The following is a 57522-nucleotide window of genomic DNA, read 5'->3' on the forward strand; positions in this document are numbered from 1 at the left end:
TAGACCCGGGCCGCCCCCGGGGCGGCGGGCGTGCCGCCGTCGATGCTGAAGGTGATGTGGCGCCACTGCCCGGTCGGGACCCGGCCGGGCCGCGACGCGCTCTGCTCGGTGGCGAAGCCGCCCTCCGCGATCGTCGAGCGCAGCCGGTTGGAGCTGTCGTTGGTGGTGAAGAGGTAGCCCGTGCCGTCGGGGTAGGTCGCTGCGTTGCCGAGGTTGTACATGAACCAGTTGCCGCTGGTCAGGCTCGGGTCGACCCACACGTCGAAGTCGACGGTGACGTCCTCGAGGCCGGACAGCAGGTTGTCCGGGAGGGTGATCGCGTTGCCCGAGCTGTTGGCGCCGCCGCTGAAGGTGAAGCCGTCGCCGCCGTTCCACGTGGCCGCGCCGGCCACGGTGCCGTTGCGACCGTTGCCCGACGAGTCGGCGGCGACGGTGCCGGACGTCTCGTCGAGCTTCCACCAGCCGACCAGCCCGGTCTCGAGGTCCGCGGCGGCTCCGGAGGCCGGGCCGACCCCGGCGACGACGCCGCCCATCGAGGCGGCCAGCGCGAGAGCGCCGGCGATCCACTTGCTGGCCATGTCAGTTCTTCCCTTCGAGGCGGGTGACCCGCAGGACGGTGCTCGCCCGCGAGGGTGCGACGTCCGGCGAGCCGGCGTACGCCACGGTGATGCGGTGGGTGCCCCGGGCGAGACCGCGCAGGACGAGCCGGGCCTTCCCCCCGCGGAGCGCCACGGTCTTCGTCCGGGACCTCCCGGAGCTGCGGACCGTGACGCGCACCGAGCCCGTGGCGGCGACGGCTGCGCGCACCTTGGCCACGACGACGGCCTTGCGGGCGGCGGGCGAGCGGTGCTTCACGACGACGTCCGTCCGGGACCTCGCCTTCCGCACCCGGAGGGTCACGGTGTCCTGCGACGCCGCATGGGTGGCGTCGCCGGCGTAGCGGACGGTCAGCGGGTGGCTGCCGACCCCGAGGTCCTCGGTGTCGACGCGCAGGGTCACGCGGCCGTCGACGAGGGCACCGCTCGCCAGCGCGGTCGACCCGGCCACGACGGTGACCGTCCCGGTCGGGGTGGAGCCGTCGCCGGTGACCGTCACGGCGATGTCCGCGGACCGGCCGAGCCGGACGATCTCAGGGTCCACGACCGCGGCGGTCGCCGTGGCCGCCAGCTGCACGCCCGCCGCGGGGACCTGGAGGACACCGGCCTGCTCGACGTTGCCGAGGCGGTCGACGGCGCGGAAGCCGACGACGGTCGCGGAGTCGCCGACCTGCACCGGCGCGTCGTACGCCGTCCACGGGCCGTCGCCGAGGCGGTGCTCGATGCGGTCCACGCCGGCGCCGGCGTCGGCCGCGGCGAGGGTGACGGTGCGACCGTCGAGGGTGGCCCGGGTGACCGGGGCCCTGGCGTCGATGCCCACCGTGAGCGGGCGGACCTCGCCGACGTTGCCGGCGGCGTCCACCGCGCGGACGGCGACCGTGTGCAGCCCGTCGCCGGACACGGTGACCTCGCCGCTCGTGCCGTCGATGGTCGTCCAGGCGCCGTCGTCGATGGAGACCTCGAGCCGCGCGACGTCGCGGTCGTCGGTGGCGCCGACCTGCACGGTCGCGGGCTCGGCGTACCAGCCGTTGACGCCCTCGCCGTCCACCTCGAGGCGGTCCACCACGGGGGCGACCGCGTCGGCGGTGCGCATCCGGATGAAGGTGACCGAGGACGCGGGGAACTCGTAGGTGAAGGACTCACCGATCCCGGACACCTGACGCACCCGCGGCTTGATCGCGTTCGGGTTCGCCTTGGTGTTGGTGGCCCCGGGCGCGCCGCTCAGGGTGGTGACGGTGGCGGTGCCCTCGATGCCCGCGTCGCTGATGTCGATGCGGGTGCGGGCGGGCCGCGTCGAGGTGTTGACCACCTTGGCGACGAGGTCACCGGTCTTCACGTCTCGGGTGACGACCTGGTGCACGTCGGCCGGCGGCGCGGGCTGGTCGTACTCCATCTGCAGCTCACCGTCGAGCCAGAGCTCGATGTGGGTGCCGTCGACGACGACCTTGACCCGGTAGGTCTGCCCGGTGGTGACGCTGCGGCCCTCGAGCGCCTTGACCTCGCCGGCCGAGCCGCCCGTGGCGCGCTGCAGGACCGAACGGGTGTTGTTCCAGCCGCCGAGGTTCCACCAGTAGAAGTCGTTGGTGCCGGTCGCGCCGAACCCCACGAGGAAGCCCTCCGAACCGGCGGTCTTCGTGGCGTCGAGCTCGAGCGTGTAGTTGCTCCAGTCCTGGTCGTAGGCGCCGGTCGGGATCGACCGGGCGTCGGTGACCGACGTGCTGGTCTGGGCGTAGCGGCCACCGTTGACCGCCCACGTCCCGGACTGCGGAGACCACTGCCCGGCGTCGGCGAACTCGTCGGAGAAGAGCGTCTCGCCGGTGTCGTTGGAGGTGACGGTCACGTTGTCGTACGCCGCTGCGGTCGCCCAGGTCGAGAGGAAGACGCCGCCGGTGATGGGCTGCACGGCGTCGGCCGGCCCGTCGTACGTGCTCGGCACGACCTCGTCGCCGACGTTGGTGCCGAAGAGCTTCTGCACCTCCCAGTTGGGCGTCTCCCACGACTCGTCGTTGTCGAACCAGATGGCGTCGGGGTTCCACTGCACGTGCGACTCGTTGGCGAGCAGCGGGGCGTACGACGCGAGCCGCACGACGTCGGCGTTGCGCTGGAGCGCGGTGATGTAGGACGCCTCGGCGAGCGCGTTGTAGAGCGTGTTGCCGCGCGAGGCGTACTCGCCGAGGAAGACCAGCGGGTCCTCGCGGTCGTAGGAGTCGTAGCGGTGGTGGTTCTCCAGGAACCACTGCGGGTCGCGGTAGTAGTGCTCGTCGACGAGGTCGACGTCCTGCTCGCGGTTGAAGTCCCACAGGGTGTCGAAGCGGGCGCCGGAGGAGTCTGGGCCGGAGTTCGAGATGATCTGGATGTCGGGGTACTTCGCCGCGATCGCGTCGCGGAACGCCGGGAAGTTGGCCTCGAAGGTCGTGGTGTTCTCCTCGTTGCCGAGGCCGATCATGTCGAGGCCGAAGGGCTCCGGGTGGCCGAGCTCGGCGCGCTTCGCGCCCCACTCGGTGTCGGTGCCGCCGTTGGCGAACTCGATGAGGTCGACGGTGTCGTCGACCCAGCGCTCGATCAGCTCGGGGTCCTTCATCTCCGGGATGCCGGCGCCGCCGCAGCCGTTGGCGCCGACCGAGACGACGGGCAGCGGCTCGGCGCCGAGGTCCTCGGCCATCTCGAAGTACTCCAGGTAGCCGATTCCGTAGGACTGGTTGTAGCCCCAGAAGTTCCAGTTGGTGGGCCGCTCCTCGACCGGGCCGATGGTCTCCTTCCACTGGTAGGTGCGGCGACGGTCGGTCCAGCCGCTCTCCTCGTAGGTGCGGAAGGTGCCGACGTTGGTGACGCAGCCGCCGGGGAAGCGGAGGAAGCCGGGGTCCATCGCCGCGACCTTCTCCATCAGGTCCTTGCGGAGGTCGGACTTGCCGTTGACCGGCCCGACCCAGCGGTCGGTCGGCATCAGGGAGACCATGTCGAGGCCGACGACGGACGGGGCGCCGGCGAGGACGGCGAGCCGACCCGCGTCGGTGGTGGTCGCGGCGGTCAGCGTGAAGGGGTGCTTCTTCCACGTGTCCGAGCCGTCGAGCGCGATCGGGGCGGAGGCGATGGTGGCGTCGCCGGCGACGTTCTCCAGGCGCACGGTCAGCTGCTGGGCGGTGGTGCTGCGCGCCCAGACGTAGCCCTCGTACGTCGCGCCCGCCTTGACCGCGAAGCCGTTGTTCCAGCCGATGTTGCGCACCCCGTCGCCGGCCGCGGCGGCGGTCAGGCGCAGGTGGTTGCGGTTCATCTCGTTGAGCCGGGCGGCGTCGTCGACGACCGTCGCGGTGCTGCCGGAGCCGCTGCGGTCGAGCACCTGCCAGGCGGTCATCCCGGTGAAGGAGCCGTTGTCGGAGGAGTTGAACTCGAAGGACCGGTTGCGCACCAGCTCGGCGTAGAGCCCGCCGTCGGCGGCGTAGTTGATGTCCTCGTAGAAGATGCCGAACATGTCGTCGTTGATCTCGGCGCCGGTGCCGTCGCCGTCGATGGTCAGCGTCGAGGTGCCCTCGCCGACCTCGGAGAGCAGGAAGCGCACGGCGGCGTCCTCGGTGCCGGTGACCAGCGCGCCGTCGTCGCCCGCGGTGACGTACGCCGCGGGGTCGGCCGCGTCGCGCAGCACGACCTTGCCGCCGCCCGCGTCGGTGAGCCGCAGCGGCGTGGGCTCGTCGTCGACGGCGCCGATCTCGAGCGCGCCGTCGCGCAGCACGACCGGGCCGTCGTCGGTGACGAGCCCGGCGTCGGTGGCCCGCATCCGCAGGCTGGCGGTGGGCTGCTCGGCGCTCAGCCGCAGCGTCGCACCGTCGAGGACGACGTACGGCTCCTCGCCGTCGGCCTGCAGCACGAACGGGCCCGACGGGGTGACGTCGGCGCCGGCGCCGTGCTCGATGGTGAACGAGTCGAAGGCGGCCGGCAAGACCGTGCCGTCCTGCGCGGCCAGCGCGTAGAGGCCGACCTGGGTGGTGTCGAAGGAGACGTCGGTCGTGGCGGCAGTGACCCACGCCGCCCCGTCCCAGAAGCTCGAGGTGAGGGTGTCGCCGACCCGCTGGAGGCGCAACCGCTCGGCGCTCGAGCCCGGGCGGTCGGCGAAGCCGACGGCGCTGAAGGCCGCGCCGGTCTCGACGTCGGTCTCGATGGCGGTGCCCGACGGCGAGAGGTTGCCGACGAAGGTGAGCCCGGAGCGGAGGTAGTTGTCCATGTCCTGCCAGGCGATGAGGCCGGCGCCCTGGTAGACCTTCGCGACCGCGGCGGACACGTCGGCGGTGGCGGTGAAGTCGCCGGCCGGGACGTCGAGGACGACGACGTTCTTGGCCGTGTTGTTGCCCTGGTAGGTGTCTCCGGGCTGGCCGGCGATGCGCAGCGCGCCGTCGGCGACCGCGAGGTTCGCGGGGTCGGGGTTCACCACGTGCCACCGCTCGTCGAGCGACGACCCGTCGAAGGTGTCGGTCCAGGTGACGTCGCCCTCGGCGGCCGACGCGGGGAGCGTCGCGGCCGTCGTGGCGGCCAGTCCGGCAGCGAGCAGGGCGGCGGCGGTGAGGGCGGCGGCCGGGCGGTGGAGCAGGGTCATCGTGGTCCTCGAGGTCCAGGGCCGCCACGCGGATGTGACGGGCACCACAGCGAAAGTGTTAGCGCTAACACGACGCACGTCAAGGGCTGTCCCGCTTTCGCATGGGAACGTTGACGAATCACGGTGACCGTGGTCACACTGCGTCTGTTAACGCTCACATGCCGAAGAGGACCTCATGCCCGACGTCGACCGCCCCCGCGCCCCACGCCCGTCCGCCATCGCCGCTGCCACGAGCATCGTGCTGGCGATGCTGGCCGGGCTCCTGCTTGCAGTGCCCACGGCGCCGGCAGCAGCAGCCCTCTCGAACGCGGCGGACGTCACCGAGGGCCTGCTCCTGCGCTACGACCTCACCCAGGAGTCCGGCACCACGGTGGTCGACTCCTCTGGCAACGGGCTCAACGGCACGCTGACAGGCGGTGGCACCTGGACCGGCACGAGCGGCCTCGCCCTCGACGGCGTCGACGACCACGTCAAGCTGCCGAACGACCTGATGGCGGGGCTGTCGGCGATCACGGTGTCGACCGACGTCTTCATCGAGACCTCGCAGGCGACGCCCTACTTCATCTGGGGACTCGGCAACACCGCGTCCTCCGGCTCGGGCACCGGATACCTCATGGCGAGCGGCAACGCGTTCCGGGCGGCGACGACGACCACCAACTGGTCGGGCGAGCGGGTCACCGCGCGTAGCTCGGGCGGCAACCTGGCGCGCGGCGTGTGGAAGACCGTCACCTACACCCAGACCGGCACCACCGGCACGCTCTACGAGGACGGCGTCCAGGTCGGGCAGAGCACCACCGTCACCGTCCTGCCGAGCGCGATCGGCAACGGCACCACGACCAACAACGTGCTCGGCGAGTCCAACTACGCCACCGACAACACGCTCAAGGGCAAGCTCCGCAACTTCCGTGTCTACGACCGCGCGCTGACCTCCGAGGAGGTCGCGGCGATCTCGCTGACCGACGCCAACCGCCTCGCCTCCGACGTCGAGGCGCTCAGCCTCGGCGACCTGTCCGGCGTCACCGACGACCTCACCCTGCCGGCCACCGGCCCCTTCGGCTCGAGCATCGCGTGGGCCTCCTCCGACACCGCCGTGATCAGCGACGCCGGCGCGGTCACCCGCCCCGGCCCCGGCGCCGACCCGGCGGTCGTCACGCTGACCGCGACCCTGACCCGCGGCTCGGAGACCGCGACGAAGGCCTTCACCGCGACCGTCCTGCCCGACGAGGGCGACCAGGCCAAGGCCGACGCCGCCGCCGCGGCGATCGAGCTCGTGCACCCCGACGACGTACGCGGCCACCTCACGCTGCCCAGCGAGGGCGAGATGGGCGCGACGATCAGCTGGGCGTCGTCGGCCCCCGCGACCGTCGCGGCCGACGGCATCGTGCAGCGGCCCGCGCCCGGCGCCGGCGACGCGAGCGTCACCCTGACCGCCACGGTCACCGTCGGCGAGGCCACGGCGACCCGCGACTTCCCGCTCACCGTGCGCGAGGCGCCCGCCCCCGCGCCGTACGCCGGCTATGCCTTCAGCTACTTCACCAACAACTCGATCGCCGGCGAGAAGATCTACTTCGCGGCCAGCCGCGGCAACAACGCGCTCCGCTGGGACGAGCTCAACAACGGCGAGCCGGTGCTCGAGTCGACGTACGGCGAGCTCGGCCTGCGCGACCCGTTCCTGATCCGCTCGCCCGAGGGTGACCGCTTCTTCCTGATCGCCACCGACCTGTCGATCGGCCGCAACGGCGACTGGGACCGCGCCCAGCGCCAGGGCAGCCGCTACCTCGAGATCTGGGAGTCGACCGACCTGGTCAACTGGTCGGAGCAGCGCCACGTGCTGGTGTCCCCGCCGACCGCGGGCAACACCTGGGCGCCGGAGGCGTACTGGGACGAGGACCTCCAGCAGTACGTCGTGTTCTGGGCGTCGAAGCTCTACGCCGAGGACGACCCGGGCCACACCGGCGGCACGTACAACCGGATGCTCTACGCCACGACGCGCGACTTCGTGACCTTCAGCGAGGCGAAGATCTGGCAGGACATCGGGTCCTCGCGCATCGACTCGACCGTCATCAAGGAGGGCGAGACCTACTACCGCTTCACCAAGGACGAGGGCGCCGGCACCACCGGGTGCTCCGACATCATCCAGGAGAAGAACGACAGCCTCACCGAGCCCGACCTGGTCGGCTCCAAGGCGTGGGACTTCCAGGACGGCTGCATCGGCCGCGACGCCGGCACGTCGGCGGTCGAGGGCCCGACCGTCTTCAAGCGCAACCCCGGTGACACCTCCGGCGGGCAGTACTACCTGTTCGTCGACGAGTACGGCGGCCGCGGCTACATCCCGCTGACCACCGACGACCTGGACAACCCGGACTGGAAGGTGCCGGCCGACTACAAGCTGCCGGCCAGCCCGCGCCACGGCACGGTGCTGCCGGTCACGCAGGCCGAGCTCGACGCGTTGCGCGCCGACCTGCCCGCTCCCCCGCCGCCGGTGCAGAGCGACGATGACGGACTGGTCGCGCACCTCCCGCTGACCGGCGACGCCGAGGACGTGAGCGGCCACGGCTACGACGGCACCGTCACCGGTGACGCCAGCTTCGCCGACGGCGCGCTGACGCTGGGCGGCTCGACCGGCCACGTGAAGCTGCCCGACAACATGATGACCGGCCTCGACGACATCACCGTGTCGACCGAGGTGTGGGTCGACCCGGCCCAGTCCGGCAACTACTTCGTGTGGAACCTGGGCAACACCGGCACCGACGGCGTCGGCAAGGGCTATCTCTTCACGACCGGCAACAGCACCTATCGCGCGGCGATCGCGTCGGGCAACTGGACGACCGAGCAGGGCATGAGCGCGGGCTCGGCGCTCCAGCGCGGCGCCTGGAAGACGCTGACCTACACGCTGGGCGACGGCGTCTCGACGCTCTACCTCGACGGCCGTCAGGTCGCCCGCAACGCCAACGTCACCCATCGCCCCGGCGACATCGGCGACGGCGTCACGACCGCCAACTACATCGGTCGCTCTGCCTACACCGGCGACAACCGGCTGCGCGGCAAGGTGCGCGACTTCCGGATCTATTCACGGGCGCTCTCGGGCGCCGAGGTGGCCGAGCTCGCCGCCGGCCCGACCGACGTGCTGGGAGTCGGGCTCGACTCCCTCGAGGTGCCCGCGATGATCGACGCGGCCGCGGGCAGGATCACCCTTCCCGTGCAGCCCGGCACCGACCTGACCGCCCTCACCCCGGCGTACGCCGTGGTGGCGGGTGCGACGGTCACGCCGGACGGCCCGGCCGACTACAGCTCGCCGGTGTCGCTGACCGTCACCAACGGCGCGGAGAGCCGGATCTGGACCGTGACCGCGGTCGAGATGCGCTCACCGGTGCTGCCGGGCCTGTACGCCGACCCCAACATCGCGGTCTTCGACGGCACCTACTACATCTACGCCACCTCCGACGGCTACCCCGGCTGGGGCGGCAAGGAGTTCTACGTCTGGAGCTCGACCGACCTCGCCGACTGGACGCGCTCGGAGGAGCCGATCCTCACCCTCGACGGCGCCAACGGCGACGTCCCGTGGGCGACCGGCAACGCCTGGGCACCGACCATCATCGAGCGCGACGGGAAGTACTACTTCTACTTCTCCGGCCACAACGCCGCGCTCGACCGCAAGACGATCGGCGTCGCGGTCGCGGACAGCCCGACCGGCCCGTTCACGGCGCAGCCGCAGGCGATGATCCTCAACAACGAGGCCGTCACCTCCGGCCAGGCCATCGACCCGGCCGCCTTCCGCGACCCGGTGTCGGGCAAGCACTACCTCTACTGGGGCAACGGCTCCCCGGTGATGGCGGAGCTGGCCGACGACATGGTCTCGCTGAAGCCCGGCACGATCTCGGCGATGTCCGGGCTGACCGGCTATCGCGAGGGCTCGTTCATGAACTACCGCGACGGGACCTACCACCTGACCTACGCGATCGACGACACCGGTTCGCCGAACTACCGCGTCGGCTACGCCACCTCGACGTCGCCGACCGGGCCGTGGACCTACCGCGGGCTGATCCTGGAGAAGGACGAGTCGCAAGGGATCCTCGGCACCGGCCACAGCTCGATCGTGCAGGTGCCCGGGACCGACGAGTGGTACATCGCCTACCACCGCTTCGCGATCCCCACGTTCGAGACGCCCGGCGGCGACGGGACGCACCGGGAGACCACGATCGACAAGCTCACCTTCGGTGAGGACGGGCTGATCGAGAAGGTCGTGCCGACGCTGTCGTCGGTGGACCCGCTGGCCTACGCCGACGGTCCGGTCACGGCGTCGGTCTCCGACGAGGGTGCCGACGGGTGGTTCGGGGCGGACGCGTCGCTCACCCTGTCCGGTGGCGGCTCGGTGCTGCAGTACCGTCTCGGCGACGGCTCCTGGACGGCGTACGACGCCCCGGTGCAGCTGCCGGCCGGCTCGTACGACGTGGCGTGGCGCTCGCGCTCGGCCAACGGCATCTGGAGCGAGGTCTGGACGCGCTCGGTCAAGGTCGACGACACGCCGCCGGTGGCCTCGGGCTCGGTCTCGAGTGAGCGAGAGCTCTCACTCACAGCGACGGACGACGCGTCGGGCGTGGCGGTGCGGGAGTACCGCCTCGACGGCGGCCCGTGGGTCGTGTGGACCTCGCCCGTCCAGCTGGACGGCGCGGCACACGGCATCGACGTGCGGGCGACGGACGTCGCGGACAACACCTCGGCCGTCCGCTCGCTCGCCGTGGAGACGGCTCCGACCCCGGTGGCCGCGGCCCCGGTCTCGACCGCTCCCCCGATCGTCGCCGGCAACCCGGCCGTCGGCCGGACCCTCACCGCCGTCCCCGGCGGCTGGGACCAGGGTGGCCTGACGTACGCCTACCAGTGGCTGCGCGACGGCGTGCCCGTCGCCGGCGCGACCTCGGCCTCGTTCCCGCTCGGGGCGGATGACGTGGGTCACCGGATGTCGGTGCAGGTGACGGCCTCGCGCCCCGGCGGTGCTGCGGGCGTGGCCCGGTCCGCGGAGACGCGGGCTGTGGTGAAGGCGCCGTCGGCGGTCAGGGTGAAGCCGGCCGACCGCACCCCCACCGCCGGCGAGCGGACCAAGGTCACCGTGCGGGTGGCCTCGGTCCCGGCCTCGGTCGGTGCGACCGGTCGCGTGGTGGTCCGGGTGGACGGCAAGGTCGTGCGCAGGGTGCGGCTCGACGACGGGAAGGCCGTGCTCCGCCTGGCCTTCACCGCCGGCAGGCACACGCTCAAGGTGTCGTACGCCGGGTCGGACTCCGTGGCCCCGTCGTCGGCGAGGACGAAGGTCCGCGTCCGCCGCTGAGCGACTAGCTACGCCTTCGCGCGGCGAGCACGGCGACGTCGTCGTCCCGCGAGGGGTCGCACACCCGCTCCACCAGCGAGTGGACGAGGTCGCCCAGCGGGGCGTCCGCAAGGGCCACGGCGGCGGCGACCAACCGGTCCTGGCCGTCGGTGATGTCCTCGCCCCGGCGCTCGATCAGACCGTCGGTGAAGGCGACGACGGCGTCGCCGGCCCGGAAGCTCACGTGCTCCTCGGTGCGGTTCGGGGCACCGACGCCGAGGGGCGGGCCGTCGGCGGAAGGGAGCCGGTGGGCGGACCCGTCCGACCGCAGCAGGACGGGCGGCGGGTGGCCGGCGTTGGCGATGGACACGGTGTCGGTGCGCGGGTCGGCGAGCAGGTACAGGAGCGTGACGAGCTGCTCCGAGCCGTAGTGCTCGAACATCCCGTCGAGCCGGCTCAGGACCAGCGCCGGGCGGGGATCCAGCGACGCGTACGCCCGGACCGCGGCGCGGACCTGTGCCATGGCCGCGGCGGCGCCGACGCCTCGACCCATCACGTCGCCGATGAACATCACCAGGCGACCGTCGTCCAGCTCGACGACGTCGTAGAAGTCGCCGCCGACCTCGGTGCGGCCCGCGGGGCTGTAGTGGTGCCCCAGCTCCCACCTCGGCGACGCGGCAAGGGCATCGGGGAGGACGGCACGCTGCAGCTCCACGGCAGCAGCGAGCGTCTGGCTGTGGAGCTCGGCGTTGTCCAGGGACACCGCTGCCCGCTTCGCGAGCTGCTCGGCCAGGACGAGGTCATCGAGCGTGAAGTGCCGCTCCGACTCGGCCGTCACCCACGTGATCACCCCGAGCACGCGGTTGCGCGCCACGAGCGGCACGGTGACGGCGCTGCGGAGGTGGAGGGCGCGAGCGATGGCCGCGTGCTCCTCGTCGACCGCCGCGGCCGCGAGCATCTCGTCGGTGATCTCGGCGATGAGCTCGCTGCGCCCCGTGCGCATGACCTGCCAGGCGCCGTGCACTGCCTCCGGGTCCGGGGGATAGCGCTCGGCGAGCTGGTGCGCGAGCTCCACCTTGGCGGGGTCGACGTGGGCCACTGCCAGCCGGCGCAGCCGCCCGTCGTCGACGACGTCGATCGCGCACCAGTCGGCGAACGTCGGCACGGCCAGGCGAGCGACGTTGCCGAGGGTGACCTGGTAGTCGAGGCTGCTGGCCAGCTCCGTGGCCGCCTCGGCCAGGAACGCGAGCTTGGCAGCCTGGCGACCCGCGTCCTCCTGGGCGGCGATCCGGCCGATGCTCTGCGCGCAGGCGCCGGCCAGGATGTCGAGGAGCTCGACCTCGGCGTCCTCGAGGTGGCGGGCGTGCGCGAAGACCAGCCCGATGGCACCGATCACGGAGCCGGCGGCGCTCAGCGGCAGGGCCACGACGGTCTGCGCTCCGCGGTCGGGCATGTCGGTGAAGCGCTGGGTGATCGCCTGCGGACCGGTGACGACCAGGCGGGTCCCGGTGCGGATGGCCTCGGCAGACGGCGTCCGCACGGTGAGCGGAAAGGTGCCCCACGTCTCCTCGTCACCTTCGAGGCCCCCGCTGAGGGCCATGAGGCGCACGGTTCGCCGGTCGTCGCCGAGGAGGGTCATCGACGCCAGGTCCGCCCCGACCGCTTCGGCGCCGTGCGTGACGACGGCCTTGCAGACCCCTTCGACGGTGTCGGCGTCGACGAGCTCGCCGGTGACGCGCGCAAGACGGGTCAGCCGGTCCGACAGGGCCGCGGAGCCGTCTGGGCCGATCACGCGGTCATCATCCCAACTGCGAGGCCCCGGCGGGCAGGAATCGCACACACCTCACCCCCAAGGGGTACGTTCCCGCCGTACGCTCGACACGTGAACGCTGCACCCGGACCGGATCCGGCGATCGCAGGGCCCACCCACGCGTGGGCCGAACAGTCGCTGGACGCACTCACGTCGCTCCCCGGCGTGCGCCGTGCCGGGCTCGCCCTGCCGGAGGGCGGCGGCCGGCGACTGAACTTCACCTCGGCCGAGCACTCCGGCCAACGCCCCGTGACCTGGTGCCACCTGGACGCCTACGACGACGTGCCCCTCAACACCGCCGTACGCAGCGGCCGCGCCGTCATCGGAAGCCTCGGGCAGCTCGAGGACAGCCACCCCGCCTTCGTCGAGCGCCAACGGGGGACGGAGACGCTGGCGCTGGCGGCCGTGCCCCTCGTCGCGGACGGGCACACCCTCGGAGCCTTCGTCCTGTTCTACCGCCGGTCTCCCGGGTTCGCGGACGAGGCTGTCCGTGAGCTGGTGGACCTGGGTGCCCGCCTGGGCGAGGCCCTCCGCAGCACGCGGGTCGCCCAGACCGGCGATCTCGACGCCCGGATGCGTACGCCGGCAGCGGGCGCACGGGTCGCGTTGTTCGCGGTCGCCAGCGACCCGGCAGCGGTCGGTCCGGCACGTCATGAGCTCCGCGCCACGCTGTCCGTCTGGGATGTCGACCACGACATGACCGACACAGCCGCCCTGTGCATGTCGGAGCTGGTCACCAACGCCGTGGTCCACGCCGGGTCCGGGTGCCACGTGCAGGTCACCTGGGGCGCGGGCACGCTCACTGTCGAGGTCCGCAACCCCGGGAGCCCTCCCGACCTGCCCGAGCCGGACCTGCGCGACCCCCTGCAGGTCCACGGCCGTGGGCTCCAGCTGGTGGACGCCCTCACCAACCGCTGGGGGTCCGATCGCGACGCCGACGGCTTCAGTGCGTGGTTCGTGCTGGAGCGCTGAACGAGCCGGCCGCCGGGCGTGCACAGGGCCTTGCGAGTCGAACATCTGTTCGATAGAATCAAGCATGTCGTCTCGCAGCCCCGCACCTCAGCCGCTCCCAGCGGCCGATGAGTCGTCTGCGACCCAGGTGCTGGCCCTGGCCACCGGTGCGCTGCGGACGCGTCGCCTGGCCGAGGTGGAGGAGCTCCGGCTCGGGATCCAGTGGGCGACCATCCACGGCCACCCCCGTGACGACCGCGACCCGATGGTCACCCCAGGTGGCGACGGCACTCCCCCTGTCCGCGAGCACGCGATCCCCGAGCTGGCCATGGCGCGCGAGACGCATCCCGCCACCACGCGGGCGCTCATCGCCGACGGCCTCGACCTCGTCCACCGCCTGCCCCGGACCTGGGCGGTCGTGGAGGCCGGCGAGTGCGAGCCGTGGGTGGCGCGCAAGGCCGCGGTCCTCTCACGCGCCCTGCTCGACGACCAGGTCGTGAAGGTCGACCGCGCCGTGGCCAAGGCGATCTCCGGGCACTCACCGTCCACCGTGCTCGAGATCGCCCGGGCGAAGGTCATCGAGGCCGACCCCGAGACCCACCGGGCCGAGCGCGAGCGGTCGCGCCACGAGCGCTACGTGCGCCTCTCCCGCTGCGACGAGTTCGGCTACCGCCACCTGATCGCGCGGGTGACCGCCGGCGACGCCGCCTGGCTCGACGCCATGGTCGACCGCGTCGCCGACATCCTCGGCGCCACCATGGGTGCCGACCACAACCACGACGAGCTGCGCTCCATCGCGCTGGGCTGGCTGGCCCGTCCGGTCGACCTCCTCAAGCTGCTGCTGGAGCACGCCGAGACAGACACCGAGACCGACACCACCGCCGGGGACGCCCCGACGTGGGCGTCGGACCACCTCGCCGAGACCGTGGGCCGGCTGACCGCCATGCCCGCGCACCGCCTCGCGCAGCTCCGCGGGCGTGGCCGGCTCTTCGTCCACCTCACCGACGAGGCACTCCGCACCGGGACCGGCGTGGCGCGCGTCGAGGGCGTCGGCCCCGTCGACGTACGCCAGCTGCACGAGGTCCTGGGCCACGCGGACGTCACCGTCACGCCCGTCCTCGACCTGCGGATGCGCCGCCGGGTCGACGCCTACGAGCACCCCGAGGTGGTCAAGGACCACGTCTGGGTCCAGGCGGGTGGCGACTGCTTCCCGTTCACCCCGCGCTCGGCCACCCGCGACGGCGTCGACTTCGACCACGCCGTCCCCTACGACGACACCGGCCCACCGGGGCAGACCGGCCCCCACAACTCCGGCCCTCTCCGCCGGCGCCACCATCGCACCAAGACCCACGGTGGCCTCACCACCTGCGTCGTCGGTCCCGGCCGACACCTCTGGCGTACGCCCCACGGGCAAGCCTTCCTCGTCGACCACACCGGCACCAACCGGTTGACGGAGGATCAGGCAGCGGCCATGGCCGAGGCCATCAAGGATGGCGTCGAGCTCTACTTCGCCCGGCCACTGGACTACGAGCGCGCCTGATCGCCCCGAGGGTCATCCGTCCTGTCGGTGCCTCTCGACCACCGCGCCGGCACGAATCGCGCGTGGGATCTCGGCGACCTCGTCGACCACAGCACCGAGGCGAGCCAGCTCCTCGGCCGGAGCCGGTGAGTCCAGGGTCACGGAGTAGGCGATACCGGTCGATGACCACTCGTCGTCGAAACCCCCATCAGCCTCGACCGCGACGCCGGCGATATCGATGCCGAGCCTCTCCGCCTCACGGTAGGTGTCGTTGAGGACGCAGAGGGCCACTGACAGATGGAGCACCTGGGCGCCGTTGCCGGCCGGGCTGGCCACGACACCTTCATCCGTCCAGGTGTGGTGCAGCACGACCCCTTCCACGGCGCGAAGGGTGCCGGCAGTCGCGCGCACGCCGAGAGGTGACAGGTTCATACTCAGATTGTGCCGCCTCCTGTCCGCGGTGAGGGGTCCCCGACGCCTAGACCACTGAACCCAGGTGCGCCCTCGAGACGTTGAGGTAGTACGGGAGCGCCCGGTCGCTGGGCCCTCGGCGAGGAGGCGAGATGCTGCAGAGCGACGAGGATCGGTTCACCGACTTCGTGCGTGCGCACAGCGCCACCCTGTTCCGCACCGCGTACTTGTTGACAGGTGACTACCAGCGCGCTGAGGACCTGCTCCAGACGACCTTGGTCCGCGTCTACCAGCGCTGGCCGCGGGTGGCGGCGATGGAACACCCCGTGGGGTACGCACGCAAGATCCTGGTGAGCCAGGAGGCATCGTGGTGGCGCCGACGGTCATCACACGAGTCCCCGATGCTCCTTCGCGACGAACCTGCTCGGGGAGATCCGACGGAGGAGCACGCCGAGCACGAGCGCGTCTGGAGGGCGGTGCTGAGTCTGCCACCAAGACAACGGGCGGTGATGGTCCTGAAGTACTACGAGGACCTGACCGAGGCAGACATCGCCGACGCCCTCGCGATGGCGCCCGGCACGGTGAAGAGCCACAGCCATGCAGCCGCGCGGCGGCTGGCCGACCTGCTCGGCGAGCCTGCCGCGGGCCCGGTCGCCCCCGTAGAGGGGGCGACGTCATGACGCTCGACCAGCGACTCGCCCAGGCCGTTCACCACGTTGCGAACGGTGTCGTCGTCCCCGAGCCGGACCCCGACGCCATACGTGCCCGAGCCCGCAAGAGCCGGCGACAGACGGCCGCCTGGCTGAGCGCTGCTGCCGTCGTCACCCTGCTGGTCGCGGGCACCACCGTCGTCGCCGGACGCGAGGCGAGCTCACCTCCCCCGCCGGCAGGACCCGTCTCACCGCCCACATCGGAGCCGCCGTCGACGAGCACGCAACCGCCGCTCGAGACCGGATCCTGGGAGCCCTACGAGTCGACCACGTACGACCTCACCATCGGCCGTCCGCCGAGCTGGACTGAGCTCCCGGCGAGCCGGACGTGGACGTGGGAGCGCGATGCCCGGGACCACGCCAGTCCCGCGCACGAAGCGTTCCTCTCGGCGAACGGTCACGTCCGGGTGAGCGCGTGGAATGCGCCCCTCGAGGCCAGCACGCGTGAGGAGTCGACTGCCTACCTCGTCGAGTGGATCGAGAACTACTGCGAGCAATCGGGCAACTCCCCCTGCACCGGGATCGCCGATCGGGCCGTTGAGCTCTGCCTCGAGAGGCGGGACTGCCACCCCGGCCTGCTCGTGCCGTTCGAGAACGACGTCCAGGCGTTCTTCAGCGGGGGGATCTACGCGCAGGACGCGATGACGGTGGTCGCGGTCTGGAGACCCGAGTCGTCACGGTTCGTCGCGTCGTACGGAGGATCCCAGCGGCTCCTCGAGGCCTTCCTGTCGACCATGGAGGTCTGGCCCAGCCGAACGCCGCTGTCGGAGCGCCGGTGACAGGCGTGAGCCACGTGCGGGCCCGGAGCCCTCGCCTGGGATGCGAAGGCGCTGTTTCGGGTACCACCGGTGTGTGCAGCCCATCCCAGAAACGCTTCAAGCCCTCGGCGAGGTCGATTCCTATCTCGAGGGGGGGAGCCTCGAAGAGCAGCTGAGGACGACCGCAGCCCGTGCCGAGGAGGTGGCGCCGGGACTCGTCGGAGTGAGCCTGGCGTTCCGCGAGCACGGCCTGACGTTCACCCTGGTCGCCACCGACGAGGACATCGCCACCCTCGACGCCGTCCAGTACGTCGCCAGCGGCCCGTGCGTCGACGCGATCGACCTGGGCCACGGGATCGCCACGCCCGACGGACTGCTCAGCGAGCGCCAGTGGCACCACTTCGCCCGGGCCGGCGCTGCTGCGGGCGTGCAGAGCACCTTGACGCTCCCCGTGGTCCACGGCGATGTCGTCGTCTCGACGGTCAACCTCTACGGGCGCGCGGCAGACACCTTCGCGGGCAGGCACGAGGCCCTCGCCGGCGTCTTCGGCGCCTGGGCGCCCGGTGCGGTCGCCAATGCCGACCTCCCGTTCACCACCCGCCGCGACGCCCAGCAGGCGCCGGCACAGCTGCAGGAGGTCGCAGTCGTCGACACCGCAACCGGGATCCTCGCAGCCGAGCGTGAGGTCAGCGTGGAGGAGGCCAGCGCCCAGCTCCACGATGCGGCTCACCGCGCCGGAGTGCCCGTCCACAAGCTCGCCCGGGTCCTGGTGGACCTCTACCTCGCCGAGTGAGCCGGCCGCTCCGGCCTCAGCACCGGCCTCAGGGAGCGTCGGGCAGGCGACGCGTCCGTGCGATCTCGGCAGCCACCGCCGCGACCTTCTGGTTCGAGTGCGACGAGACACGACGCAGGTAGTCGAACGCCTGGCTCGCGGTCACGTCGAGACGCTCCATGAGGATTCCCTGCGCCTGGCCGATGACGTTGCGGTTGTGCAGTCCCAGGCCGAGCTGGTCGATCTGCCTCTCCGCCGCCATGATCACCGACAGCTGGCCGGCCAGCGCCTGCGCGACAGCGACGTCGTCGGCGTCGAACCGGCACCCGTCCTCGCAGTAGAGACTCAGCGCACCGAAGGACTGCTCGTCGGTGTAGACCAACAGCGACATCATCGAGTCCACACCCAGCTCGGCGTGCACGCGCGGCGCCCAGGTCGGCCACCGCCGCTCCACGGCCAGGCTCGGGCTGACGAGCGTGTTCTGGTCCCGGCGGACATCGAGGCACGGGCCTTCGCCCAGCTCGGACTGCAACGCGTTGGCCTGGGACACCAGGTCGTCGCTGCTCGCGCGGGTCACCAGCCGACCGTTCTCGTTGATCGTGATCCCCGCATGGTCACACCGGGTCACCAGGTCGACAGAGGCGTCCACCGCCACCTCGAGGCGAGTGTCCTCGTCAGGCGCAGCAGCCAACGCCTGGGCGAGCTCGGTGAACCCACCGAGCAGCTTCGCGGCGTCCACGAGCGCCTCCCTCACCCTCATGCCCGTCGACCCTCATGATCGCGTCGCTTACATTGTAAACCGCCCGCCCTCCAGAAGGAGGACGGGCGGCTTCTCGTGAGATGCGTCAGGCCCCGAGGCCGGTGCGATCGACCTTGCGGTGGAACCGCATCCCGGCGAGGCCCCCGAGGATGGCACCGCCCAGGCTGGCGACGACCGCGGCCACGGCGGTGATGATGCCACCGGTGGCGAGATCACCTTCGCTGATCGGCACCCGCGGGAGGCTGTTCAGCTGCGACAGCACGTTGTACTCGCTGCCCGCGACCGCGACGACGACCGCCACGATGATCGCGATGACCAGCGCCCACAGCCACACGGCGACGCCTTGCTTGGCGCCGTCGAAGCGCGCCATCCGGCCCGCGACGTAGCCACCGGCGTAGTAGGCGACGAACAGCACGACCAGCAGGGCGATCGCGCCGACGATGCCGACGGTCTGGGCGTTCTGCGTGGCCTCACGCTCGGCCTGCTGGGGCCCCGACAGTGCGCCGAGCCCGACGGCCGTGCCGATGGCGCTGAGCAGGGCGGTCACGAGGATGGCGGTTCCGGCGGCAGTGAGCCAGCCGAAGAACGCCGAGCCCCACTTGATGCCGCCGTGCTCCTCCTTCTCGCGCGCCACGACCGTGTGCCGGTCGGGCACGCCGTCGTGGTCGGCGTCGCGCACGTCGTGCGCATGACGAGGCTGGTCCGCGTTCGTGCTCACACGGAGCCCCTGCGGTCCTGGACGTCACCCTCGGCCTCGATGTGCTCCTTGCGCACCTCTTCGCTGACGGTCTCCTCATCGGTGACGGTCTCCTTGTCGAGGCGTACGCGCTCCACGGGCTCGGCGGTCTTGCCGACCACGGCGCGCTCCTCCTTGAGGACCACCTCGTGCTCCTCCTCCGAGATCGCCGGGCCGGACAGGGCCTGGTCGCGGTCGGCGCCGGTGACCGGCTCGGTCTCGATGACCGCGCGCTCCTTCTTCACCGGGACCGTGACGGTCTCCTCCTCCGTGGTGACGTACTTGCGCAGGCGGGCACGGCCGGCCTCCTCGCTCGTCGTGCCGACGTCGAGGCGCTCCTCTGACCGGGTCATGGCGTCGTCGGTGGTGGGACCCGAGGTGTCGTGGCCCACGGTGCCGCGCGTGTCGCTCGTGCCGGTCGTGCCGCCCTCGGGCAGGCCCGAGTCGCTCGAGCGCTCCGAGTAGGTCATCCCGTAGTGGTCGTAGAGGCGCCGCTCCTCGGACTGGTCGAGGTGACCGCTGTCGACGTCGACGTTCGGCGCGTCCTTGACCTGGTCCTTGGTGAAGGGGACGCGCACACCGTCGTCGGTGACGTCCACGTCGGCGGCAGGGACGAAGGACTCGCTCATGCCGAACAGGCCCGTGTTGACGGTGAGGAACTCGGGACGGCCGGTCTCGTCGTCGAGGAAGACCTGACCGATCCTTCCGATCTTGTCGTTGCCGCTGGAGTAGAGCGTCTGGCCGATGAGGCGGCCGTGGTCGTTGGTGTTCATCTTGTTCTCCTTGTGGGATGGGGTGATCGGGATGACGAGAGGGTCAGAACTGACGCGACGTGGCGTCGTGGCCGTTGCTCTGGTCGGCGTGCTGGTCATAGACCGAGGAGCTGCTCGAGGACATGCCCTGAGCGGCGGACCTCGCCTGCTCCTGCACCGAGGGCGCGCTCTCGGCCTCTGCCTTCATGCGCGGCGCCTCACGCTCGGCCGTGCTCAGGTAGCGCTCCCACCGCTGCTGCATGGGACGGATCAGTCCGCCGCCGACGCCCACGACGATGACACCGCCGATGGTGGCCAGGATCGCGATCAGCACCGGGGTGGTGACCGTGGTCGCGACGCCGACCTGGTTCAGCGCTGCCACGACTCCGAGGAAGACGATGAAGGCCGAGGCGATGTTCGCCACGGTGCGCCCGTACGACAGCCCTCCGAGCATGTTCTGCAGCAGGCCCTTGACCGCGGCGGCGATGGAGGCCGCGACGACCAGGATGATGATGGCGACCACCAGGCTCGGCAGGAACCGGATGACGTCCTCGATGAGGCGGCTGATCGGGTTGGCCCCGAAGACGCCGAACGCGAGCTGCAGCACGAACAGCAGCAGCGTGTAGTAGATCAGCTTGGCGACGATGTCGCTGGCATCCATCCTGGACCCGGACAACGCCTTCTTGATACCGCCGCGCTCGACGGCGCGGTCGAAGCCGGCCCGCTCGAGCACCGCGTTCAGCGCCTTGGCGATCACCTTGGCGATGATGATGCCGACGATCAGGATGACCAGGAACAGCGCCAGCTTGGGCACGAACTCGGCGACGGTGCTCAGCCCGTCGCGCAGTGCGTCTCTCATGTGTCCTCCGTCCGTGGCTTGCGGTGCGGCCACGTGGGTATCGGTTTACGATGTAAGCCGTACCCAGGTCCGAAGGCGCCATACGACGCGGATCGGCAGGGGACACCCCTGAGGAGGGGCCGGTCAGTTTGCGAGGTGCTCGTTGCGGGTGATGGTCAGACGGTCCAGGAGCGCCTCGAGCGCCTCCTCGAACTCCACGGCGGACCGGTCCTCCGACAGCGGTCCGCGCAGCCGGGACACCGTCGGGTACGGCGACGTGGCGGGCGCCCCGGTCTGGTCGTCGAGGACGTCCAGCGGTCCGATGTCGGCGCCGTGCGCGGAGACCTCGAGGAGCAGGTGCCCGAGGAGGAAGCTGGTGTAGGCCCGGTAGCCCTCGACCGCGGCCTCGTCGGTGAACCCCTCCTCCAGCAGACCGGCGAGGAAGGTCTCGACCCAGTCGAGGCTGCGCAGGGGCGGCCTGAGCCACGGCGCCTCGGGGGGACGCGAGGCCACCAGCGGGAAGGCCTTGGGGTGCGTGAGCGCCATGCGCCGCACTCCGTGGGCCAGTCGTTGCAGGAAGTCCTGCCAGCCGTCGCGAGGCGTGTCGAGGACCACCTCGTCCCCCCGGACCTGCGCGACGAGTGACTCCACGACCGCGTCGAGCAGCTCCTCCTTGCTGGGGATGTAGCGGTAGAGGGCCATGGCCTCGACGCCCAGCTGCTCGCCCAGACGTCGCATCGTCAGGCCTGGCAGCCCGTTGGTGTCGATGAACTCGACGGCAGCCTCGACGATGCGCTGCCGGCTCAGAGGCACTCGGCTGGATGGGGGCGGCTCGTCATCGACCGCAGCGCGGTCGGCGTCCGGGTAGTCCTGGCTCATCTCGTCTCACCTCGCCCACTCAGCCTAACGGGGCCTCCGGGCGGGCTCACCAGCGAGCGTGGACCTGCTCCCGGATCCGCCGGTCGTACAGGTCGCGCACGCCATCGAGGAACGAGGAAGGCAGCTCGCCGGCCAGCCCAGCGGCAGCGTTGGCCTCGGCCTGGGACACGTTCCGAGCACCCGGGATCACCGTCGAGACCCCCGGCTGCTGCCAGATCCACGCGATCGCGGCCTGGGCGGGCGTGATGTCGGGGAGCCCCGACGACGACACCAGGGAGGAGAACTCCCGCGCCGCCTCGACACCCGTCGCGTAGTCGACACCGGAGAAGGTCTCGCCGACGTCGAAGGCACTGCCGTCGCGGTTGTAGGTCCGGTGGTCGTCCTCGGCGAAGGTCGTGTCGAGGTCGTACTTCCCGGACAGCAGGCCCGAGGCCAGCGGCACGCGCGCGATGATGCCGACCCCAGCGGCCCGGGCCGCGGGGAGCACCTCGTCGAGCGGCTTCATCCGGAAGGCGTTGAGGATGATCTGGATGCTGGCGACGTGGGGCCGGGCGATCGCGCTCAGCGCCTGGGCGCAGGTCTCGACGCTGACGCCGTACGCCGCGATCACGCGGTCGTCGACGAGGCGGTCGAGCACGTCGTACGTCGCGTCGTCGTCGATGACCTCGCTCGGCGGGCAGTGCAGCTGCACCAGGTCGATCGTGTCGACCCCGAGGTTCTTCCGCGAACGGTCGAGCCACTGGCGGAAGTTCGACTCGACGTAGCTGGCCGGCACCTGGTCCATCCGCCGGCCCATCTTGGTGGCGACGGTGAAGCCGGCGTCCGGGTGCTCCGCGACGAAGCGGCCGACCAGCTGCTCGCTGCGGCCGTCGCCGTAGACGTCGGCGGTGTCGTAGAACGTCACGCCGGCCTCCGCCGACGCCTCCAGGACCGCGAGGGCGTCCGCCTCGCTGACGTCGCCCCAGTCGGCGCCGAGCTGCCAGGTGCCGAGGCCGACGACCGAGACCTCGCGGCCGGTCCTTCCGAGGGTGCGGTGCTCCATCTGCGACATGACCTCAGTCCTACAGGCCCTCGGCAAGCCGGTGGTAGGCGGCGTTCCACCGCAGCTCGCGCTTGAAGGTGCGCGGGGTGGTGTCGTCGTCGATGACGACCAGCTCGACACCGGTCATCTCGGCGAAGTCCTCGAAGACCTCCACGCCGACCGCCTTGGACAGCACGGTGTGGTGCGGGGCGCCGGCCATCAGCCACGCCTCGGCCGAGGTCGCCAGCGACGGGCGCGGCTCCCACACCGCGCACGCCACCGGGAGGTTCGGGAGGTCGGCGTCGGGCTCGACCACGTCGATGTCGTTGACCGTCAGGCGGAAGCGGTCGCCCAGGTCGGACAGGCCGGCCACCACGGCGCGGCCCGGGTCGGCGGTGAAGCGGAGGCGTACGGGGTCCTCGCGGCCACCGATCGACAGCGGGTGCACCTCGAGCGACGGCTGCCTGGTCGTGATGGTCGGGCAGACCTCGAGCATGTGCGCGCCGAGGATCTTCTCCTGCCCGGGGACCAGGTGGTAGGTGTAGTCCTCCATGAACGAGGTGCCACCGGGCAGCCCCGCGGCCATCGTCTTGGTGGCCCGCAGCAGCACCGACGTCTTCCAGTCGCCCTCGCCGCCGAAGCCGTAGCCGTCGGCCATCAGCCGCTGGACCGCGAGACCGGGCAGCTGGCGCAGGCCGCCGAGGTCCTCGAAGTTCGTCGTGAAGGCGCCGAAGCCGCCCGCGGTGAGGAACTCGCGCAGGCCGAGCTCGATCCGCGCGCCGTAGCGCAGCGAGTCCTCCCGCTCCGCGCCGGGCAGCAGCTCGGCCGCCACGGCGTACGTGTCGGCGTACTCCTGCACCAGCTTGTCGATGTCGGCGTCGGCCACCTCGTCGACGACCGCGACGAGGTCGTTCACGCCGAAGGTGTTGACCGAGACGCCGAAGCGGAGCTGCGCCTCGACCTTGTCTCCCTCGGTGACCGCGACGTCCCGCATGTTGTCGCCGAAGCGGGCGAGCTTGAGGTGCGACAGCTCGTGACGGCCCAGCGCCGCGCGCGCCCACAGCGCCACGCGCTCCGCGACGACCGGCGAGTCGACGTGGCCGGCGACGGTCTTGCGGGCGACGCCGAGGCGCGACTGGATGTAGCCGAACTCCCGGTCGCCGTGCGCGGCCTGGTTGAGGTTCATGAAGTCCATGTCGATCGTCGACCACGGCAGCTCCATGCCGGCCTGCGTGTGCAGGTGCAGCAGGGGCTTGCGCAGCGCGTCGAGCCCGGCGATCCACATCTTCGCCGGGGAGAAGGTGTGCATCCACGCGATCACGCCGACGCACGCGGGGTCGGAGTTGGCGTCGAGCATCTGCCGGTGGATCGACGCCGCGTCGAGCAGCACCGGCTTCCAGACCACCGTGACCGGGAGCCCCGTCACGCTCGCGTCGCCGAGGCGGCCGGCGATGGCCTGCGACTGCGACGCCACCTGGTCCAGGGTCTCCGGACCGTAGAGGCCCTGGCTGCCGGTGAGGAACCAGACCTCGGGGGTGGGGGCGGACGTCATGCTCATGCGGGTGTTCCTCCGTTGGATGGGTGGTCGCGCGGATCAGCGCTGGCCGTAGACGTTCTGGTAGCGATCGAAGAGCGCGTCGACGTGGTGCTGCCCGATGGCGACGGGATCGCCGAGCTGGCGGGCGATGTGCACGGTGCGGGCGACGTCCTCGCACATCACGGCCGCCTTCACCGCCGCACGGGCGGTCGGGCCGATCGAGAAGACGCCGTGGTTCTGCATCAGCACCGCCGGCGACCGGCTGTCGCGCAGGGTCTCGACGATCCCGCGGCCGATCGAGTCGTCGCCGATGATCGCGAACGGCCCGACCGGGATCTCCCCGCCGAACTCGTCGGCTCCCATCGTGAGCACGCACGGCACCGGCTCGGCGCGCGCGGCCCACGCCGTGGCGTACGTCGAGTGGGTGTGCACCACGCCGCCGACCTCGGGCATGTGGCGGTAGACGTAGGCCTGCGCCTCGGTGTCGGAGGAGGGGGCGTGCTCGCCCTCGACCACGCGGCCCCGCAGGTCGCAGACGACCATGTTGTCGGGCGTGAGGTCGTCGTAGGACACCCCGCTGGGCTTGATCACGAGCAGGTCGTGGCCCGGCACCCGGGCCGAGACGTTGCCCGCGGTCCACACGACGAGCTGGTAGCGGGTGAGCTGCTCGTGGAGCCCGCACACCTCCTGGCGCAGCGCGCGGATCGTGTCGGTCACGTCGGCGACGACGGTCATGTCAGGCCTCCCCGTCAGTGGCGTACGAGCGGCGGGCGACGGCGTCGCGGCGGATCGCCTTGAGCCGCCGCATGGTCGTCGTGGCGCGGCCGAAGTGGTCGTGGAGCGCGACGTACTGCTCGAACAGCGGGTCGTACGCCGCGGCGCGCGCCTCGTCGGGCACGAAGACGTGGCGGCGCACCTTGCCCATCTGCTTGGCGGCGGCGGGCACGTCGTCGTACGCCCCGGCGGCCACCGCGGCGTGGATCGCGGAGCCGAGCGCGGGGCCCTGCTCGGAGTCGATGACCGACAGCGGCAGCCGGGTGACGTCGGCGTAGACCTGCATCAGCAGCGCGTTCTTCTGGAGCCCGCCGGCGACGATGAACTCCTCCACCGGTACCCCGCTGTCGCGGAAGGTCTCGACGATGACCCGGGTGCCGAAGGCGGTGGCCTCGAGCAGCGCGCGGTAGACGTCCTCGGCGCGGGTCGCCAGCGTCTGCCCGACGACGAGCCCGGAGAGCTCGTGGTCGACGAGCACCGACCGGTTGCCGGAGTGCCAGTCGAGCGCGACGAGGCCGTGCTCGCCGACCTCCTGCTGCGCGGCGAGGCGGGTCAGGTGCTCGTGCACCGACTCCCCCGCGGCGGCCGCGGCCTCGGCGTAGGAGGCGGGCACCCCGTGCTCGACGAACCAGCCGAAGATGTCGCCCACCCCGCTCTGCCCGGCCTCGTAGCCCCAGAGCCCGTCGACGATGCCGCCGTCGACGACGCCGCACATGCCCGGCACCTCGCGCAGCACCTCGGCGTTCATCACGTGGCACGTAGAGGTGCCCATGATCGCGACCATCTGGCCCGACCCCACGGCCTGCGCGGCGGGGGCGGTGACGTGGGCGTCGACGTTGCCGACCGCGACCGCGATGCCCTCGGGGAGACCGGTCCAGGCGGCCGCCTCGGCGGTGAGCGTCCCGGCCTTCTCGCCGAGCGCGCCGATGCGGTGCTCGAGCTTGTCGGTGACGAAGTCCCCGAAGCCGGGCGAGAGCGCGGTGAGGAACTCCGGCGACGGGTACGCCCCGTCCTGACGAATGCCTTTGTAGCCGGCCGTGCACGCGTTGCGGACGTAGGTCCCGCACAGCTGCCACACGATCCAGTCGGCCGCCTCGACCCAGTGGTCCATCCGGTCGTAGAGGTCGAGGTCCTCCTCGAAGAGCTGGAGCCCCTTGGCGAACTCCCACTCCGAGGAGATCAGCCCGCCGTAGCGCGGCAGCCACGGCTCGGCGCGGTCGCGCGCGAGCTGGTTGATGCGGTCGGCCTGGCCCTGGGCGGCGTGGTGCTTCCAGAGCTTGACGTAGGCGTGGGGCCGGCCGGCGAGGCCGTCGACCTCGTTGAGCGGGGTGCCGTCGGCGAGCGTCGGCACCATCGTGCAGGCGGTGAAGTCGGTGGCGATGCCGACGACCTGCGCGGGGTCGATGCCGGCGGCCTCGACCGCGGCGGGGACGGCGACGCGCAGCACCTCGCGGTAGTCCTCGGGCACCTGCAGCGCCCACTCCGGCGGCAGCGGCCGCTCGGTGCCCGCGAGGTGCGCGGGCAGCGACCGCTCGAGCACCGCGTGCGGGTAGGGGTGCACGCCGGTGCCGAGCTCGGCGCCGTCGGAGACGCGTACGACGACCGCGCGGCCGGAGAGCGTGCCGTAGTCGACGCCGACGACGTACTGCTCAGATGACATCAGGAGGTCCTCTCGGTGCTGGCTCGGACGACCAGCTCGGGCTTGATGAGTCGGTCGGGGCCGGCCTCGCCGGCCAGGGCGGCGCGCAGGATCTCGATCGCGCGACGCCCGACGGCCTCGAAGTCCTGGCGGACCGTGGTCAGCGGCGGGATCAGGTACGCCGCCTCGGGGATGTCGTCGAAGCCGACGACGCTGACGCCGCGGGGGCCGGTCGGCACCGCGCGGCCGGCCTCGCTGAGCGCGCGCAGCAGGCCCAGTGCCATCTGGTCGTTGGCGCAGAAGACGGCCGTGACGTCCTCGCGCTCCGCGATCCCGCGGCCGAGCTCGAAGCCGCTGGCGGCCGACCAGTCGCCGGTCACGTGCTGCGAGGGCCGCAGCCCCGCGGCGTACATCGCGTCCTGCCAGCCGCGCAGGCGGGCCCGCGCCTCGGTCCACTCCTGCGGACCGGCGAGGTGGACGATGTCGGTGTGGCCGAGCTCGATCAGGTGGCGCGTGCCGAGCTCGGCGCCGGCGACCTGGTCGACGCCGACGGTCCAGCGGGCGTTGGCGGGGTCGCCCTCGACGACGATCACCGGGACGCCCCACTGCTCCTGCGCCCGCGCGACCTCGACCGCGTCGTTGGTCGCGTGGATGAGCACGATGCCCTCGACGCCCTGGTTGCGCAGGTGGTCGATGGCGTCGACGAGCTCCTCGCGCGTCATGCTCTGGAGGTTGACCGAGCTGACGAAGTAGCCCGCGTCGCGACCGGCCGCCTGGATGGTGCGGTGCACCGTCGACGGTCCCCAGTAGCCGCTCTTGGAGCCGATCACGCCGATGGTCGCCGACTTGCGGGTGACCAGCGCGCGGGCCGCGGTGTTGGGGCGGTAGCCGAGCTGGCGGATCGCCTCCTCGACCTTCTCGCGGGTGGCGGGGCGCAGGTTGTTCTGCCCGTTGATGACCCGGGAGACGGTCTGGTGCGACACCCCGGCCAGCCGCGCGACGTCGGCCATGACGGGCGTCCGCCGGACGCCGGGCTCGGCCTCGATCATGCGCGTCGCCTGGTGGCGAAGCGCTGCACGATGACGAAGGCCAGGAGCAGCACGCCGGTGATGATGCGGATCCAGTAGGAGCTCAGCGTGCCGTCGAAGGAGATGAGGGTCTTGATGATGCCGAGCACCAGCACGCCGAGCAGCGAGCCGAGGACGTAGCCGCGACCGCCGGTGAGCAACGTGCCGCCGATGACGACCGCGGCGATGGCGTCGAGCTCCATGCCGATCGCGTGCAGGCTGTTGCCGGAGAGGATGTAGAGGGAGAACAGCAGCCCGGCCAGCGCGGCGCAGAAGCCGCTGATGACGTAGACGCCGACCTTGGTCGCCGCGACCCGCAGGCCCATCAGCATCGCCGAGCTCTCGTTGCCGCCGATGGCGTAGACCGTGCGGCCGAAGCGGGTGCGCGCCAGGACGTACGCCGCGACCACGACCGTGAGCAGCGCGACGACCGTCGACCAGCGCACGTAGTAGTCCCCGATGTAGATCGTCCGGAACGCCATCTCGGTGAAGGTCGGGTCCTTGATCGAGATCGACTCGACGCTGATCAGGTAGGTGAGGCCGCGCGCGAGGAACAGCCCGGCGAGCGTCGCGATGAACGGCTGGATGTCGAAGTAGTGGATGAGCAGGCCCATCAGCAGGCCGAGCAGCGTGCCGGTGGCGAGCACCGCGGCGATCGAGGCGTACGGCGGCCAGCCGACCTGGAGCGTCTTGGCGGCGATCATCGTCGACAGCGCCACCACCGAGCCGACCGAGAGGTCGATGCCGCCGGTGAGGATGACGAAGGTCATCCCGACGCCGAGCACGATGAGGAAGCTGTTGTCGATCAGCAGGCTGAGCAGGACCTGCGGGTCGGTGAGGCCGTCGTAGCGGATCCCACCCACCCCGAAGAGGCCGACGAACAGGGCCGCCGTCGCGATGATCGGCAGGTAGCGGTTGGGCGGACGGTAGGTCCGGACCCGGTCCCAGGTGGAGGCGGTGGGGACGGTGATGGCGCTCATGCTGCGGGACCTGCCTTCGCGAGGACGGGAGTCGGGGCGCCCGGCCGGCGTACGCGCAGCAGGGCGCGCGCCTTCGGCGACTGGAGGAGGCACACGGCGATCACGACGACCGCCTTGAAGAGGTAGTTGACCTCCGAGGGGATCCCGATGTTGGGGATGGTGCGGGCCAGCGTGGCGATGAACAGCGCCCCGATGAACGTGCCGGCCAGCGAGAACCGGCCACCCATCAGGGAGGTGCCGCCGATGACCACCGCGAGGATCGCGTCGAGCTCGATCCAGAGGCCGAGGCTGTTGGCGTTGACGGAGTTGGTGTTGGCCGCGATCACCAGGCCGGCGAGCCCGGCGCACAGCCCGGAGAAGCCGTAGACGGTCCAGATGATGGTGCGTGCCCGGACGCCGGCGAGGCGGCTGGCCTCCGGGTTGATGCCGACCGCCTCGATGAGCATGCCCAGGGCCGTGCGCCGGGTGAGCAGGGCGGTGAAGACCAGCATCCCGACCGCGACGAGGAAGGCCAGGGGCAGCGTCAGCACGAAGCCGGAGGCGAGGTCGCTGAACCACGGGTTGTTGACGGTCGTGATCTGGCCGTCGGTGATCGCCATCGAGATGCCGCGCCCGGCGACCATGAGGATCAGCGTCGCGATGATCGGCTGGATCCCGAGGACGGAGACGAGCAGGCCGTTCCAGGCGCCGAGGACGATGCACACCACGACCGCGTAGGTCATGGCCATCACGGCGGTGCTCAGCGCGGCCTCGTCGCCGGCGCCGATGATCCGGGTGCAGGCGACCGCTGCGGCGATCGCGGCGATCGCGCCCACGGAGAGGTCGATGCCCCGGGTGGCGATGACCAGCGTCATGCCGAGCGCGACCAGCATCACCGGCGCGCTGTTGCGCATGATGTCGATGACGTTGCCGTAGAGGTGGCCGTCCTGCATGCGCACGTCGAGGAACGACGGCTTGGCGATGACGTTGACCGCGAGCAGCACCAGCAGCGCGAGGACGGGCCACAGGAGCTGGTGGCGCAGCACGCGCTGGGCGAGGGTCGGGTTCTCAGGCACGGGTCTCTCCCTCCCGGGCCTCGCCCGCGATGATCTCGAGGACGTCGCGGACGCTGACGTCGTCGTTGGTCTGCTCGTGGATCTTGCGGCGGTCGCGCATCACGACCAGCCGGTCGCTGAGGCGCAGCACCTCCTCGAGCTCGGCGGAGATGAACACGACCGAGAGGCCCTGCGCCGCGAGCTCGGCGACCTTGGCCTGGATCTGGGCCTTGGCGCCGATGTCGATGCCGCGGGTGGGCTCGTCGAGGATGAGGATCTCCGGCTCGGTGATCAGCCACCGCGCGAGCAGCACCTTCTGCTGGTTGCCGCCGGACAGGTTGCGCATGAGCGCACTCGGGTCTGCGGGCCGGATGTCGAGGGCCTCGATGTAGTCCTTGACCAGCCGCGCGCGGGTCGCCTGCGGGATCGGGCGCAGCCAGCCGCGCGAGGCCTGCAGCGCGAGCAGCATGTTGTCGGCGACGGTGAGGTCGCCGACGACGCCCTCGGCCTTGCGGTCCTCGCTGGAGAACGCGATGTGGCGGTCGATCGCGTGGCGCGGGCTGCGCAGCTTGCGGCGGTGCGACCGGACCGCGAGCTCCCCGCTGTCGGCGGTGTCGGCACCGAAGAGCAGGCGGGCCAGCTCGGTGCGGCCGGAGCCGAGGAGGCCGGCGATGCCGACGACCTCGCCCTCGAAGAGCTCGAGGTCGGTGGCCTCGAGGGTGTTCTTGCGGCCGAGGCCGACCGCCGTGAGCAGCGGGGTCCCGGACCCGGTGGCGGTCTGCCCCGCCGCCCGGTCGAGGCGGTCGAGCACCTCGAGCTCGCGGCCGATCATGAGGCGTACGAGCTCGAGCTGGGTGGTGTCGGCGACCTTCCGCTCCTCGACCAGCTTTCCGTTGCGCAGGATGGTCATCCGGTCGGCGATCTCGTAGATCTGGTCGAGGAAGTGGGACACGAAGACGATCGCCACGCCCTCGTCGCGCAGGCGACGCATGACGGTGAAGAGCTTCTCCACCTCGTCGGCGTCGAGGCTCGAGGTGGGCTCGTCGAGGATCAGCACCTTGGCCTCGACGTCCACGGCGCGCGCGATGGCGACGAGCTGCTGCACCGCGATCGGGTGCTCGTCGAGGACCGTGCGGGGGTCGATGTCGATGCCGAGGTGGAGGAGGGTGCGACGGGCGCGCCGGTTCATCTCGCGCACGTTGATCGAGCCGAACCGGCGCGGCTCGCGGCCGAGCAGCATGTTCTCGGCGACCGTCAGGTTCGGGACCAGGTTGACCTCCTGGTAGACGGTGCTGATGCCGGCGGCCTGCGAGGCGGCCGGGGAGTGGAACTCGTGCTGCTCGCCGCCGATCGTGATGACACCCGAGTCGATCGTGTAGACGCCGGTGAGTGCCTTGATGAGGGTGGACTTGCCGGCGCCGTTCTCGCCCATCAAGGCGTGCACCTCGCCGGGGAACAGCCGCACCGAGACGCCGTCGAGGGCGCGGACGGCTCCGAAGGTGATGGAGATGTCGCGCATCTCGATCACCGGCAGCGCCTCCGCCTCGGACGGGGCGACGGTCTCCGGCTGCGTCCTCATCTGGGTCATCTCGTTCCTCTCTGGCTGACGCCGCACCCCCGGGGTGCGGCCCGGGGGTGCGGCTGATCCGTGGGCTGGGATCAGTACTGCCGCTCGGGCAGGACCTCAGCAGCCTGCTCCTGGGTGAAGGTGGTCTCCTCGGTCACGACGCGCTCGGGGACCTCCTCGCCGTCGAGGACCTTCTTGGCCAGGTCCATCAGCTGGGGACCGAGCAGCGGGTTGCACTCGACGATGTAGTTGATCTTGCCGTCGGCCAGGGCCTGCATGCCGTCCTTGACCGCGTCGATCGTGATGATCTGGATGTCCTTGCCGGGCTCGAGGCCGGCAGCCTCGATCGCCTCGATGGCGCCCAGGCCCATGTCGTCGTTGTGGGCGAAGACGACGTCGATCGAGTCGTCGGACTGCAGGAAGGACTCCATCACCTGCTTGCCGCCGTCACGGGTGAAGTCGCCGGTCTGGGACGCGGTGACCTCGATGCTGTCGTCGGCCGCGATCTTCTCGGCGAAGCCCTCGGCGCGGTCGATCGCGGGAGCGGCACCGGTGGTGCCCTCGAGCTGGACGACGTTGACGGTGCCGTCGCCGTCGACGTCGGCCTCCTTTGCGTTCTCGACGAGCCACTCGCCGGCCTTCTCGCCCTCGAGGACGAAGTCGGAGCCGAGGAAGGTCTCGTAGAGGGAGGTGTCCTCCACGTCGACCGCGCGGTCGGTGAGGATGACCGGGATGCCGGCCGCCTTGGCCTCCTGGAGGACGGCGTCGAAGCCGGTCTCCACCACCGGGCTGAAGGCGATGACGTCGACCTTCTGCTGGATGTAGGAGCGGATCGCCTGGATCTGGTTCTCCTGCTTGCCCTGGGCGTCGGTGAACTTGAGGTCGATGCCCTCGGCCTCAGCCGTCTCCTGGATGGACTTCGTGTTGGCCGTGCGCCAGCCGCTCTCCGCGCCGACCTGCGCGAAGCCCATCGTGATCGTGCCGTCGTCGTTGCCGCCGGAGCCCGACTCGGCGTTGCTGCTGCCGCAGCTGGTGAGAGCGAAGGTGCTCAGAGAGATCGCCGTTGCAGCGACCAGGGTCTTCTTCACCACTGTCTTTCCTCCACATCAAAGGGGCTGTCTCGCCCGTGTGACCGGTGTCACGTGCCATGAGTGTGAGCGCTAACATTCCGCGCGTCAAGCCTTCCCAGCAGAATCTCTCACACCGGATGTGAACGTTCACCCGGAACGGGCACGAGGCAGGAGCCGTGATGGACACCCTCCTCCCGGGCGTGCGCGGCCACGGCCTGCGCCCGCTGCGGCGCGGTGCCGGGCTGCCGGTCCGGCGGATCGCGCAGCACCTCGGCGTGCGCGAGTCGACGGTCTACAACTGGGAGTCCGGCCGCGCCCGGATCCCCGGCGACCACCTGCCCGGGCTGGCGTCGCTGCTCGGCGCGTCGCCGACCGCGCTCGTCCCGGTCCTGCGCTCGTCTCCTCCGCCCGGCGCGCGCGGACCGCTGCCGCCGCTGCGGCGGCTGCGGCGGCGTACGGGGTTGTCGCAGGAGGCCGTCGCCCGCCGGATCGGCACCACCCGGCAGCGGCTCGGCGCGTGGGAGCGCGGGCAGGTGCCGCCGCTGTGGGCCGTACGCCGGCTCGCGCGGGCGTACGGCGTGCCGGTCGCGCGGGTGGCCGCCCTCGCCGGGGTGCCCGCACCGCGCCTGCTCGACCCGGCGCGGTGGCGCGCCGGCGACCTGCCCGAGGTGCTGGCAACGCTGCGCGGCTGGAACGGCCTGACCCAGGCGGAGGTCGCGCGGCGGTGCGGCCTGCACCGCACCACGGTCCGCGGCTGGGAGAACGGGCGCGGGGTGCCGAGCGGGCGGTCGCTCGAGCGGCTGGAGCGCCTTCACGGCCTGCCGGCCGGGTCGCTGCGGGCGGCCTACCCGGGCGGCTGAGCGGGGGCGGCGGTCGACCGGCGCACCGTGAGCGTCGGCACGATGGGGTCGAGGGTGGCCTCGTCCTCACCGCGCACGGCGGCGAGCGCCAGGCTCAGCGCGCGGCGGCCGAGCTCGGCGAAGTCCTGCGACACAGTGGTGAGCGCCGGCCAGTAGTACGCCGACTCCGGCACGTCGTCGAAGCCCACGACACTGACGTCGTCGGGCACCCGCCGGCCGCGCTCGTGGAGGGCGTTGAGGAGGCCGAGGGCCATCGGGTCGTTGCCGGCGAAGACCGCCGTGACGTCGGGGTCGTCGGCGATGAGGAGCCCCGCGCGGTGCCCGCTCGCCGGCGACCAGTCGCCCTCGAGCTCGGGACCCGGCAGCAGCCCGCGCTCCTCGTGTGCCCGGCGCCAGCCGGCACGGCGCTGCTCGGCCTCCACCCAGTCGGCCGGACCGGCGACGTGGGCGACGTGGCGGTGGCCGAGGTCGAGCAGGTGACCGACGGCGAGCTCGGCGCCCGCCTGCTGGTCGATGCCCGCGGAGAGGGGCGTCCCGGCCACGACGCCCTGCACCGTGACGATGGGGATCGACAGCTGCAGGGACTGCGTCATCTCGGCGGCCTCGCGATGGGCCACCGCGACGACGATCGCCTCGACGGCTTGGTCGAGCAGGCGCTCGACGGCGTTGTCGAGCATCTCGGCGGAGAACTCCGGGAGCCCGACGAGCGACACGTCGTAGCCCTCGGCGTAGCCCGCCTCCTGCACGCCCAGCGCGATCATGCTCGGCCCGTGCAGCCCGAGGTGCGCAGTGACCATGCCGATGCGGCGCGAGCGGTTGGTGGCGAGGAGCCGCGCGGCGAAGTTGCGGCGGTAGCCGAGCTCCTCGATCGCGGCGAGCACGCGCAGCCGCGTCTCCTCCTTGACCAGCGAGGCGTCGTTGAGCACGCGCGACACGGTCTGGTGCGAGACGCCCGCGAGCGCGGCGACCTGCGCCATGCTCGGCGACCTCCCTGCTCCTCGCCGGCTGCCGTTGTCCCCCATGCGCGCATCCTAGGGTGGAGGACCGTCGGTGACGTGGTCACGCACCAGCCCGGCCGCCAGGTCGAGGGTGCTCGGGTCCACGGCGGTGGGGGTCGACGCGGCGGCCCCGCCTGCGGCGAGCAGGACCTCACCTGCCTGCCACGACGTGATCGAGTCCTGCTCGGCCACGAGGGAGCCGACGGACGCCGGGTCGTACGGCAGCTCGAGTCGCGCGTACACGTCGGTGAGCACGGCGCGGACCGCCTCGAGGTCGTCGACCACCGCCAGCGCGCTGAACAGCCAGGCGTCGCGGACCACGCGCTGGGCGGTGCCGACGAGCTTCGCCACGCCGCGTGCGTTGACGCTGTGCTCGCCGGGGCAGTACTCGCCCGGCACAGGACCGACCCGGGCGTCGACGCCCAGCCCGGCGAGGCCGGCGGCACAGCGCCGTCCGTACGCCTCGAAGCGGTGCTGCATCCGGTCACCCGGCCCCACCTCGCGCCGGACGTGGTCCACCACGACCGATCGTGGCGTGTAGGCCACGGCGCGACCGCCCACGACGCGCACCGCCGTGTCGAAGCCGTGGTCGCGCGCCGCGGCGACGGCCGCCGCGAAGCCGGGGAGCCTGGTGTCCCGGCGCCCGAACACCACGGTGGCGGCGGCGGGGCTGTAGACCCGGTGCGCGGCGAGCAGCTCGCCCGCCGAGGCCTGTCGCAGGAGCGCGTGGGTGATGGCCAGCTCGTCGGCCTCGGTGCGCCCGAGGCGCCCGACGTGCAGCGGCTCAGACAAGCAGGGACAGGGGGTGGTGGAGGGCCTCGACGAGGGCACTCATCCATTGTGCGGCGAGGGCTCCGTCGATGGCGCGGTGGTCCGCCGAGAGCACGAGCTCCGCGACCGTGCGGACCACGACCTGGCCGTCCTCCACGACGGCCGTGGGACGACCTGCCCCGACGGCGAGGATGGCGGACTGCGGCGGGTTGATGATCGCGGAGAACTCGTCCACGCCGTACATGCCGAGGTTGGAGATGGTGATCGAGCCGCCCTCGAGGTCGCGCTGCTGCAGCGTCCCTGCGTTGGCCTGCTCGGCGAACGCCTTGACCTGCCGCGAGATCGCGGAGAGGGAGCTGGTCTCCACCTGGCGGAGCACCGGCGTCACCAGGCCCCGCTCGGAGGCGATGGCGACCGAGATGTCCACGTGGTCGAAGCGGCGGATCGCCTCGTCGGTCCAGATCACGTTGGCGTCGGGGACCTGCTGGTGGGCTGCGGCGATCGCGCGGATGAGGAAGTCGTTGACCGAGACCTTGGTCCCCGTGGACTCGACCAGCTGCGCGCGCAGCTCCAGCAGCGGATCGAGGGTGACGCTTCGCCTGACGTAGAAGTGCGGGACGTCCTGCTTGCTCTCGGTGAGGCGTCGGGCGATCGCCCGGCGGAGCCGGCTGTGCGGAACGTCGGTCCACGGGCCGTCGGTCGGGCCGTCGGTCGGGCCGTCGGTCGGGGCGTCGGTCGGGGCGGGCGCGGGCTCCGCGGCCGGCACCTCCGTGGCGCGGCTGGCGGCGATGAGGCCCTCGACGTCCCGCTTGCGGATGCGGCCTCTCGGCCCCGTGCCGACGAGTCCGTCGGTGGAGAGGCCGGCCTCGCGGAGCAGCTTGCGTGCGAGGGGGCTGGCGAAGACCCGAGTGGCCGGTGCGGGCGCGACAGCAGGCGCAACCTCAGGGGCGTCGACAGGCGAAGCGACAGGCGCAGCGGCGGGCGCAGCGCCGTAGCCGAGCTCCACGAGCGCGGCGTCGAGGTCGGTGCCGACGTCGGAGGACGAGCCGACCAGTGCCATCGGCAGGCCCACCTCGATCGTGGTGCCGGGTTCGACCAGGGCCTTGAGGAGCGTGCCGCCCTGCGGCGCCTCCATCTCGACCACGGCCTTCTCGGTCTCGATGACCGCGATGGGGTCACCGGTGGTGTAGTCGGTGCCGGGCTGGACGAGCCAGTCGGCGATGACGACCTCGGTCGCGCCAGCGGCGACCTCGGGGACCAGCAGGAGCTCCGGCATGGGTGTGTCCTTCGGGAGGGGGCGTGAATGAGGTGGTCAGGCCTGCGCGATGCGCCTGAGCGCGTCGACGACCTCGTCTGTCTTGGCGATGGCGGCGCGCTCGAGCACCTTGCTGATGCTCGGGGAGGCCTCGGCGCCGGTGACGCGCTCGACGGGGGCGTCGAGCCAGTCGAAGAGGCGGCGCTGGATCTCGTCGGCGAGCCAGCCGCCGTACGACGTGCCGACGGCGCCCTGCTCGACGATCAGGACCTGGTTGGTCTTGCGGACGCTGGCCTCGATCGTCTCCCAGTCGAGTGAGGCGCGGTCGAGCCAGCGTAGGTCGATGAGGTCGGCGGAGACGTCGACCTGGTCGAGGGCCTCGAGGCAGTGGTTGACCATGGTGAGGTAGGAGATGACCGTCAGGTCGTCGCCCGTGCGGCGTACGGCGGCCTTGCCGACCGGCAGCAGGTAGTCGAGGTCGTCGACCGGACCGGGGCCGGTCGACGTGTAGAGGTCGACGTGCTCCAGCACGACCACCGGGTCGTCGCAGGTGAGGGCGGTGTTCATGAGGCCGACGTAGTCGAAGGGCGTGGACGGCGCGACCACGCGCAGGCCGGGCGCGGTGGTGAGGATGCCGGCCGGGTCCATCGAGTGCTGGGATCCGTAGCCGGTGCCGGCCGCGAGCTTGCTGCGCAGCACGAACGGCACGGCCGACTCGCCCCCGAACATGTGGCGGGCCTTGGCGACCTGGTTGAAGAGCTGGTCGGCGGCGACCCACATGAAGTCGGCGTACATGAACTCCACGACGGGGCGGAAGCGACCGTCGAGGGCCATGCCGCCACCGAGGCCGGCGAAGGCGTTCTCGCTGATCGGTGTGCCGAGGACGCGGTCGGGGAAGAGCGCGAGCGGCTTCTTGGTGGCGCCGTTGGTGCCGCCCTTGAGGCCGTCGACGTCCTCGCCCATGACGACGATGCGCTCGTCGGTCTCCATGCGCCGCGCCATCACGTCGCTCACGACGTCGATGAAGCGACGCTGCGCGAGCTCGCCGCCGAAGGTGTCCTCGTCCTCGAAGCGGCTGCCCTCGAGCTCGGAGAGATCACCGCGCACGCCGACGTCGACGAAGTCGGTGTCGGGCCAGAGCGATCCGATGATGCGACGCTCCTTGGGCTTGCCCCCGGGGACGGGCTCGAGGAGCTGGTCGCCGATCTCCTGCATGGTCGTGTCGATCGCGTCGGTCATCGCGTCGATGTCGGCCTCGGTGGCGAGCTCGCGCGCGAGGACCTGGCGGCGGAGCTGGGCGATCGGGTCACGCGCCCGCCAGGACGCCTCCTCCTCCTTGTCGCGGTAGCCGAAGGCGGAGCCCGGGAAGGCGCCGTTCTGGTGGAAGAAGCGGTAGAGGTCGGCCTCCAGGATCGTGGGCCCCTTGCCGGCGCGCATGTGGTCGACCGCCTCGGTCATCGCTGTGTGGACGGCGAGGGCGTCCATGCCGTCCACGCGCCAGCTGGGGATGCCGAAGCCCGCGCCACGACCGGAGAGGCGGGGCTCGCCGGTCGCCTTGGCGACGTGGGTCGAGACGGCGTACTGGTTGTTCTCGATGAAGAACATCACCGGGAGCTTCCACGCTGCGGCGAGGTTGAAGGTCTCGAGGACGGACCCGATGTTGACGGCACCGTCGCCGAAGTAGGTCACCGACACCGCGTCGCTGCCCGAGTGCAGCATGTTCCACGCGAAGCCGGCGGCCTGCGGCACGCCACCGCCGACGATGGCGTTGGTGCCCATCGCGCCGGCCTCGCGCCACTGCAGGTGCATCGAGCCGCCGCGCCCGCGGCAGTAGCCGTCGGCCAGTCCGCAGATCTCGGCCAGCGTCTTGTGCAGGACCTCGCGGACCTCGGTGGTGATCTCCGGCAGGCCGGCGGACTTCGGCTCGAGCACGTGGCCGAAGGCCTTCGCGAGGAACTGGTGGTGACCGCGGTGCGAGCCGTTGACGAAGTCGTCGGAGCGCAGCGGCAGCACCGACCCGACCGCTCCGCCCTCCTGGCCCACGCTCGAGTGGGCGGGGCCGTGGATCAGGCCCTGGTTGGCCAGCTCGAGGACGTACTCCTCGAAGGATCGGATCCATTGCGCGCGCCCCAGGAGCTGGAGGAGGACCTGGGGGTCCGCCGCGGCCCAGTCGTCCTGGTCGACGGTCAGCTCCACCCAGGGCGCCGCCGGCGTGAGCTCGTGTCGCTTCGTCATTGGTCCTCCGACGATTGATCCATTGAAGACGGTTGCGCACCACTGCGAAGCGGTACAGACTGACCGTACGGCACTGAATGGATACATTGCAAGGAGTTCACGAGATGCGCGTCACACCTGTCCTCTCCGTCACGAGGGTCGACCACATCGGGATCACGGTCCCGGACCTCGCGGAGGCGCACGAGTTCTTCGTGGGGGTCCTGGGGTGCGAGTACCTGTACCGGCTCGGCCCCTACCGCGACGACGACGGACCGTGGATGCGCGAGCACCTCGACGTCGACGAGCGCGCCGTCATGGAGCGCCTGCACTTCTACCGGCTCGGGGGACAAGCCATCTTCGAGGTGTTCCAGTACGCCGCCGCCGGGCAGAGGCCCATCCCGCCGCGCAACAGCGACGTCGGGGGTCACCACGTCGCGGTCTACGTCGACGACCTCGACGCGTCCGTCGCGGCCCTCCGCGACGCCGGGATCCGCGTCCTCGGCGACCCGACCACGAGCCGCGGGCCGAGCGAGGGCCAGCGCTGGGTCTACTTCCTCAGCCCGTGGGGCATGCAGTTCGAACTAGTCTGCTACCCCGACGGCAAGGCGTACGACCGCGACCCGTCGGCATTCGCCTGAGAGGAGCATCGATGACCGAGACCGCCGGCTCCCGGGTCGCCAGCCAGCGGGTCGCCGAGGTGCTGCGCGAGCGCATCCTGTCGGGGCGGCTGCGTCCCGGCACCCGCATCAAGCAGGACGAGCTCGCCGAGGAGCTCGACACCAGCCGGATCCCGGTGCGTGAGGCGCTGCGCATCCTGGAGACCCGCGGCCTGGTCGAGGTGCGCTCCAACTCCGGCGCCTGGGTCGGGCAGATGGACCTGCACGACCTGACGATGAGCTATCAGATCCGCGAGCGCATCGAGCCGCTCCTGCTCGCCGACAGCATGCCCCGCCTCGGCGAGGAGGACGTCGCCGAGCTGCGCGACCTGCAGGCACGCATCGAGGCCAACGACGACCTGGAGACGTTCATGGTCCTGGACCGCGAGCTCCACTGGCGGACGTACGCCGGGCACCGCACGCCGCAGCTCGCCGCCATGGTCGAGCGGCTCTGGGACACCACCCAGCACTACCGGCGGGAGTTCGCGCGGCTGATGGGGGCTCGGGGCGCCTGGGCGGTCAATGCGGAGCACCGCCTTCTCGTGGACGCGATCGCCGCCCGCGACGAGGGCACCGCGAGCCGTGTCCTGGCGCTCCACATCCAGCGCACCCGCACCGAGCTGATGCGGCACCCTGAGGTCTTCACCGCCTCGACGGCGATCCCCTAGGCCTCCAGGTAGCGCGCGGTCGTGGCGTACGCGTCCCGCACCGCAGCCTCCACCGGCCGTCTGCGGTAGGACTCGCTGAGGATCTCGAGGCCCCACGGCCCCTCCCAGCCCATCGACCTGAGGGTGTCGATGAACTCCGCGACCGGGAAGTCGCCCTCCCCGCAGAGCGCCCGGCGCAGCACGGTGTCCTCGTAGCCGTCGCCGTGGGCCCGGGCGGGACCGTCGTTCAGCTCGACCGCACTGATGCGGTGGAGCGGCACCCGGGCGACCTCCTCCATCGTCGTGGAGCTGCGCACCAGGTGCCAGAGGTCGAGCATGAGCCCGGCGTTGGGATGGTCGGCCCGCTCCACGAGGTCCAGGGCGCTCGCCAGGGTGGAGATGTTGGCGAACGGCATGAACTCCAGGCTCACGACCGTCCCGGTCGTGGCGAAGGCCGTGGCCACCCGGTGCAGGTGCTCGGCGTAGCGGTCGAGGTCGTACGCGGATCCGTCCAGCGCCGGGCCGACCTTGAGCTCGTAGGCACCGAGCTGCTCGGCGGCGTCCAGGAGCAGCCGCATCGTCGCGTCCGATTCGGCCCGCTCGTCGTCCGGGAGCCACCAGTCGGTGAGGAACTCGAGCTCGACGTAGCGCAGCCCCGCGTCGTCGACGACCCGACGCAGGTCCGCCAGGGATCGCCCGCCGGCCAGGTAGGGGACCAGGTCGTGGTGCACGATCCCCACCCCCGCGAAGCCGGCCCGGGCCGCGAGCCGGACCCGCTCCTCGAGCGGCACCGGGCTCACCTCGAGCCCCGGCAACGGGGCCGCGTCGCCCGCAGTGGTCCAGCAGGCGGCGACGATCTCAGGACGCATGACTCAGTTGAGCGCGAACCCACCGCAGACGTTGAGCGCCTGTCCGGTGATGTTGTGGGCGAGCGGGGAGGCGAGGAACGCCGCGGCGGTGCCGATGTCCTCGGGCGTCTGCGGCCGACCCAGCGGGATCTGGTCCAGGACGCCCTGCCAGGCCTCCTCGGTGCTGATGCCCTGCGCCTCGGAGATCTCGGCGAGCTCGTCCTCCCACATCGCCGTACGGACCATGCCCGGGCACACGGCGTTGACACGGATGCCGGTGGGGCCCAGCTCGAGCGCGAGCGCCTGCGTGAAGCCGATGACGGCGAACTTGGTGGCCGAGTAGTGGGTCATGTTGGCCTTGCCCTGGCGCCCGGCGACCGAGGAGATGCTGATGATGCTGCCGCTCCCCTGCTCCTTCATGACGCGGGCGACCGCTCGGGTGGTCCGCTGCACGCCGGTGAGGTTCACCGCGATCATGGAGTCCCAGGTGCGGTCGGACATCTCGACGATGGGCGTCCGGCCGGACAGGCCGGCGTTGTTCACCAGGACGTCGATGCTGCCGAGCTCGGCCTTCACGTGCGCGGCGAGCGCATCGCTGGAGTCGGCGCTGGTGACGTCGTGACCGACGCCGATGGCGCGGATGCCTTCGGAGACGAGCCTGGCGGCCGTCTCCTGGGCCTTGGCCTCGTCGATGTCGGCGATGACGACCTGCGCCCCGAAGCGGCCGAGGGATCTGGCGATCCCCTCGCCGATGCCCTGGGCGGAGCCGGTGACGATGGCCACCTGGTCCTCGAGGAGGGGCAGGTCCTGCAGTTCGGTCATGGCTGTGTCTCTCCTGGTGGTCCGGTGCAGATCAGATGGTGGTGTAGCCGCCGTCGACGAGCATCTGGGTGCCCGTCACGAAGGACGCGTCGTCGGAGGCGAGGAAGGCGATGGCGGCGGCGACCTCGGAGGCCTCCCCCGCACGCGCCATGGGGGTGTCGTCGATGAGGCCCTGGGAGATGTCGCTGTCCTGGGCGACGGTCATCGGCGTCCAGATGAAGCCGGGGTGGACGGAGTTCACGCGGACGCCCTGGGCGGCGTACGTCGCCGCGGCGTTGCGCGTCATCATCGTGACCGCGCCCTTGGAGGCCTGGTAGGCCGCGACACCGCTGGTGCCGACGATGCCCCACATCGAGGAGACGTTGACGATCGCGCCGGAGCCCTGCGCGACCATGCCGGGCAGGACGGCCCTCATGCCGTGGAGCACGCTGGTCTGGTTGAGCCGGATGACCCGGTCCCAGGCCTCGAGATCGATGTCGGTGATGGTCTCGTAGGCGCCGACCGTCCCGGCGTTGTTGACCAGCACGTCGACCTGCCCGGCCCGGGCGACGACCGCCGCCCAGCTGTCCGGGTCGGTCACGTCGCCGTGGACGGAGGTGACGCCGGCGACCTGCTCCGACGGCTCGTTGAGGTCGACGCCGAGCACGGTGCCGCCCTCAACGGCGAGGCGGCGGACGGTCTCGAGGCCGATGCCCTGCGCGGCCCCGGTCACGATGCAGGTCCTGCCGCGGAAGCGGGTGGCGGTCATCGGGTGGTCTCCTCTGCCTCGGTCCGAAGGTGTTGCGCGACGGCGCTCTCGTCGTGGTCGGCGTACCCCGCCGCGACAGCTTCCTCCAGGACGGCCAGCGACCGCTCGCTCTGCGGGAGCCGGGCGCCGACGTCGGCGGCGAGCCGGAGGGCGTACGTGAGGTCCTTCGCGGCGAGCTCGAGCCGGAACGCGACCGGCACAACGTCCGGGCGCTCGAAGGCGTCGCGCCGGTAGTGGACGAAGGGTGCGGCGACCGCGCTGCGGGCGAAGACGTCGTAGGCCAGCTCGCGCGCGATGCCGCTGCGTTCCGCGAGGACCAAGGCCTCGCTCAAGGCCCCGTTGAGGCCATGGACGACCGTGTTGACGGCCAGCTTCATGGCTGCGCCGGCACCGTTCGCGCCGAGGTGCACCGGCGTGCCGAGCGCCTCGAGCACGGGCTTTGCGGCAGCGAACGTGGCCGGGTCGCCGCCCACCATGAGGGTGAGCTCCCCGGCGCTGGCCGCAGCGACGCTGCCCGAGACGGGTGCGTCGAGGAACGAAGCGCCGGCCTCCCGCACGGCCGCGGCCAGCAGTGCGGACGTGGTCGTGGTGACCGTGCTCATGTCCAGGACGACCGCGGAGGGGCGCACGGCCCCGAGCGTGCCGTCTGGCCCGGTGTGCACGGCGGTCACCACCTCGTCGTTGGCCAGCATCGACACGACGAAGTCCGCCGCGCCGGCCGCCTCGGCGGGGGTGTCGGCGACAGCACCACCATGGTCGCGGACGAACGCCTCGGCGACGTCGCGCGACCGGTTCCAGACGGTGACGTCGTGCCCGGCGGCCAGCAGGTTGGCAGCCATCGGGGCGCCCATGCGCCCGAGGCCGAGGAACGCGATAGTGCTCACAGGTCGACCGCCAGGTACTTGGTCTCCAGGAACTCGTGGATGCCGGCGAACCCGCCCTCGCGACCGAGGCCGGACTCCTTCATCCCCCCGAACGGCGCGGCGGGGTCGGAGGCGACGCCGCGGTTGATGGCGACCATGCCGCTCTCCAACCGCCTCGCCACCCGGATGCCCTCACCCGCGTCGGCGGCGAAGACGTAGGAGATGAGCCCGAAGTCGGTGTCGTTGGCCATCTCCACCGCCTGGTCGGTGCTCTCGACCGTCACGATCGGGGCGACCGGACCGAAGATCTCCTCCCTGGTCAGGGTCTGGCCGTGGACGACGTCGCGCACCACGTAGGGGGAGATGAAGGCACCTGTCGCGGGCGCCTCGGACACGGCGCCGGGGCGGCCGCCCTCCTCGGCCGCCTTCTCGATGAGACCGAGGACCTTGTCACGCTCCCTGGTGCTGACGAGCGCGCCGAGGTCGTTGGCCGGGTTCAGGCCGCTGCCGATGCGCAACGCACCGAGTGCCCGCTCGAAGGAGTCGGTGAACTCCGTGGCCAGCGACTCGTGGACGTAGAAGCGGTTGGCGGCCGTGCAGGCGGACCCGCCGTTGCGCATCTTGGCGACCATCGCGCCGTCGACGGCCTTGTCGACGTCGGCCCCCTCGAGCACGAGCAGGGGCGCGTTGCCGCCGAGCTCCATCGACGAGGGCAGGGCGCGGGTGGCGGTCTGCGCGAGCAACAGCTTGCCGATCGGGGTCGATCCCGTGAAGGACAGGGTCGCCGTACGCCGGTCCGCGAGGACCGCCTCGGACACGGGTCCCGGCTCGGACGTGGTGATGACGTTGACCACCCCGGCCGGCACACCCGCTCGACGCAGGACCTCGGCCACCCACAGCGCCGTGAGCGGCGTCTCCGCTGCGGGCTTGAGCACCGCGGTGCACCCCGCCGCGAGGGCGGGTGCGAGCTTGCGGGTCGCCATGGCAGCGGGGAAGTTCCACGGCGTGATCATGTAGGCGACGCCCATCGGCTGGTGGTCGACGATGATCGTCTTGTCGCCGTTGGGTGCCAGCCGGAAGTCACCGGGCACCCGGGAGGCCTCCTCGCTGAACCAGCGGAAGAACTCGGCGGCGTACGTCGCCTCCCCCATCGCGTCGCTCCACGCCTTGCCGTTCTCGAGCACGATGAGGCGGGCACACTGCTCGAGCTCGGCCGACATGATCTCGTAGGCGCGACGCAGCACCTCGGCCCGGAACCGGGGCGCGGTGGCGGCCCACGGTCCGAACGCCCGGTGGGCGGACGCGACGGCCTCGAGGGCCTCGGGGACGGTGGCGTCCGAGACCCGGGCGAGCGGGCTCCCCGTGGCCGGGTCGTCCACCTCGAGCGTGCGGTCGGTGGAGACCCACTCCCCGTCGATGAGCAGCCCGGTGGGGACCTCGGCCAGGAACGAGTCCTGCAGCTGGGTCACTGGATCACGATCCCGCCGTCGATCATCAGGAGCTGGCCGGTCATGTAGTCGCTGTCCGGGCTGGCGAGGAAGGCGGCGGTGCCGACAACGTCCTCGGGGTAGGAGTAGCGCTTCATGAGGATCATGTTCTCGGCGAGGGAGTCCATGGACTCGCCGATCTTGTCGAACTTGCCGATCTCCACGAGCTCACGGTCGAGCTGCTCCCACATCTCGGTGCGTACGACCCCCGGTCCGTAGCCGTTGACGGTGATTCCGTACTCCCAGAGCGACTTCGCCCCGCCCTTGATGAGGGCGAGCACTGCGTGCTTCGACGCGCCGTAGACCACGACGTCGTCAAAGGTCTCCCGCGACAGGATGGAGCCGACGTTGATGATCTTGTACGGGAAGTGCTGCTTGCCCTGCGCCTTCATCTGGCGGGCTGCGGCCTGCATGCAGTTGAGGGTCCCCCATGTGTTGACGCCCATGATCTTCTCGTAGTTCTCACGGGTGATGTCGAGGAAGAACAGCGGATTGTTGATGCCGGCATTGTTGAGCAGCACGTTGATGCTGCCGAACGACTTCACCGTGTGGGCGACGGCCGCGGCGGCGTCCTCCTCGCTGGTGACGTCAAGCTTGATGTGTGTCGCCTTGCCGTTCCCCGCGGAGTTGATCTCGCCAGCGACCTTCTCGACGCCCTCGACGTTCACGTCACCGAGGCAGACGTTGGCGCCCTGGGCGGCGTAGTCGAGGGCGACGGCGGCGCCCATGCCCTGGGCGGCGCCGGTGATGAGGATGTTCTTGCCGGCGAGTCGGGTGGTGTCCACGAGGGGCTCCTGTCGGTGGTGGGTGATCGATGGGGGTGGTCAGCAGGGAGGTTCAGTAGGGGTTGGTGACGAAGAGCTCCTGCGCCGGGAACAGCGTGAGCACCCGGGGCCCGTCCTCGGTGATCACGATCTCCTCCTCGATGCGCGCGGCGGAGAAGCCGTCGGCGGCGGGGCAGTAGGTCTCCAGCGCGAAGACCATGCCGACCTGCAGCTCGACCGGCTCCTTCATCGAGTTGAGCCGGGAGATGATCGGGCGCTCGTGCAGGCCGAGGCCGAGGCCGTGCGCGAACTGGAGACCGAAGGCCTCCATCTCGCTGCCGAAGCCGATGTCCTCTGCCGTGGGCAGCAACGCGGCCACCTCGTCGGTGCCGACGCCGGCCTTGATGCCGTCGATGCCCCGGTCCATCCACTCGCGGGCGCGGGTGTACGCGTCGCGCTGCGCCGGCGTCGAGCTGCCGACCGCGAAGGTGCGGTAGTAGCAGGTGCGGTAGCCGTTGAAGGAGTGGATGATGTCGAAGAACGCCTGGTCGCCGGGCCGGATGATCCGGTCGGTGAAGTTGTGGGGGTGCGGGTTGCACCGCTCCCCCGAGATCGCGTTGACGGCCTCCACCTGGTCCGAGCCGAGCTCGTAGAGCCGCTGGTTGGCCATGGCGACGATCTCGTTCTCCCGGACGCCCGGCTTCAGCGCCTCGGTGATGTCCTGGTAGACCCCGTCGACCATGGCGGCCGCCTGGTTGAGCAGCAGGATCTCGTCGAAGGACTTGATGCAGCGCGCGTCCAGCATCGACTGCTGGGCGTCCACCACGCGCAGGCCCTGGCGCTCCATCTCGAAGAGGAACGGCGGCTCGACGATGTCGATGCCGACCGGCATGTCCGCCACGCCGGCCTCGACGAGGAGGGACTTGATCTCCTTGATCGCCGACTCCATCAGACCGACGGAGGGAGCGACCGCGCCCCGGAAGCCGAGGAAGCCCGCGCGGTAGTTGTCCTCCGGCGTCCACTGCGAGTAGAGCTTGTGGTGCTTGACCGCGGACCCGAAGTCCCAGAGCACCGGCTCCTTCCCGCGGGCCAGGAGCGTGTACCTGATCATCTTGTCGCCGAGGGCGCCGCCGATCCAGGTCTGGGTCGTGTAGCGGATGTTGTAGAAGTCGAAGAGCAGGAAGGCGCCGCACTCGCTGGCCTCGAGCGCCGCCTTCGCCCGGTCGAGCCGGTAGGCGCGGAGCCGGTCGAAGTCGACGCGGGCCTCGTAGTCGACACCCATGTGGCCCGGTGCCGGGACGGGGCGGCCGCCGAAGTCGAGGCGCGGGACCTCGATCCCGGGTGCCTGCTGGGGAATGGTGATGCTCACGGTGGTCTCTCTCAGAGCTGGGGGCACGAGGCCGGGGGCGGCACGGGGGAATCCAGCCCCCGGCCTCGTACGGATGGGGCGATCACCAGTTGGGGGTGACCTCGGCGTCCGACGCGTTGGCCTCGGTGACCTTCACCGACGGCATGAACAGGTCGCCGTCGACCTCCTCGCCGTCGAGCACCTTCGCCGCGAGGGTGACGGCGTTCTCGCCGTCCCAGGCCGAGGACTGGAAGACCGTGCCGTCGAGCTCGCCGTTGACGACCAGCGGGTTGCCCAGCTTGGTGTTGCCGATCGAGGTGATGAGCATCTTCTTGACGTCGAGGCCCTGCGACTTCAGCGCGTCGATGGCGCCCGCGACCATGGTGTCGTCGGCGGCGTAGATGCCCTGGACGTTCTTCGCGCCCGCCGCGGTGAGCATCTCGGACGTCACCGTCTGCGAGTCGTCCTTGTTCCAGTCACCGGGCTGCGAGGCGATGATCTTCACGTTGGGGCAGTTCTTCTCGATCGTCTCCTCGAAGCCGGCCTTGCGGTTGATCGCGGTCGTGTTGCCGGTCAGGCCCTCGACCTGGAGGATGTTGATGTCCTTGCCCTCGGCGAGCTCGCACATGATCTCGGCCGAGGCGGCGCCCTGGCCGTACGTGTCCGGGCCGGAGTAGCCGGCGGTCAGGCTCTTGTCCTCCTCCTTGACGTCGGAGTTCGTGACCGTCACCGGGATGCCGGCCGCCTTGGCGCGCTCGAGGCAGGGCCGCACGGTGTCGGCGACGGCGGGCCACAGGATGATCAGGTCCGGCCGGGCCGCGACGGCGACCTGGCAGTCGCTGGCCTGCTTGTCGGCGTCGTACTGCGAGTTGGTGATGGTCAGCTCGAGGCCCTCCTTGTCGGCCTCGGCCTTCATCGCCTTGAGGTACTCGGTGCCGTACGGCTGGTCGGTGCCCTGCGGCAGGAGCGCGTAGACCTTCGTGCCGCCGTCGGCCGCGCTGTTGGCGCTGTCGGAGCCGCAGGCGGAGAGTGCCGACGCGGCGAACAGGAGGGTCATCAGTGCGGCTGCGGTGCGGGTGCTGCGCATGGGGGTGTTCCTTTCGGTGATCACGTGAGCCCACGGTCGGTCGACCGGGCACGGACTCCGTGGAGGGAGGTGCGGAGGGAGGAGCGGGCTGCCCTGAGGCTGGCTGGGTCGGTCATGACCGCGAGGAGCAGGACCCCGCCGATGTAGATCTGCTGGATGTCGACCTGCACGCCGGTGAGGGTGAGGCCGACCTCCAGGGTTCCGAGAGAGAGGGCCCCGATCAGGGTGCCGAGGATGGAGCCACGCCCTCCGGTGAGGGCGACGCCGCCGATGATGGCTGCGGCGATGCTGGAGAGGAGCACGGTCGAGCCGGCGGTGGGGTCCGCCGCGGTGCGCTCCAGGGTGTCGATCGCGCCGGCGCCGGCGGCGATGACGCTGCACATGACGAAGCCGGTGACCAGGCGCCGGTCGACGGGGATGCCTGCGTCCCGCGCCGCCTGCCGGTTGCCGCCGACGGCGTAGAACTCGCGACCTGCGCGCACCCGGGTCAGGAACATGTGCAGGAGCAGGAAGGTGAGGACGAAGATCACGATGCGCGGCGTCAGGGGTCCCAGGATCGGGAGCCCGAACTGGATGGCGAAGGTGATGTTCTCGAGCGGGATCGGCCTGGAGCCCGAGATGACGATCGCGAGGCCCTTCAGCACGAACAGCATGCCCAGGGTGGCGATGAAGGAGTTGATCCCGACCTTGACCACGAAGAAGGCGTTGACCAGTCCGACGACCACGCCGGTGCCCAGCGCGAGGAGGACCCCGAGGGCGACGTTGTCCGTCTGTGCCATCACCACACCGGCGAGGACGACTGTGCTGGCCACGCTCAGGTCGAGCTCGCCCATGAGGATGACCACCGTCAGGCCGAGGGCGACGAGGCCCACGAGCGCGACGCGGCTCAGGGTGACCGGGTAGGCGGAGAAGACCAGGGGCTCCATGACCAGCGCCACCACGAGGACCACCGCGAGCAGCGCCACAGCGCGACCCTCGGTGCGGCGACCGAGCGTGCGGCGTAGCCGGTCGGCGCGGGTGGTGACGGGGGCGTCGCCGAAGCTGATGCCGTGGGTGGTGCTCATTTCTTGCTCACCTTCCTGGCGAGGGCGTCGACGGACACGGCGAGGACGATGAGGGAGCCGATGGCGACCTGCTGCCACCCGAAGCCGACGCCGGAGAGGACGAGGACGTTGGTCAGGACGCTGACGAAGATGACGCCCAGGACCGTGCGCAGGACGCTTCCCTTGCCGCCGAAGACGCTGGTGCCGCCGATGATGATGGCCGCGAGGGCACGGAAGTCGTACCCGTCGGACATGGAGCTGACGGCGGTGTTGGAGTAGGCGGCGAGCACGAACCCGGCGACGGTGGCGGCGAAGGCGGTGATGAGGAAGGCGCCGACCACGACGACCGGGGTGTTGACCCCGCTCAGCCGGGTGGCCTCCTTGTTGCTGCCGAAGGCGCGCACCACGAAGCCGAAGTTCGTGCGGCTCAGCAGGAAGCCCAGGACGAGCGCCACCACCACCAGCACGATCGCGGAGATGGGGACGGCGCCGACCTTGATGTCGCCGAACGTGGCGATCGTGCCGCCTCGGGGGCCGAAGTAGATGCTGCCGCCCGACAGCCAGCGCAACAGGCCGAGGCCTATGTAGGTGGTCGAGAGGGTGACGATGACGGCGTTGGCCTTGAAGTAGCCGACGGCGACCCCGTTGACCAGCCCGTAGACGACCGAGACGGCCAGCGCGAGGAGGATCGCGAGCGGGATGCTGTGGGAGTTGCTGACGCCGATGAGGATGACTGCACCCGTGGCGACCTGCGCCACCACGGACAGGTCCAGGTAGTTGCCGCTGATGACGACGAAGGTCATGCCCACGGCGACGATCCCGATGGGTGCGGCCCGGTGGAAGACGTCCGCGATGTTCACCGCCGACGCGAAGCCGTCGACGAACAGGAGGGAGGCGAGGATGAGGACGGCCGTGAAGACCACGATCCCTCGCTCCGCCGCCCACAGCAGTGCCTTGGCAGCAGTGGAAGGGCCGTCGGGTTCGGCCTGGGCGGCGGCCGTCGGCGCAGCCACCGGGGGGGACTCGGTGAGCTGGTTCATGACGAGGTGACCATGCTTTCTCCTGCGGCGAGGGACATGACGCTCCGCTCGTCGGCCTCGTCGCGGGCGAGGGTGCCCGCGATCTGGCCGTCGCGGACCACGTGGATGACGTCCGAGAGATCCAGGAGCTCGGGAAGGTCGGAGCTGATGACCAGGACGGCGGTGCCCTCGTCCGCGAGCTCGCGCACGAGGCGGTGGATCTCCGCCTTGGCGCCGACGTCCACACCGCGGGTCGGCTCGTCGAGCACGATCACGCGCGGGCGGAGGCCCAGCCACTTGGCGATGACGACCTTCTGCTGGTTGCCACCGCTGTAGTCGCCCGCGTCGCGCTTGACGTTCGGCGGGCGCAGCCCGACGGTGTCCGCGAGCGCGCTGGCGAAGGCCTGCTGCCTGGCCGGGCTGGTCACGCCGGCCCGGGAGATCGCGCGGCGGTTGGGAAGGGCGATGTTGTCGCTGACCGACATGCTCAGCGCCAGGCCGTCCTGGCGTCGCTCCTCGGGGACGAACGCGATGCCGTGGCGGACCGCCGACTGGTAGCTGCCGACGCGACGCACGCGGCCGTCGACGAGGACCGTGACGTCCCCGCCCGTCCGCAGGTCGACCCCCAGCATCGCGCGGACGAGCTCGCTGCGCCCGGCGCCGACGAGCCCGCCGAGGCCGACGATCTCCCCGGCGCGTACGTCGAGGTCGATGCCGCGCACCTTCGGTGCGGTGATGCCTCGGGCGGACAGGACGACGGCGCCGGGGTTGCTCTCCCGGACCACGCCGAGGTCCTGCTTGAGCTCGCGGCCCACCATCTTGTCGACGAGGCCGTCGGGGGTGGTGTCCGCGATGTCCGCCGTGTCGATGTGCCGGCCGTCGCGGAGCACGGTGACGCGCTCGCAGATGGCGAAGATCTCGGGCAGCCGGTGCGAGATGTAGACGATCGCCAGGCCACCTCGGGCCAGCCGCTGCAGCATCTCGAGCAGGTAGTCGGTCTCGGCGGGGGTCAGCGTGGCGGTGGGCTCGTCCAGGATGAGCACTCGCGGCTTGCGGGCCACGGCGCGGGCGATCTCGATGAACTGGCGCAGGGACACCGAGAGCCGCGAGACCGGCTCGTCGAGGTCGATCGAGACACCGATCTCCTCGAGCGCCGCCCCGGCGTAGCGCTGCATCTCCTTGCGGCTGATCGCGCCGCCACGGGTCGGGAACGCGCCGAGCATGATGTTCTCCGCGACGGTCATCTCCGGCACGAGGCTGAGCTCCTGGTGGACCAGGGCGATCCCGGCGTCGAGCGCGGCGCGGGTGCCGCCCTCGAGGGGCTGTCCGTCGACCAGGACGGTGCCCTCGGTGGGCTCCAGGATCCCGGCGAGGATGCGCATCAGGGTCGACTTGCCGGCGCCGTTCTCACCGACGAGCGCGTAGATCTCTCCCGCGCGCACCGAGACGCTCACGCCGTCGAGTGCGACCGCGCCGCCGAACCGCTTGACGATCGAGTCGGCCTCGATCACCACGGGCCCGACCGTTGAGGACTGGTCGTCGCTCACGCCGTGCTCCTTCCGTTTGGAACGTTGAGTGACCACTGTCATGTGGTAGACGTCACAAACGAAGAACGTACACTAGGAGTGCACGCTAGGGAACCCCTAAAGAGAACACTTCTGATCAAACGTTCTCTCTGACAGAACAGAGATCAATGACCGCGCCGGCCGCCGTCGAGCGAGAGGTGGCCGTCCTCGGCGGACTCGGCGCCCGACCGGGGTGAGTCGAGGATGAACCACACCGCGCGGACCTCCTCGGGCGTGCTGTTCCAGAACCGGTGCGGGACGACGGAGTCGAAGGCGATCGAGTCGCCCGCGTGCAGCACCGTGGTCTCGAAGCCCACCTGGACGGTGAGGCTGCCCGACACGACGAGGCCGTACTCGCGACTGGAGTGCTGGATGAAGTCGATCGTGCGGCCGCCGCCCTCCGGAGCGGGCGGATAGACCACCTCGATGAACTCGGCACCGTTCTCCGGTCGCGGCGTGAGCCGCTCCCACCGCGTCCCTCCGGCCAGCGGGAGGGTCGGACGCTCGGGTGCTCGCAGGACGATCCCGCCCGACACCAGGGGGTCGAACGTGCCGTGCCTGCCCGTGCCGGGGCTCGTCCCGGCCGCGGACGGGTCCGACGCCGACGGCACCTCGGCAACGGGTGACACGTCGTCGAACAGGCTGTCCATGGAGATCTCGAGCTCGCTGACCACGTTGTAGAGGGCCCGGACGCTGAACGACGCCAGGCCCCTCTCGACCTGGGAGACGTGGCTGGCGGACACCTCCACGCGACGCGCGAGCTCGCGGACGCTGATCCCAGCTGCCTCACGTGCCGTACGGATGCGGTCCCCGATCGCGATCCACTCGGCGGTCGATGCCTGGTTCTCTGTCACGTCTGCACCCTCTGGCCTGTTCTCACTCAATGCACGGTCAGTGTGCACACACCATACGCGCGAACGAGGACTGTGCACACCGACGACCTCTGCTAGCGTCACCGCCGTCCACACGGGAGTCCGCGGAAGCGGGCTGAGAGGGAGCTGGAACCGCTCCGACCGTCGTACCTGATCCGGGTCATGCCGGCGAAGGAAGTGAGTTCCCCATGGCTCTGCCACGCATGTTCTGCCTGGTCTCCTCGACCGACGACCTGTCCCTGCTGTCCGAGCTCGCCGAGGTCGGGGTCGAGGGCTTCCAGGTCCGCGACAAGGACGTCACCACGCGCGAGCTCGTCGAGCTGACCCGCGTCGTGCAGGCGGCCGTACGCCCCGCCGGCGCGATGGTCGTGGTCGACGACCGGCTCGACGTGGCGCTCGCGACCGGCGCCGACGGCGTGCACCTCGGCACCGAGGACCTGCCCGTCGAGCTCGCGACGCGGGCGGCACCGCACCTGGTCGTCGGCGCGACCTGCCGCGACCGGGCGGACGTCGAGCGTGCCGCGGCGGCCGGGGCGGCGTACGCCGGCTTCGGTCCGGTGTTCGCGACCTCGAGCAAGGCGGGCCTGCCGGACCCCCTGGGACCTGCCGCGGTCACCGCCGCCGGCGGCGTGCTGCCGCTGGTGGCCATCGGCGGGATCTCCGCCGGCCGGGTGGCGGAGGTCCTCGACGCAGGGGCCTACGGCGTCGCGGCGCTGGGCGCCATCTGGCGCGAACCCGATCCGCTCCGGGCAGCGAAGGAGCTGGTGCGGGAGCTCGGCTGATGCGCGTGCACGTCCTCGGTGCCGGCATCGTCGGGCTCGCCTGTGCCGAGGAGCTCGTGGCCCGCGGCCACGACGTCACGGTCGTCGACCCGGCACCCGGCAGCGGTGCGTCGGCCGTCGCGGCCGGGATGCTGTCGCCGGGCGGGGAGGCCTGGTACGGCGAGCCGGACGTCCACCGGCTGGGTGTCGCGAGCGCGCGCCTGTGGCCGGCGTACGCCGCGCGGCTGGGCGTGCCGCTGCACGACCGCGGGACCCTGCTGGTGGGCCACCACGCGGCGGACCGGCACGACGTCGAGCGGCAGGCCGAGGTGCTGGCAACCCTGGGCGTCGACGTCGACGTGCTCACGTCCGCGCAGGTCCGCCGGCTCGAGCCGGCGCTGGGTCGGGTCGCCGGTGGCCTCGCGCTCCGCGACCGTGCCGTCGATCCGCGGGCCGTGGTCACCGCGCTGCTCCGGCGTCTCGGCGAGCGGGTCCACGCCCGCTCCCCGCTCGGCGACGCGGACGCCCTCGTCGTCGCCACCGGCTCCCGCCTCCCGGCGCCGTGGACGACGCTCGTGCGAGGCGTACGCGGGGAGGTCGTCCGGCTCCGGACCGACGACCCGCCGCGTCACGTCGTGCGTGGCTGGGTGGGCGGCGAGCCGGTCTACGTGGTGCCACGGTCCGGCGGCGAGGTGGTCGTCGGCGCGACCGTCGAGGAGCACGACACCGACCCCGTGCCGACGGCCGGCGGCGTGGTGCGGCTGCTGCGGGCGGCGCGCGTCCTGCTGCCGTCGCTCGACCGGGCGGAGCTGCTGGCCTGCGAGGCCCGCGACCGGCCGGCGACCCCGGACCACCTGCCGCTGGTCGGGCCCACCGGCGACCCCGGGACCTTCCTGGCTGCCGGCCACTTCCGCCACGGAGTGCTCCTCGCTCCCCTCACCGCACGGCTCCTCGCCGACGCGGTCGACGGGGCCGACCCCGATCCCGCCGTCGACCCCCGACGGCTCGACCCTGGAGGACCGCAGTGCACCTGACCCTCAACGGCGCCGCCCACGTCGCCGACGTCACCACCCTGCTCGAGCTCGTCGGGCCTATCCCCGACGGCCACGCCGTCGCGGTCAACCACGAGGTCGTGCCCCGCGCCGAGCACGGCACCCGGCTGCTGGTCGACGGCGACGTCGTCGACGTGGTGACGGCGGTGGCCGGCGGATGACCTCTCCGATGACCGGTCTGGTGATCGCCGGCCGGACCCTGTCGTCCCGGCTCTTCCTCGGCACGGGCGGGCTCCCGCGCCCCGACCTCGTCGCGCCGGTCCTGGATGCGGCGCGGCCCGGTCTGGTGACGGTCAGCGTGCGGCGTACGTCGAGCTCCGCGCCCGGCGGTCTGCTGGCGCAGCTGGTCGAGGCCGGGATCCCGGTCCTGCCCAACACGGCCGGCTGCCTGTCGGCGCGTGAGGCCGTGACGACCGCCGAGCTGGCCCGGGAGGCGCTGGGCACCGACTGGGTGAAGCTCGAGGTGATCGGCGACGAGACCAGCCTGCTGCCCGACGCCGTCGAGCTGGTCGAGGCCGCCGCCGAGCTCGTGGCACGGGGCTTCACGGTGCTGCCCTACGCCACCGCCGACCCGGTGCTCGCCCGCCGCCTCGCCGACGTCGGCTGCGCGGCGGTGATGCCGCTGGGGTCCCCGATCGGCTCCGGGCTGGGCATCCTCGACCCGTACGCCATCGAGGCCGTCGTGGCAGCCGTCGACGTACCGGTCGTCCTCGACGCGGGGATCGGCACCGCCTCCGATGCGGCGCTGGCGATGGAGCTCGGCTGCGACGCGGTCCTCGCCGCCACGGCGGTGACGCGCGCGGCGGACCCGGTCGCGATGGCCCGAGCGCTCCGCCTGGCCGTCGAGGCCGGGGCTGCCGCTCGGGGAGCGGGCCGGGTCCCGCGCCGTACGACCGCGCGCTCGGCCAGCCCGCTCGCGGGGAGGATCGCGTGATCCCCCGGCTGGTCCTGCTGACCGACCGGTCGCAGCTGAGGCTCGGCCGCGGCCTCGTCCGCACGGTGCGGGAGTGCGTCGACGCCGGTCTGGCGGCGGTGGTGGTGCGCGAGCACGACCTCGAGCCCGGTCAGCGGCAGGCCCTTGTCGCCGACCTCGCGGCGATCGACGGGCTCACCGTGATCTCCTCGCGGATCCCCGACGACTCCGCCGACGGCCTGCACGTCGCGGCCCACCAGCCCGCCCCCGCCGAGGGCTGCTGGGGCAGGTCGTGCCACTCCCGCGCCGACGTCACCGGGGCGGCCGAGCAGGGCGCGTCCTGGGTGACCCTGTCGCCGTACGCCGCCAGCGCCAGCAAGCCGGGGCACGGCCCCGCGCTCCCGGCATCAGCCTTCGCAGGGCACCCGCTGCCGGTGCTCGCCCTGGCCGGGGTCGACGCCGCCAACGCGGCATCCGCCGTCGCGGCCGGCGCCCACGGAGTCGCGGTGATGGGAGCGGTGATGCGGGCCGCCGACCCGGCCGCCGTCGTCGCCGACCTGCTGCGGGACCTCCCGTGCTGACCCCGCCCGTGGTGCTGGCCGTGGCCGGCACCGACAGCGGCGGTGCCGCGGGACTCGCTGCCGACCTGGCGACGATCGGGCACCTCGGCTGCCACGCCGCCTGCACCGTCACGGCGGTGACCGCGCAGGACACCACCGGCGTCCACGCGATCCACGAGCTGCCCGTCGAGGCCGTCGCGCAGCAGCTGGACGCGGTCCTCGGCGACCTCCCGGTCGCGGTCGTGAAGACCGGGATGCTCGGCACGCCCGACGTCGTCCGCCTGGTCACCGACCGGCTCGGCCACCTCCCCGTCGTGGTGGACCCGGTCCTCGCCGCCACCAGCGGCGCGGTGCTCGGCGACCGCGGCGTCGCGGCGGCGTACGTCGACCACCTGCTCCCGGCGGCGCTGGTCGCCACGCCCAACCTCGACGAGGCCCGCACCCTCGCGGGTCGCGACGGTCCCGCGCCCGAGCTGGCCGCGCGGCTCGCCGACCTCGGCTGCGCGGTGGTGCTGACCGGCGGCCCCGAGTGGCGCCCCGGGTCGCCCGCCGCGACGTGCACCGACTGGTTGTGCGAGCCCGGAGCCGCCGCGACGGCGCTGCGGCACCGGGCCGTCGCCACCACCGCCGACCACGGCACCGGGTGCACCTACGCCAGCGCGCTCGCCGCGCGGATCGCCCACGGCGACGCCCTCACCGACGCCGCCCGCACCGCGGCGGCGTACGTCTCGGGCCGTCTTTCAGACAGCAGCGGCTGGCGGCTCGGGCGCGGCCGCGGCCCCGTCTCCCACCTGTCCCCCACCCTCTCCCCCCACCTCCAGGAGGAACCCGCATGACCGTCCACCCCGCCCACGAGCGCGTGCTCACCGGCCCCCTCGGCGTGCCGGTCACGCGCGTCCGGCTGACCAACGGCGAGACCTTCGACCGCTACTGCACCTCCGGCCCGGGCTCCGACCCGGCGACCGGCCTGGCCCCGTTGCGCGGCGAGTGGATCGCCGCCCGCGACGACACCGAGGAGTACGCCGGACGCGCGACCGAGCTGCTCGACAACGGCCGCTCCGCCGTACGCCGCGGCAGCGCACGGGAGGAGTGGCCGGGCAGCCGCCGTCCGCCGCTCCGGACGCGCGCCGGCCGCATCGTCACCCAGCTCCACTACGCCCGCCAGGGGATCGTCACGCCGGAGATGGAGTACGTCGCCGCGCGCGAGGGCTGCGACGTCGAGCTGGTGCGCAGCGAGGTCGCCGCCGGGCGGGCGATCATCCCCGCCAACGTCAACCACCCCGAGAGCGAGCCGATGGTCATCGGTCGCCGCTTCCTGGTGAAGGTCAACGCCAACATCGGCAACTCCGCCGTGACTTCCTCGATCGCCGAGGAGGTCGACAAGCTCACCTGGGCGACGACCTGGGGCGCGGACACCGTCATGGACCTCTCCACCGGCGAGGACATCCACACCACGCGCGAGTGGATCCTGCGCAGCTCGCCCGTCCCGATCGGCACCGTCCCGCTCTACCAGGCGCTGGAGAAGGTCGGCGGCGAGGCGGACCGGCTCACGTGGGAGGTGTTCCGCGACACCGTGGTCGAGCAGTGCGAGCAGGGCGTCGACTACATGACGATCCACGCCGGCGTGCTGCTGCGACACGTGCCGCTCACGGCCCGGCGGGTCACCGGGATCGTGTCCCGTGGCGGGTCGATCATGGCCGGCTGGTGCCTGGCGCACCACGAGGAGAACTTCCTCTTCACCCACTTCGACGAGCTGTGCGAGATCTTCGCGGCCTACGACGTCGCGTTCTCCCTCGGCGACGGCCTGCGCCCCGGCAGCGTCGCCGACGCCAACGACGCGGCCCAGCTCGCGGAGCTGCGCACCCTCGCCGACCTCACCGCGCGGGCGTGGGAGCACGACGTCCAGGTGATGGTGGAGGGCCCCGGGCACGTGCCGCTCGACCTGGTGGAGGAGAACGTACGCCTCCAGCAGGAGTGGTGCCACGGCGCGCCGTTCTACACGCTCGGCCCCCTGGCCACCGACGTCGCGCCGGGCTACGACCACATCACCAGCGCCATCGGCGCCGCCGCGATCGCCATGCACGGCACGGCGATGCTCTGCTACGTCACGCCCAAGGAGCACCTCGGCCTCCCCAACCGCGACGACGTGAAGACCGGCGTCATCACCTACAAGCTGGCCGCGCACGCCGCCGACGTCGCCAAGGGCCACCCCGGCGCCCGCGAGTGGGACGACGCGCTGAGCCGGGCCCGGTTCGAGTTCCGCTGGCACGACCAGTTCGCGCTGTCGCTCGACCCACCGAC

The 57522-nt window shown here is 71.6% G+C and carries 50 protein-coding genes and 1 riboswitch (2 of these 51 only partly in view); of the genes, 16 read left to right on the top strand and 34 right to left on the bottom strand.

Going from position 1 to position 57522, the window contains the following annotated elements; translation table 11 throughout:
• Window positions 1-578 carry the 5' end (the start) of an immunoglobulin-like domain-containing protein gene (locus tag AC57BS_RS21030; protein WP_496413400.1) on the bottom strand. Its footprint begins 3082 nt before the window's first position, so only the first 578 of its 3660 coding nucleotides appear in the window; its start codon is at window positions 576-578; the stop codon falls past the left edge of the window.
• Between the two features lies 1 nt (window position 579).
• Window positions 580-5181, bottom strand: a complete 4602-nt coding sequence (locus AC57BS_RS21035) for an alpha-L-arabinofuranosidase family protein (protein ID WP_496413401.1) — start codon at window positions 5179-5181, stop codon at window positions 580-582.
• A gap of 175 nt (window positions 5182-5356) precedes the next feature.
• Between AC57BS_RS21035 and AC57BS_RS21040 the strand changes: the two genes are divergently transcribed.
• Window positions 5357-10504: a family 43 glycosylhydrolase gene (locus AC57BS_RS21040; RefSeq protein ID WP_496413402.1), complete on the top strand. Its 5148-nt coding sequence runs from the start codon at window positions 5357-5359 to the stop codon at window positions 10502-10504.
• A gap of 4 nt (window positions 10505-10508) precedes the next feature.
• On the opposite strand, the gene AC57BS_RS21045 is transcribed toward AC57BS_RS21040, so the two are convergent.
• Window positions 10509-12275 (bottom strand): GAF domain-containing SpoIIE family protein phosphatase, encoded by a 1767-nt coding sequence (locus tag AC57BS_RS21045; protein WP_496413403.1) that lies wholly within the window; start codon window positions 12273-12275, stop codon window positions 10509-10511.
• Between the two features lie 90 nt (window positions 12276-12365).
• Between AC57BS_RS21045 and AC57BS_RS21050 the strand changes: the two genes are divergently transcribed.
• Both AC57BS_RS21050 and AC57BS_RS21055 read left to right on the top strand, forming a co-directional pair.
• Window positions 12366-13265: an ATP-binding protein gene (locus AC57BS_RS21050; protein WP_496413404.1), complete on the top strand. Its 900-nt coding sequence runs from the start codon at window positions 12366-12368 to the stop codon at window positions 13263-13265.
• Between the two features lie 64 nt (window positions 13266-13329).
• On the top strand, window positions 13330-14784 hold the full coding sequence (locus AC57BS_RS21055; RefSeq protein WP_496413405.1) for a hypothetical protein: 1455 nt from the start codon (window positions 13330-13332) through the stop codon (window positions 14782-14784).
• A gap of 12 nt (window positions 14785-14796) precedes the next feature.
• On the opposite strand, the gene AC57BS_RS21060 is transcribed toward AC57BS_RS21055, so the two are convergent.
• Complete coding sequence (locus AC57BS_RS21060) at window positions 14797-15195, bottom strand: OsmC family protein (protein ID WP_496413406.1); 399 nt, start codon at window positions 15193-15195, stop codon at window positions 14797-14799.
• A 131-nt stretch (window positions 15196-15326) separates the two neighbouring features.
• On the opposite strand from AC57BS_RS21060, the gene AC57BS_RS21065 reads away from it, so the two are divergent.
• From AC57BS_RS21065 to AC57BS_RS21075, 3 genes are all read left to right on the top strand, one after another.
• Window positions 15327-15854 (top strand): SigE family RNA polymerase sigma factor, encoded by a 528-nt coding sequence (locus AC57BS_RS21065; RefSeq protein WP_496413407.1) that lies wholly within the window; start codon window positions 15327-15329, stop codon window positions 15852-15854.
• Window positions 15851-16663 (top strand): hypothetical protein, encoded by an 813-nt coding sequence (locus tag AC57BS_RS21070; protein ID WP_496413408.1) that lies wholly within the window; start codon window positions 15851-15853, stop codon window positions 16661-16663. The genes AC57BS_RS21065 and AC57BS_RS21070 overlap by 4 nt, the downstream gene beginning before the upstream one ends.
• Before the next feature lie 73 nt (window positions 16664-16736).
• Window positions 16737-17435: a GAF and ANTAR domain-containing protein gene (locus AC57BS_RS21075; protein WP_496413409.1), complete on the top strand. Its 699-nt coding sequence runs from the start codon at window positions 16737-16739 to the stop codon at window positions 17433-17435.
• 28 nt (window positions 17436-17463) lie between these two features.
• Here the strand turns inward: AC57BS_RS21075 and AC57BS_RS21080 are convergent, their stop codons facing one another.
• The 14 genes from AC57BS_RS21080 to AC57BS_RS21145 form a co-directional block, all read right to left on the bottom strand.
• The gene (locus AC57BS_RS21080; protein WP_496413410.1) at window positions 17464-18174 is read right to left on the bottom strand and encodes a GAF and ANTAR domain-containing protein; all 711 of its coding nucleotides are present in this window, start codon (window positions 18172-18174) and stop codon (window positions 17464-17466) included.
• A gap of 85 nt (window positions 18175-18259) precedes the next feature.
• On the bottom strand, window positions 18260-18892 hold the full coding sequence (locus AC57BS_RS21085; RefSeq protein WP_496413411.1) for a hypothetical protein: 633 nt from the start codon (window positions 18890-18892) through the stop codon (window positions 18260-18262).
• Entirely contained in the window at window positions 18889-19683 is a 795-nt protein-coding gene (locus AC57BS_RS21090) for a DUF2382 domain-containing protein (RefSeq protein WP_496413412.1), read from the bottom strand. Before AC57BS_RS21090 ends, AC57BS_RS21085 begins: the two co-directional genes overlap by 4 nt.
• Window positions 19684-19726: 43 nt before the next feature.
• A complete protein-coding gene (locus tag AC57BS_RS21095; protein ID WP_496413413.1) occupies window positions 19727-20521 on the bottom strand; it encodes a mechanosensitive ion channel family protein in 795 nt (264 codons plus the stop codon).
• A gap of 123 nt (window positions 20522-20644) precedes the next feature.
• Window positions 20645-21379 carry a TetR/AcrR family transcriptional regulator C-terminal domain-containing protein gene (locus tag AC57BS_RS21100; RefSeq protein ID WP_496413414.1) on the bottom strand — a complete coding sequence of 245 codons (735 nt, stop codon included), beginning with the start codon at window positions 21377-21379 and terminating at the stop codon, window positions 20645-20647.
• A gap of 46 nt (window positions 21380-21425) precedes the next feature.
• Entirely contained in the window at window positions 21426-22430 is a 1005-nt protein-coding gene (locus AC57BS_RS21105) for an aldo/keto reductase (protein WP_496413415.1), read from the bottom strand.
• 10 nt (window positions 22431-22440) lie between these two features.
• Complete coding sequence (gene araA / locus AC57BS_RS21110) at window positions 22441-23958, bottom strand: L-arabinose isomerase (protein ID WP_496413416.1); 1518 nt, start codon at window positions 23956-23958, stop codon at window positions 22441-22443.
• Window positions 23959-23994: 36 nt separating this feature from the next.
• The gene (locus tag AC57BS_RS21115) at window positions 23995-24672 is read right to left on the bottom strand and encodes an L-ribulose-5-phosphate 4-epimerase (RefSeq protein WP_496413417.1); all 678 of its coding nucleotides are present in this window, start codon (window positions 24670-24672) and stop codon (window positions 23995-23997) included.
• Between the two features lies 1 nt (window position 24673).
• Window positions 24674-26371 carry a ribulokinase gene (gene araB, locus AC57BS_RS21120; protein ID WP_496413418.1) on the bottom strand — a complete coding sequence of 566 codons (1698 nt, stop codon included), beginning with the start codon at window positions 26369-26371 and terminating at the stop codon, window positions 24674-24676.
• Window positions 26371-27399: a LacI family DNA-binding transcriptional regulator gene (locus AC57BS_RS21125; protein WP_496413419.1), complete on the bottom strand. Its 1029-nt coding sequence runs from the start codon at window positions 27397-27399 to the stop codon at window positions 26371-26373. The genes araB and AC57BS_RS21125 overlap by 1 nt, the downstream gene beginning before the upstream one ends.
• Window positions 27396-28397, bottom strand: a complete 1002-nt coding sequence (gene yjfF, locus AC57BS_RS21130) for a galactofuranose ABC transporter, permease protein YjfF (protein WP_496413420.1) — start codon at window positions 28395-28397, stop codon at window positions 27396-27398. Before yjfF ends, AC57BS_RS21125 begins: the two co-directional genes overlap by 4 nt.
• Complete coding sequence (locus AC57BS_RS21135; RefSeq protein ID WP_496413421.1) at window positions 28394-29452, bottom strand: ABC transporter permease; 1059 nt, start codon at window positions 29450-29452, stop codon at window positions 28394-28396. The genes yjfF and AC57BS_RS21135 overlap by 4 nt, the downstream gene beginning before the upstream one ends.
• On the bottom strand, window positions 29445-31019 hold the full coding sequence (locus AC57BS_RS21140) for a sugar ABC transporter ATP-binding protein (protein WP_496413422.1): 1575 nt from the start codon (window positions 31017-31019) through the stop codon (window positions 29445-29447). Before AC57BS_RS21140 ends, AC57BS_RS21135 begins: the two co-directional genes overlap by 8 nt.
• A gap of 71 nt (window positions 31020-31090) precedes the next feature.
• A complete protein-coding gene (locus AC57BS_RS21145) occupies window positions 31091-32086 on the bottom strand; it encodes an ABC transporter substrate-binding protein (RefSeq protein ID WP_496413423.1) in 996 nt (331 codons plus the stop codon).
• A 161-nt stretch (window positions 32087-32247) separates the two neighbouring features.
• Here AC57BS_RS21145 and AC57BS_RS21150 point away from each other — a divergent pair, with 161 nt between their 5' ends.
• Window positions 32248-32928, top strand: a complete 681-nt coding sequence (locus AC57BS_RS21150) for a helix-turn-helix domain-containing protein (protein WP_496413424.1) — start codon at window positions 32248-32250, stop codon at window positions 32926-32928.
• Here the strand turns inward: AC57BS_RS21150 and AC57BS_RS21155 are convergent.
• The 4 genes from AC57BS_RS21155 to AC57BS_RS21170 are packed head-to-tail and all read right to left on the bottom strand — an operon-like array spanning window position 32913 to window position 38187.
• The gene (locus AC57BS_RS21155) at window positions 32913-33950 is read right to left on the bottom strand and encodes a LacI family DNA-binding transcriptional regulator (RefSeq protein ID WP_496413425.1); all 1038 of its coding nucleotides are present in this window, start codon (window positions 33948-33950) and stop codon (window positions 32913-32915) included. The genes AC57BS_RS21150 and AC57BS_RS21155 overlap by 16 nt on opposite strands.
• 9 nt (window positions 33951-33959) lie before the next feature.
• Window positions 33960-34718, bottom strand: coding sequence for a lipoate--protein ligase family protein (locus AC57BS_RS21160; protein ID WP_496413426.1), 759 nt, complete (start codon window positions 34716-34718; stop codon window positions 33960-33962).
• Window positions 34711-35973, bottom strand: coding sequence for a dihydrolipoamide acetyltransferase family protein (locus tag AC57BS_RS21165; RefSeq protein WP_496413427.1), 1263 nt, complete (start codon window positions 35971-35973; stop codon window positions 34711-34713). The genes AC57BS_RS21160 and AC57BS_RS21165 overlap by 8 nt, the downstream gene beginning before the upstream one ends.
• Before the next feature lie 36 nt (window positions 35974-36009).
• A complete protein-coding gene (locus AC57BS_RS21170) occupies window positions 36010-38187 on the bottom strand; it encodes an alpha-ketoacid dehydrogenase subunit alpha/beta (protein WP_496413428.1) in 2178 nt (725 codons plus the stop codon).
• 104 nt (window positions 38188-38291) lie between these two features.
• Here AC57BS_RS21170 and AC57BS_RS21175 point away from each other — a divergent pair, with 104 nt between their 5' ends.
• The gene (locus tag AC57BS_RS21175) at window positions 38292-38804 is read left to right on the top strand and encodes a VOC family protein (RefSeq protein ID WP_496413429.1); all 513 of its coding nucleotides are present in this window, start codon (window positions 38292-38294) and stop codon (window positions 38802-38804) included.
• An 11-nt stretch (window positions 38805-38815) separates the two neighbouring features.
• Window positions 38816-39490 (top strand): GntR family transcriptional regulator, encoded by a 675-nt coding sequence (locus AC57BS_RS21180; RefSeq protein ID WP_496413430.1) that lies wholly within the window; start codon window positions 38816-38818, stop codon window positions 39488-39490.
• On the opposite strand, the gene AC57BS_RS21185 is transcribed toward AC57BS_RS21180, so the two are convergent.
• The 12 genes from AC57BS_RS21185 to AC57BS_RS21240 form a co-directional block, all read right to left on the bottom strand.
• A complete protein-coding gene (locus AC57BS_RS21185; RefSeq protein WP_496413431.1) occupies window positions 39487-40338 on the bottom strand; it encodes a sugar phosphate isomerase/epimerase family protein in 852 nt (283 codons plus the stop codon). The genes AC57BS_RS21180 and AC57BS_RS21185 overlap by 4 nt on opposite strands.
• 3 nt (window positions 40339-40341) lie before the next feature.
• Window positions 40342-41139: an SDR family NAD(P)-dependent oxidoreductase gene (locus AC57BS_RS21190; protein WP_496413432.1), complete on the bottom strand. Its 798-nt coding sequence runs from the start codon at window positions 41137-41139 to the stop codon at window positions 40342-40344.
• Window positions 41140-41170: 31 nt separating this feature from the next.
• On the bottom strand, window positions 41171-41887 hold the full coding sequence (locus AC57BS_RS21195; RefSeq protein ID WP_496413433.1) for an SDR family NAD(P)-dependent oxidoreductase: 717 nt from the start codon (window positions 41885-41887) through the stop codon (window positions 41171-41173).
• Entirely contained in the window at window positions 41884-42771 is an 888-nt protein-coding gene (locus tag AC57BS_RS21200) for an NAD(P)-dependent oxidoreductase (RefSeq protein WP_496413434.1), read from the bottom strand. The genes AC57BS_RS21195 and AC57BS_RS21200 overlap by 4 nt, the downstream gene beginning before the upstream one ends.
• On the bottom strand, window positions 42768-44219 hold the full coding sequence (locus tag AC57BS_RS21205; RefSeq protein ID WP_496413435.1) for an NAD-dependent succinate-semialdehyde dehydrogenase: 1452 nt from the start codon (window positions 44217-44219) through the stop codon (window positions 42768-42770). Before AC57BS_RS21205 ends, AC57BS_RS21200 begins: the two co-directional genes overlap by 4 nt.
• The gene (locus AC57BS_RS21210; RefSeq protein ID WP_496413436.1) at window positions 44216-45022 is read right to left on the bottom strand and encodes an SDR family NAD(P)-dependent oxidoreductase; all 807 of its coding nucleotides are present in this window, start codon (window positions 45020-45022) and stop codon (window positions 44216-44218) included. Before AC57BS_RS21210 ends, AC57BS_RS21205 begins: the two co-directional genes overlap by 4 nt.
• Window positions 45023-45074: 52 nt before the next feature.
• Window positions 45075-46370, bottom strand: a complete 1296-nt coding sequence (locus AC57BS_RS21215; RefSeq protein ID WP_496413437.1) for a M24 family metallopeptidase — start codon at window positions 46368-46370, stop codon at window positions 45075-45077.
• Between the two features lie 82 nt (window positions 46371-46452).
• Window positions 46453-47436, bottom strand: coding sequence for a sugar ABC transporter substrate-binding protein (locus AC57BS_RS21220; RefSeq protein WP_496413438.1), 984 nt, complete (start codon window positions 47434-47436; stop codon window positions 46453-46455).
• Between the two features lie 20 nt (window positions 47437-47456).
• Complete coding sequence (locus tag AC57BS_RS21225; protein WP_496413439.1) at window positions 47457-48500, bottom strand: ABC transporter permease; 1044 nt, start codon at window positions 48498-48500, stop codon at window positions 47457-47459.
• Window positions 48497-49519 carry an ABC transporter permease gene (locus AC57BS_RS21230; protein ID WP_496413440.1) on the bottom strand — a complete coding sequence of 341 codons (1023 nt, stop codon included), beginning with the start codon at window positions 49517-49519 and terminating at the stop codon, window positions 48497-48499. The genes AC57BS_RS21225 and AC57BS_RS21230 overlap by 4 nt, the downstream gene beginning before the upstream one ends.
• A complete protein-coding gene (locus AC57BS_RS21235; protein WP_496413441.1) occupies window positions 49516-51045 on the bottom strand; it encodes a sugar ABC transporter ATP-binding protein in 1530 nt (509 codons plus the stop codon). Before AC57BS_RS21235 ends, AC57BS_RS21230 begins: the two co-directional genes overlap by 4 nt.
• A gap of 143 nt (window positions 51046-51188) precedes the next feature.
• Window positions 51189-51917, bottom strand: a complete 729-nt coding sequence (locus AC57BS_RS21240; RefSeq protein ID WP_496413442.1) for a helix-turn-helix domain-containing protein — start codon at window positions 51915-51917, stop codon at window positions 51189-51191.
• Window positions 51918-52019: 102 nt separating this feature from the next.
• A riboswitch (TPP riboswitch) is annotated at window positions 52020-52129 on the top strand.
• Here AC57BS_RS21240 and AC57BS_RS21245 point away from each other — a divergent pair.
• From AC57BS_RS21245 to thiC, 7 genes are all read left to right on the top strand, one after another.
• Window positions 52124-52717: a thiamine phosphate synthase gene (locus AC57BS_RS21245; RefSeq protein ID WP_496413443.1), complete on the top strand. Its 594-nt coding sequence runs from the start codon at window positions 52124-52126 to the stop codon at window positions 52715-52717. Its footprint overlaps the riboswitch before it by 6 nt.
• Window positions 52717-53730, top strand: a complete 1014-nt coding sequence (locus AC57BS_RS21250) for an FAD-dependent oxidoreductase (RefSeq protein WP_496413444.1) — start codon at window positions 52717-52719, stop codon at window positions 53728-53730. The genes AC57BS_RS21245 and AC57BS_RS21250 overlap by 1 nt, the downstream gene beginning before the upstream one ends.
• Window positions 53721-53909, top strand: a complete 189-nt coding sequence (gene thiS / locus AC57BS_RS21255) for a sulfur carrier protein ThiS (RefSeq protein ID WP_496413445.1) — start codon at window positions 53721-53723, stop codon at window positions 53907-53909. Before AC57BS_RS21250 ends, thiS begins: the two co-directional genes overlap by 10 nt.
• An 8-nt stretch (window positions 53910-53917) precedes the next feature.
• The gene (locus AC57BS_RS21260; protein ID WP_496413446.1) at window positions 53918-54682 is read left to right on the top strand and encodes a thiazole synthase; all 765 of its coding nucleotides are present in this window, start codon (window positions 53918-53920) and stop codon (window positions 54680-54682) included.
• Window positions 54679-55242 (top strand): thiamine phosphate synthase, encoded by a 564-nt coding sequence (locus tag AC57BS_RS21265; RefSeq protein WP_496413447.1) that lies wholly within the window; start codon window positions 54679-54681, stop codon window positions 55240-55242. Before AC57BS_RS21260 ends, AC57BS_RS21265 begins: the two co-directional genes overlap by 4 nt.
• Window positions 55236-56057 carry a bifunctional hydroxymethylpyrimidine kinase/phosphomethylpyrimidine kinase gene (gene thiD / locus AC57BS_RS21270; protein WP_496413448.1) on the top strand — a complete coding sequence of 274 codons (822 nt, stop codon included), beginning with the start codon at window positions 55236-55238 and terminating at the stop codon, window positions 56055-56057. The genes AC57BS_RS21265 and thiD overlap by 7 nt, the downstream gene beginning before the upstream one ends.
• A protein-coding gene (thiC, locus tag AC57BS_RS21275) for a phosphomethylpyrimidine synthase ThiC (RefSeq protein WP_496413449.1) crosses the window boundary here: on the top strand, window positions 56054-57522 show its 5' portion. The gene runs 178 nt beyond the window's last position; the window shows 1469 of its 1647 coding nt (coding positions 1-1469); the start codon lies at window positions 56054-56056; its stop codon lies off the right edge, out of view. Before thiD ends, thiC begins: the two co-directional genes overlap by 4 nt.

The sequence above is a fragment of the Nocardioides sp. BGA-UO-ETr-FS32 genome, assembly GCF_059567905.1.

Bases quoted from the DNA above. Each gene is read 5' to 3' on its own strand.
- AC57BS_RS21225 (WP_496413439.1), bottom strand. From the start codon at position 48,500: ATGAGCACCACCCACGGCATCAGCTTCGGCGACGCCCCCGTCACCACC.
- AC57BS_RS21070 (WP_496413408.1), top strand. From the start codon at position 15,851: ATGACGCTCGACCAGCGACTCGCCCAGGCCGTTCACCACGTTGCGAAC.
- AC57BS_RS21040 (WP_496413402.1), top strand. From the start codon at position 5,357: ATGCCCGACGTCGACCGCCCCCGCGCCCCACGCCCGTCCGCCATCGCC.
- AC57BS_RS21250 (WP_496413444.1), top strand. From the start codon at position 52,717: ATGCGCGTGCACGTCCTCGGTGCCGGCATCGTCGGGCTCGCCTGTGCC.
- AC57BS_RS21080 (WP_496413410.1), bottom strand. From the start codon at position 18,174: ATGAGGGTGAGGGAGGCGCTCGTGGACGCCGCGAAGCTGCTCGGTGGG.
- AC57BS_RS21185 (WP_496413431.1), bottom strand. From the start codon at position 40,338: ATGCGTCCTGAGATCGTCGCCGCCTGCTGGACCACTGCGGGCGACGCG.
- AC57BS_RS21065 (WP_496413407.1), top strand. From the start codon at position 15,327: ATGCTGCAGAGCGACGAGGATCGGTTCACCGACTTCGTGCGTGCGCAC.
- AC57BS_RS21195 (WP_496413433.1), bottom strand. From the start codon at position 41,887: ATGACCGCCACCCGCTTCCGCGGCAGGACCTGCATCGTGACCGGGGCC.
- AC57BS_RS21170 (WP_496413428.1), bottom strand. From the start codon at position 38,187: ATGACGAAGCGACACGAGCTCACGCCGGCGGCGCCCTGGGTGGAGCTG.
- AC57BS_RS21230 (WP_496413440.1), bottom strand. From the start codon at position 49,519: ATGAACCAGCTCACCGAGTCCCCCCCGGTGGCTGCGCCGACGGCCGCC.
- AC57BS_RS21140 (WP_496413422.1), bottom strand. From the start codon at position 31,019: ATGACCCAGATGAGGACGCAGCCGGAGACCGTCGCCCCGTCCGAGGCG.
- araB (WP_496413418.1), bottom strand. From the start codon at position 26,371: ATGTCATCTGAGCAGTACGTCGTCGGCGTCGACTACGGCACGCTCTCC.
- AC57BS_RS21190 (WP_496413432.1), bottom strand. From the start codon at position 41,139: ATGACCGAACTGCAGGACCTGCCCCTCCTCGAGGACCAGGTGGCCATC.
- AC57BS_RS21150 (WP_496413424.1), top strand. From the start codon at position 32,248: ATGGACACCCTCCTCCCGGGCGTGCGCGGCCACGGCCTGCGCCCGCTG.
- AC57BS_RS21155 (WP_496413425.1), bottom strand. From the start codon at position 33,950: ATGGGGGACAACGGCAGCCGGCGAGGAGCAGGGAGGTCGCCGAGCATG.
- yjfF (WP_496413420.1), bottom strand. From the start codon at position 28,397: ATGAGCGCCATCACCGTCCCCACCGCCTCCACCTGGGACCGGGTCCGG.
- AC57BS_RS21180 (WP_496413430.1), top strand. From the start codon at position 38,816: ATGACCGAGACCGCCGGCTCCCGGGTCGCCAGCCAGCGGGTCGCCGAG.
- AC57BS_RS21060 (WP_496413406.1), bottom strand. From the start codon at position 15,195: ATGAACCTGTCACCTCTCGGCGTGCGCGCGACTGCCGGCACCCTTCGC.
- AC57BS_RS21220 (WP_496413438.1), bottom strand. From the start codon at position 47,436: ATGCGCAGCACCCGCACCGCAGCCGCACTGATGACCCTCCTGTTCGCC.
- AC57BS_RS21095 (WP_496413413.1), bottom strand. From the start codon at position 20,521: ATGAGAGACGCACTGCGCGACGGGCTGAGCACCGTCGCCGAGTTCGTG.
- AC57BS_RS21115 (WP_496413417.1), bottom strand. From the start codon at position 24,672: ATGACCGTCGTCGCCGACGTGACCGACACGATCCGCGCGCTGCGCCAG.
- AC57BS_RS21165 (WP_496413427.1), bottom strand. From the start codon at position 35,973: ATGCCGGAGCTCCTGCTGGTCCCCGAGGTCGCCGCTGGCGCGACCGAG.
- AC57BS_RS21055 (WP_496413405.1), top strand. From the start codon at position 13,330: ATGTCGTCTCGCAGCCCCGCACCTCAGCCGCTCCCAGCGGCCGATGAG.
- araA (WP_496413416.1), bottom strand. From the start codon at position 23,958: ATGAGCATGACGTCCGCCCCCACCCCCGAGGTCTGGTTCCTCACCGGC.
- AC57BS_RS21090 (WP_496413412.1), bottom strand. From the start codon at position 19,683: ATGAACACCAACGACCACGGCCGCCTCATCGGCCAGACGCTCTACTCC.
- AC57BS_RS21260 (WP_496413446.1), top strand. From the start codon at position 53,918: ATGACCGGTCTGGTGATCGCCGGCCGGACCCTGTCGTCCCGGCTCTTC.
- AC57BS_RS21245 (WP_496413443.1), top strand. From the start codon at position 52,124: ATGGCTCTGCCACGCATGTTCTGCCTGGTCTCCTCGACCGACGACCTG.
- AC57BS_RS21035 (WP_496413401.1), bottom strand. From the start codon at position 5,181: ATGACCCTGCTCCACCGCCCGGCCGCCGCCCTCACCGCCGCCGCCCTG.
- AC57BS_RS21100 (WP_496413414.1), bottom strand. From the start codon at position 21,379: ATGAGCCAGGACTACCCGGACGCCGACCGCGCTGCGGTCGATGACGAG.
- AC57BS_RS21125 (WP_496413419.1), bottom strand. From the start codon at position 27,399: ATGATCGAGGCCGAGCCCGGCGTCCGGCGGACGCCCGTCATGGCCGAC.
- AC57BS_RS21175 (WP_496413429.1), top strand. From the start codon at position 38,292: ATGCGCGTCACACCTGTCCTCTCCGTCACGAGGGTCGACCACATCGGG.
- AC57BS_RS21105 (WP_496413415.1), bottom strand. From the start codon at position 22,430: ATGTCGCAGATGGAGCACCGCACCCTCGGAAGGACCGGCCGCGAGGTC.